The sequence below is a fragment of the Paraburkholderia guartelaensis genome, assembly GCF_004353905.1.
Taxonomy (GTDB): Bacteria; Pseudomonadota; Gammaproteobacteria; order Burkholderiales; family Burkholderiaceae; genus Paraburkholderia; species Paraburkholderia guartelaensis.
In genome coordinates this window covers 1-56101 of record NZ_SMOD01000038.1, presented here as the reverse complement: position 1 = coordinate 56101, position 56101 = coordinate 1, and the positions used below count along the sequence as shown (strand labels likewise).

Annotated in this window: 53 protein-coding genes, 1 tRNA gene and 3 pseudogenes (1 of these 57 cut by a window edge); 31 read left to right on the top strand and 26 right to left on the bottom strand. The window is 62.3% G+C overall.

The features are described from left to right. The 4 genes in view from E1N52_RS33895 to E1N52_RS33880 are tightly spaced (at most 41 nt apart) and all read right to left on the bottom strand, a layout consistent with a single transcriptional unit that may run on beyond the window. Positions 1-699, bottom strand: the 5' portion of a protein-coding gene (locus E1N52_RS33895; RefSeq protein WP_133188085.1) for a c-type cytochrome. Its footprint begins 510 nt before the window's first position; 699 of the gene's 1209 nt are visible here — the first part of the coding sequence; the start codon lies at positions 697-699; its stop codon lies off the left edge, out of view. A gap of 41 nt (positions 700-740) precedes the next feature. After that, positions 741-1553, bottom strand: a complete 813-nt coding sequence (locus E1N52_RS33890; RefSeq protein ID WP_133188083.1) for an ABC transporter ATP-binding protein — start codon at positions 1551-1553, stop codon at positions 741-743. Next, on the bottom strand, positions 1547-2647 hold the full coding sequence (locus tag E1N52_RS33885) for an ABC transporter permease (protein WP_133188081.1): 1101 nt from the start codon (positions 2645-2647) through the stop codon (positions 1547-1549). The genes E1N52_RS33890 and E1N52_RS33885 overlap by 7 nt, the downstream gene beginning before the upstream one ends. Before the next feature lie 4 nt (positions 2648-2651). Further along, entirely contained in the window at positions 2652-3689 is a 1038-nt protein-coding gene (locus E1N52_RS33880) for an ABC transporter substrate-binding protein (protein WP_069266828.1), read from the bottom strand. Positions 3690-4070: 381 nt separating this feature from the next. Between E1N52_RS33880 and E1N52_RS33875 the strand changes: the two genes are divergently transcribed. The 8 genes from E1N52_RS33875 (at position 4071) to groL (ending at position 11403) form a co-directional block, all read left to right on the top strand. Continuing rightward, entirely contained in the window at positions 4071-4289 is a 219-nt protein-coding gene (locus tag E1N52_RS33875; protein ID WP_133188079.1) for a hypothetical protein, read from the top strand. 173 nt (positions 4290-4462) lie between these two features. Continuing rightward, positions 4463-4930, top strand: coding sequence for a rhodanese-like domain-containing protein (locus tag E1N52_RS33870; RefSeq protein WP_133188077.1), 468 nt, complete (start codon positions 4463-4465; stop codon positions 4928-4930). A gap of 45 nt (positions 4931-4975) precedes the next feature. Further along, the gene (gene epsC / locus E1N52_RS33865) at positions 4976-5938 is read left to right on the top strand and encodes a serine O-acetyltransferase EpsC (RefSeq protein WP_133188075.1); all 963 of its coding nucleotides are present in this window, start codon (positions 4976-4978) and stop codon (positions 5936-5938) included. Beyond that, on the top strand, positions 5938-6201 hold the full coding sequence (locus tag E1N52_RS33860; protein ID WP_133188125.1) for a helix-turn-helix domain-containing protein: 264 nt from the start codon (positions 5938-5940) through the stop codon (positions 6199-6201). Before epsC ends, E1N52_RS33860 begins: the two co-directional genes overlap by 1 nt. Before the next feature lie 114 nt (positions 6202-6315). Further along, positions 6316-7248 carry a family 2A encapsulin nanocompartment shell protein gene (locus tag E1N52_RS33855; protein WP_133188073.1) on the top strand — a complete coding sequence of 311 codons (933 nt, stop codon included), beginning with the start codon at positions 6316-6318 and terminating at the stop codon, positions 7246-7248. Then, positions 7223-9217 (top strand): family 2A encapsulin nanocompartment cargo protein cysteine desulfurase, encoded by a 1995-nt coding sequence (locus E1N52_RS33850; RefSeq protein WP_133188071.1) that lies wholly within the window; start codon positions 7223-7225, stop codon positions 9215-9217. The genes E1N52_RS33855 and E1N52_RS33850 overlap by 26 nt, the downstream gene beginning before the upstream one ends. Before the next feature lie 234 nt (positions 9218-9451). After that, entirely contained in the window at positions 9452-9742 is a 291-nt protein-coding gene (locus E1N52_RS33845) for a co-chaperone GroES (protein WP_069266822.1), read from the top strand. A gap of 26 nt (positions 9743-9768) precedes the next feature. After that, positions 9769-11403: a chaperonin GroEL gene (gene groL / locus E1N52_RS33840; RefSeq protein WP_133188069.1), complete on the top strand. Its 1635-nt coding sequence runs from the start codon at positions 9769-9771 to the stop codon at positions 11401-11403. Between the two features lie 87 nt (positions 11404-11490). Here groL and E1N52_RS33835 read toward each other — a convergent pair whose 3' ends face one another. Then, complete coding sequence (locus tag E1N52_RS33835) at positions 11491-12540, bottom strand: sulfonate ABC transporter substrate-binding protein (RefSeq protein WP_425468181.1); 1050 nt, start codon at positions 12538-12540, stop codon at positions 11491-11493. A gap of 173 nt (positions 12541-12713) precedes the next feature. On the opposite strand from E1N52_RS33835, the gene E1N52_RS33830 reads away from it, so the two are divergent. Both E1N52_RS33830 and E1N52_RS33825 read left to right on the top strand, forming a co-directional pair. After that, positions 12714-14057, top strand: a complete 1344-nt coding sequence (locus E1N52_RS33830) for an LLM class flavin-dependent oxidoreductase (protein ID WP_133188067.1) — start codon at positions 12714-12716, stop codon at positions 14055-14057. A 104-nt stretch (positions 14058-14161) separates the two neighbouring features. Further along, positions 14162-14506, top strand: a complete 345-nt coding sequence (locus tag E1N52_RS33825) for a DUF3088 domain-containing protein (RefSeq protein ID WP_133188065.1) — start codon at positions 14162-14164, stop codon at positions 14504-14506. Positions 14507-14550: 44 nt separating this feature from the next. On the opposite strand, the gene E1N52_RS33820 is transcribed toward E1N52_RS33825, so the two are convergent. From E1N52_RS33820 to E1N52_RS33795, 6 genes are all read right to left on the bottom strand, one after another. Then, positions 14551-15309, bottom strand: a complete 759-nt coding sequence (locus E1N52_RS33820) for an amino acid ABC transporter ATP-binding protein (RefSeq protein WP_133188063.1) — start codon at positions 15307-15309, stop codon at positions 14551-14553. Next, positions 15309-15986 (bottom strand): amino acid ABC transporter permease, encoded by a 678-nt coding sequence (locus E1N52_RS33815; RefSeq protein WP_133188061.1) that lies wholly within the window; start codon positions 15984-15986, stop codon positions 15309-15311. The genes E1N52_RS33820 and E1N52_RS33815 overlap by 1 nt, the downstream gene beginning before the upstream one ends. Positions 15987-15999: 13 nt before the next feature. Next, a complete protein-coding gene (locus tag E1N52_RS33810) occupies positions 16000-16779 on the bottom strand; it encodes an amino acid ABC transporter substrate-binding protein (RefSeq protein WP_133188059.1) in 780 nt (259 codons plus the stop codon). A 197-nt stretch (positions 16780-16976) separates the two neighbouring features. After that, positions 16977-17579 carry a nitroreductase family protein gene (locus E1N52_RS33805; protein ID WP_133188057.1) on the bottom strand — a complete coding sequence of 201 codons (603 nt, stop codon included), beginning with the start codon at positions 17577-17579 and terminating at the stop codon, positions 16977-16979. 126 nt (positions 17580-17705) lie between these two features. Then, entirely contained in the window at positions 17706-19124 is a 1419-nt protein-coding gene (locus tag E1N52_RS33800; RefSeq protein ID WP_133188055.1) for an LLM class flavin-dependent oxidoreductase, read from the bottom strand. A 5-nt stretch (positions 19125-19129) separates the two neighbouring features. Next, positions 19130-20374 carry an acyl-CoA dehydrogenase family protein gene (locus E1N52_RS33795; protein ID WP_133188053.1) on the bottom strand — a complete coding sequence of 415 codons (1245 nt, stop codon included), beginning with the start codon at positions 20372-20374 and terminating at the stop codon, positions 19130-19132. A gap of 323 nt (positions 20375-20697) precedes the next feature. On the opposite strand from E1N52_RS33795, the gene E1N52_RS33790 reads away from it, so the two are divergent. From E1N52_RS33790 to E1N52_RS33770, 5 genes are all read left to right on the top strand, one after another. Next, positions 20698-22185 carry a sugar ABC transporter ATP-binding protein gene (locus E1N52_RS33790; RefSeq protein WP_133188051.1) on the top strand — a complete coding sequence of 496 codons (1488 nt, stop codon included), beginning with the start codon at positions 20698-20700 and terminating at the stop codon, positions 22183-22185. Then, entirely contained in the window at positions 22182-23240 is a 1059-nt protein-coding gene (locus tag E1N52_RS33785) for an ABC transporter permease (protein ID WP_133188049.1), read from the top strand. The genes E1N52_RS33790 and E1N52_RS33785 overlap by 4 nt, the downstream gene beginning before the upstream one ends. Positions 23241-23306: 66 nt before the next feature. After that, positions 23307-24545 carry an SfnB family sulfur acquisition oxidoreductase gene (locus E1N52_RS33780; protein WP_133188047.1) on the top strand — a complete coding sequence of 413 codons (1239 nt, stop codon included), beginning with the start codon at positions 23307-23309 and terminating at the stop codon, positions 24543-24545. A 24-nt stretch (positions 24546-24569) separates the two neighbouring features. After that, positions 24570-25628 (top strand): substrate-binding domain-containing protein, encoded by a 1059-nt coding sequence (locus tag E1N52_RS33775; protein WP_133188045.1) that lies wholly within the window; start codon positions 24570-24572, stop codon positions 25626-25628. An 88-nt stretch (positions 25629-25716) separates the two neighbouring features. Beyond that, entirely contained in the window at positions 25717-26664 is a 948-nt protein-coding gene (locus E1N52_RS33770; protein ID WP_133188043.1) for a TauD/TfdA dioxygenase family protein, read from the top strand. A 30-nt stretch (positions 26665-26694) separates the two neighbouring features. On the opposite strand, the gene E1N52_RS33765 is transcribed toward E1N52_RS33770, so the two are convergent. From E1N52_RS33765 to E1N52_RS45005, 3 genes and pseudogenes are all read right to left on the bottom strand, one after another. Beyond that, a complete protein-coding gene (locus E1N52_RS33765; RefSeq protein ID WP_246089325.1) occupies positions 26695-27042 on the bottom strand; it encodes a hypothetical protein in 348 nt (115 codons plus the stop codon). A gap of 483 nt (positions 27043-27525) precedes the next feature. Then, positions 27526-27903: a DUF3564 family protein gene (locus tag E1N52_RS33760; protein ID WP_133188041.1), complete on the bottom strand. Its 378-nt coding sequence runs from the start codon at positions 27901-27903 to the stop codon at positions 27526-27528. A gap of 57 nt (positions 27904-27960) precedes the next feature. Next, a pseudogene (locus tag E1N52_RS45005) lies at positions 27961-28411 on the bottom strand (cupin domain-containing protein). A 258-nt stretch (positions 28412-28669) separates the two neighbouring features. Here E1N52_RS45005 and E1N52_RS44275 point away from each other — a divergent pair. Continuing rightward, positions 28670-28963, top strand: a complete 294-nt coding sequence (locus E1N52_RS44275) for a hypothetical protein (protein ID WP_165979502.1) — start codon at positions 28670-28672, stop codon at positions 28961-28963. Between the two features lie 464 nt (positions 28964-29427). Here the strand turns inward: E1N52_RS44275 and E1N52_RS33740 are convergent, their stop codons facing one another. The 3 genes from E1N52_RS33740 to E1N52_RS33730 all read right to left on the bottom strand — a co-directional run bounded on the left by E1N52_RS33740 (position 29428) and on the right by E1N52_RS33730 (position 32042). Further along, complete coding sequence (locus tag E1N52_RS33740) at positions 29428-30465, bottom strand: glycoside hydrolase family 113 protein (RefSeq protein ID WP_133188039.1); 1038 nt, start codon at positions 30463-30465, stop codon at positions 29428-29430. 172 nt (positions 30466-30637) lie between these two features. Continuing rightward, positions 30638-31033: a putative quinol monooxygenase gene (locus E1N52_RS33735; protein ID WP_246089324.1), complete on the bottom strand. Its 396-nt coding sequence runs from the start codon at positions 31031-31033 to the stop codon at positions 30638-30640. A gap of 49 nt (positions 31034-31082) precedes the next feature. Continuing rightward, entirely contained in the window at positions 31083-32042 is a 960-nt protein-coding gene (locus E1N52_RS33730; protein WP_246089323.1) for a sugar phosphate isomerase/epimerase family protein, read from the bottom strand. 232 nt (positions 32043-32274) lie between these two features. On the opposite strand from E1N52_RS33730, the gene E1N52_RS33725 reads away from it, so the two are divergent. The 5 genes from E1N52_RS33725 to E1N52_RS33705 all read left to right on the top strand — a co-directional run bounded on the left by E1N52_RS33725 (position 32275) and on the right by E1N52_RS33705 (position 38527). Continuing rightward, positions 32275-33240 (top strand): sugar ABC transporter substrate-binding protein, encoded by a 966-nt coding sequence (locus tag E1N52_RS33725; RefSeq protein WP_133188037.1) that lies wholly within the window; start codon positions 32275-32277, stop codon positions 33238-33240. 93 nt (positions 33241-33333) lie between these two features. After that, positions 33334-34455 carry a Gfo/Idh/MocA family protein gene (locus E1N52_RS33720; protein WP_133188035.1) on the top strand — a complete coding sequence of 374 codons (1122 nt, stop codon included), beginning with the start codon at positions 33334-33336 and terminating at the stop codon, positions 34453-34455. A gap of 486 nt (positions 34456-34941) precedes the next feature. After that, positions 34942-36525: a sugar ABC transporter ATP-binding protein gene (locus tag E1N52_RS33715; RefSeq protein ID WP_133188033.1), complete on the top strand. Its 1584-nt coding sequence runs from the start codon at positions 34942-34944 to the stop codon at positions 36523-36525. Continuing rightward, positions 36518-37528: an ABC transporter permease gene (locus tag E1N52_RS33710; protein WP_133188031.1), complete on the top strand. Its 1011-nt coding sequence runs from the start codon at positions 36518-36520 to the stop codon at positions 37526-37528. Before E1N52_RS33715 ends, E1N52_RS33710 begins: the two co-directional genes overlap by 8 nt. Positions 37529-37540: 12 nt before the next feature. Next, a complete protein-coding gene (locus E1N52_RS33705) occupies positions 37541-38527 on the top strand; it encodes an ABC transporter permease (RefSeq protein WP_133188029.1) in 987 nt (328 codons plus the stop codon). A gap of 124 nt (positions 38528-38651) precedes the next feature. Here the strand turns inward: E1N52_RS33705 and E1N52_RS33700 are convergent, their stop codons facing one another. Then, the gene (locus tag E1N52_RS33700) at positions 38652-39575 is read right to left on the bottom strand and encodes a LysR family transcriptional regulator (protein WP_133188027.1); all 924 of its coding nucleotides are present in this window, start codon (positions 39573-39575) and stop codon (positions 38652-38654) included. Positions 39576-39882: 307 nt separating this feature from the next. On the opposite strand from E1N52_RS33700, the gene E1N52_RS33695 reads away from it, so the two are divergent. From E1N52_RS33695 to E1N52_RS33655, 9 genes are all read left to right on the top strand, one after another. Next, entirely contained in the window at positions 39883-40764 is an 882-nt protein-coding gene (locus tag E1N52_RS33695) for an intradiol ring-cleavage dioxygenase (RefSeq protein WP_133188025.1), read from the top strand. Next, positions 40761-41111 carry a Dabb family protein gene (locus E1N52_RS33690; protein WP_133188023.1) on the top strand — a complete coding sequence of 117 codons (351 nt, stop codon included), beginning with the start codon at positions 40761-40763 and terminating at the stop codon, positions 41109-41111. Before E1N52_RS33695 ends, E1N52_RS33690 begins: the two co-directional genes overlap by 4 nt. Further along, positions 41098-42162, top strand: a complete 1065-nt coding sequence (locus E1N52_RS33685) for a maleylacetate reductase (RefSeq protein WP_133188021.1) — start codon at positions 41098-41100, stop codon at positions 42160-42162. The genes E1N52_RS33690 and E1N52_RS33685 overlap by 14 nt, the downstream gene beginning before the upstream one ends. Before the next feature lie 83 nt (positions 42163-42245). Beyond that, on the top strand, positions 42246-42530 hold the full coding sequence (locus tag E1N52_RS33680) for a YciI family protein (protein ID WP_133188019.1): 285 nt from the start codon (positions 42246-42248) through the stop codon (positions 42528-42530). Between the two features lie 119 nt (positions 42531-42649). Then, positions 42650-43456 (top strand): SDR family NAD(P)-dependent oxidoreductase, encoded by an 807-nt coding sequence (locus E1N52_RS33675; RefSeq protein WP_246089322.1) that lies wholly within the window; start codon positions 42650-42652, stop codon positions 43454-43456. A gap of 91 nt (positions 43457-43547) precedes the next feature. Then, a complete protein-coding gene (locus E1N52_RS33670) occupies positions 43548-43841 on the top strand; it encodes a hypothetical protein (RefSeq protein ID WP_133188017.1) in 294 nt (97 codons plus the stop codon). A gap of 55 nt (positions 43842-43896) precedes the next feature. Next, positions 43897-44889 carry an inositol 2-dehydrogenase gene (gene iolG / locus E1N52_RS33665; RefSeq protein WP_133188015.1) on the top strand — a complete coding sequence of 331 codons (993 nt, stop codon included), beginning with the start codon at positions 43897-43899 and terminating at the stop codon, positions 44887-44889. A 119-nt stretch (positions 44890-45008) separates the two neighbouring features. Next, positions 45009-45917, top strand: a complete 909-nt coding sequence (locus tag E1N52_RS33660) for a LysR family transcriptional regulator (protein ID WP_133188013.1) — start codon at positions 45009-45011, stop codon at positions 45915-45917. A gap of 341 nt (positions 45918-46258) precedes the next feature. Beyond that, positions 46259-47308, top strand: a complete 1050-nt coding sequence (locus E1N52_RS33655; protein ID WP_133188115.1) for a PDDEXK nuclease domain-containing protein — start codon at positions 46259-46261, stop codon at positions 47306-47308. Positions 47309-47714: 406 nt separating this feature from the next. On the opposite strand, the gene E1N52_RS45580 is transcribed toward E1N52_RS33655, so the two are convergent. Then, a complete protein-coding gene (locus tag E1N52_RS45580; RefSeq protein ID WP_165979501.1) occupies positions 47715-47855 on the bottom strand; it encodes a hypothetical protein in 141 nt (46 codons plus the stop codon). A gap of 491 nt (positions 47856-48346) precedes the next feature. Here E1N52_RS45580 and E1N52_RS33650 point away from each other — a divergent pair, with 491 nt between their 5' ends. After that, entirely contained in the window at positions 48347-48799 is a 453-nt protein-coding gene (locus tag E1N52_RS33650) for a hypothetical protein (protein WP_133188011.1), read from the top strand. 17 nt (positions 48800-48816) lie between these two features. On the opposite strand, the gene E1N52_RS33645 is transcribed toward E1N52_RS33650, so the two are convergent. From E1N52_RS33645 to E1N52_RS33615, 7 genes and pseudogenes are all read right to left on the bottom strand, one after another. After that, complete coding sequence (locus E1N52_RS33645; protein WP_133188009.1) at positions 48817-51030, bottom strand: penicillin-binding protein 1A; 2214 nt, start codon at positions 51028-51030, stop codon at positions 48817-48819. 242 nt (positions 51031-51272) lie between these two features. Then, positions 51273-51551, bottom strand: a complete 279-nt coding sequence (locus E1N52_RS33640; protein WP_133188007.1) for a hypothetical protein — start codon at positions 51549-51551, stop codon at positions 51273-51275. A gap of 194 nt (positions 51552-51745) precedes the next feature. Further along, positions 51746-51822, bottom strand: a tRNA-Met gene (locus E1N52_RS33635). A gap of 1033 nt (positions 51823-52855) precedes the next feature. Continuing rightward, on the bottom strand, positions 52856-53350 hold the full coding sequence (locus tag E1N52_RS33630; protein ID WP_133188005.1) for a hypothetical protein: 495 nt from the start codon (positions 53348-53350) through the stop codon (positions 52856-52858). 402 nt (positions 53351-53752) lie between these two features. Next, a complete protein-coding gene (locus tag E1N52_RS45575; RefSeq protein WP_133188003.1) occupies positions 53753-54040 on the bottom strand; it encodes a transposase in 288 nt (95 codons plus the stop codon). Positions 54041-54456: 416 nt separating this feature from the next. Continuing rightward, positions 54457-55803 (bottom strand): annotated as a pseudogene (locus E1N52_RS33620) (methyl-accepting chemotaxis protein); the annotation flags it as partial. A gap of 160 nt (positions 55804-55963) precedes the next feature. Further along, positions 55964-56101: pseudogene (locus E1N52_RS33615) on the bottom strand (IS5/IS1182 family transposase); the annotation flags it as partial.

Below are 56101 nucleotides of genomic sequence, written 5' to 3'. Positions count from 1 at the left end.
AGGCACCGGCCAGCCTTCGCCGTCCTGCGCGCCGCCGCCCGCGGCCAGCACCTTCAGGTAATCGAGAATGGCCCACGTTTGCGCATCGGACAGGCGTCCTTCGAATCCGGGCATCGATTGCGCGCCGTCGCGTGCGTGCATGCCATGCAGCACGCGCCAGAACAATTCCCCGTCCAGACGATGACCGAGCAGCGGACCCACGACGGTCGGCGGCCAGCGCACGAGCGTGGCGGCGCGCGGGCCGTCACCGCGGCCCGTGTCGCCGTGGCAGGCCGCGCACTCGTGCGCATAGTGTGCAGCGCCACGCGCGATCGCCTCGACCGAGAAGGGTATGGTCTGGAAGCTGGTGGGCACGGCGTCGGCGAGCCACAGCGAGGTGTCGGGCCACGGCGCGAACCAGGCGGCGAGTGCGGCCGCGGCGAACAGCGCGATGCGCCGCCCACGCCAGAACAGGCCAGCGACCGCGAGCAGTAGTGCGCCGCCGGTGGCGGCGAGCGCGAGTGCGAGCTGGCGCGCGACGCCCGCATCGATCAGCAGAACCTCTACGGCGAGCCGTTTCGGCCACGGCCACGCGGGCTGGCCGTGGCTGTCGCCGGCGATGCCGAGCGCGTGCGCCACACTGCCGAGTGCGACCTGCGCCGCCTGCAGCGCGCCGAGAAACGGGTTGAGCCAGGCGTTGCCGGAGAGCAGCGCGCTCATCGCCGCGCGTAGGATGAAGCGTGCCGCATCATTCGTATTCTTTACCAGCTTGCGTCGAGGCCGAGATGCTGCAAGGCTTCGCGGCGCAGCGCGGCAAACGCCGGGTCGCCGCGATGGCGCGGATAGGGCAGGTCGACATGCAGTTCGGCCGCGACGCGCGCGGGCCGGGAGCTGAATACGATCACACGCTGGGCGAGAAAGAGCGCCTCTTCCACATCATGGGTGACGAGCAGCGCTGAGAAACGGTCGCGCTGCCAGAGATCCACGAGTTCGCTCTGCATTGCCAGACGCGTGAGCGAGTCGAGCTTGCCGAGCGGCTCGTCGAGTACGAGCAGGCGTGGATCGTTGACGAGCGCGCGGGCCAGCGCCACACGCTGCGACATGCCGCCCGAAAGCTGGTGCGGAAAGGCATCCGCGAATTCGGTGAGGCCAACGCGTTCGAGTTCGACATCCACGCGCTTGCGCTCCTGCTTGATCACGCCGCGCGCCTGCAGCCCGAGCGCGACGTTCGCGCGCACGCGCCGCCATGGGTAGAGCGTCGGGTCCTGGAACACCACGACGCGCGAGGGATCGGGCCGCTCGATCGGCGCGCCGTCTTGCAGAAGCCTGCCCTGCGTCGCCGGTTCGAGCCCCGCGACGAGACGCAGCAGCGTGGACTTTCCACACCCGCTTGGGCCCAGCAGCGCGACGAATTCGCCCGGCGCGACCGAGAGCGTCACGTCGTCGAGCACCGCGAGCGGGCCCTTGGGCGTGTCGAAGCGGTGGCTCACCTGCTCGACAGTGATCTGCGCGCCCCGGATGGCCGGCTCGGGCGCAATCGAGGACGTGGCGTGGGACACGGCGGCATTTACCATTTGACGGTTCCTTTCTGCCAGACGAGCGTGCGATCGCGCACGAGGAAGAGCAGGGTGATGAGGCTCGAGAACAGGACAGCCATCACGAGCAGCGCGGCGTACATGTTCGAGTACGACGCCCACCCCTGCGCCCATGTGAGGTACCAGCCGAGGCCGGATTTCACGCCCATCATCTCTGCTGTCACGAGCACCGTGAACGAGGCGCTCAGGCCCATGAAGAGGCCGACGAAGACCTGCGGCAGCGAAGCCGGAATGGCGACGCGCAGCACGAGGAACCGCTGGCTTGCCCCGAGCGTGCGCGCCACGTCGTAATACGCCTTGTTCACGCTCGCAACTCCCGACCACGTGAGCACGGTCACGGGGAACGCGGTGGCGAGCGCGATCAGGAAGATGGCGGCGGAACGGCTCGACGGGAAGATATAGAACGCGAGCGGCAGCAGCGCCGTGGCGGGCACGGGGCCGAGCACGCGCATGACGGGGTGCACCCAGTAGCCCACGGCGCGCGACCAGCCGATCGATACGCCGATGAGGAATCCGGCCACGCCGCCGTAGAGAAAGCCTATGGCGAGCAGGCCGATCGAATGGACCACGCAATCGGCGAGGCGCGCCCAGTCGTCGCGATAGACCTCGACGAGCGCCTGCGGCGGTGCGAAGAACGGCGTAGGCAGGATCGCGGTCTTCGCCGTGAGGATCTCCCAGAGCGTGAACGCAACGGGCAACGCGATCAGCCACGGTCCCGCCTTTCTCAAGCCGCGCAGCGCGGGCCGCAGCCGCTCGCTGCTGCGTTCGAGAGCGGGCAGCACGAGCGCGAGCAGCGCGAGCCATGCCGCGATCGCCCAGGCGGCCGCGCCCAGTTCGGCGGTATAGGCCCAGTCGGAAAAACCGGTGATGCGGTTCGGCCACAGGCGCGTGACGCCGCCGAACACGGCCCATGCCGCTGCCACCGCGAGGCCGGTGTACCACACGGTTGGCTGCCCCGAAGAACGGCGGCCCCGCAGGTCGACATTCGCGAAAGGTTGGCCTGCCCCGTCACTGGTCTCCAGTGCGTCGCTGGCGCCGGCGCGGGCCAGCGCAGCCTGTTCGAGCGTCGTCATCGCGTCACCCCAGTACGTTGGTGTAGACGGCCGCGGCGAAGCGCTGCGGGTCGGTGGTGGGCTTGAGCACGCCGGCGCGCTTGAAGTCCTCGGCGAAGTAAGCGATCTCCTGCTGGAGATCGACGTTGGTCGGATGGTGATCGTAGGTGAGCGACGAATAGAGCTTTACAAGGTCATCCTCGGCAAACTTCGGCGTGTACTTCGCGAACGATTTCGCCGCTTCCCGCGGGTTCTCGCGCGAGAAGTCGGTGGCCTGGATCAGCGCACGCGCAAGCGCTGCAGCGGTCGGGCGATCGCTGCGCAGAAGCGAGCCCCGTGCGGCGATCACGCAGCAAACCTTGTGCGCGTATTCGTCGGAAAGATTGCTGGCGAGATGCGTGTAAGCGCCCGGACGTTGCCGCTCCAGCAGATAGAGATTCGGGTCGCCGTCGGCGATGGCCTGGATCTCGCCCTTTTGCACAGCGACATCGAGCAGGTCCGCGGGATACTGGCGCCAGCTCACGTCGCGGTCGGGGTCGATGCCGTGCTTGAGCAGCAGGATGGCGAAGAAGTTCTTGCCCGGAGAGGCGAGGTCGCTCACCCCCACGGTCTTGCCTTTGAGCGCGGCGAGCGACGTGACGCCCGCTGCGCTCGAGCCGATCAGGCGCACGCATCCGCCGTGCACGCTGCTGATAATCTTGACGTCGAATCCCGCCTCCAGCGGTTTGAGCCAGCGGTGGATCATGCCAACCGCAGCGTCGGCCTTGCCGGTGGAAAGCGTTTGCAGCAACTGGTCGTTCGAGCCGGCGTAGCTCACGAGATTGACCTTCAGTCCGTTCTTTTCGAAGAACCCCTGCTCCTGCGCGACGGCGACGGGCGTGAGGCAAAAGCCGTTCGGCGCCCACGCGAAGGTGAACGGCTTGAGCGCCGGCGCCGACCATGCCTTGCGGCCGAGCGTCAGAACCGGCGCGCTCAGCGCGGTCGCGCCGGCGGCACGCAGCCATTTGCGGCGTTGCCCGTTCGGGGCGGGCGGGGTGAGGCTGGAACCGTGCAATGCGGCCATGAATCGGTCTCCGTGCGGATCGAAGTGAAGAGGCGCTTGAGGTGAGGGCGGTCTGCATACGTGCGTACACGTCGCCATGAATCGAATCGTATGTAAACCTAATTAAATGGCGTAAGTATTGGAAAACGACATCGAATGTCAGCGTAATGCCGAACCTGGCTAGCCGCGAAATAATGAATTGCGCAAACCATATGCTGTCGTTTGTCATCGGACGTTCCAGCGTGATTATTCCCGCCCATGCAGGCAAAGTGCATCGTGATGACGAAGTGATGCCCGTGCTGATTTGCTAACGCCAAAGCCTTCTTTGCCGTCGCGCGCTTCTTGCAGCAGGATGAAGTGCCGCGGGCGCTTGTGTCCGCGTTTGTCATTACGGGAGCCTTCATGCGATACAAGGGCTACGAAGTCGAAGCGTCCGCACACGTATTGCCTAGCGGACTCTACGCGGCGAACCTGTCCATCGAGAACAGGTCGTCGCCCGCCGGTTCGTCGTTTACCTTCGACGCACTCGATTACTTCTTCGAGGCCGATCACGCCATTGCGTACGCCTCGCGCTGGGCGCGACTGTGGATCGACCAGCGCGGCAGGCCGGCGTCTTGCTGACGAGAGCGCACGCGATCGAATTCGCGCGATTGCTTCTCACACTCACGCCCATTTGGATATCAGTTTTTATTGGTTGGAACTGCGGCGGCGCCCTCGCATAGTGGAATCCTGATGGCTATAGGCGGCAGCGCTCCGAGGGTCGGAGCGCTGCCGCCCACATTAAGGAGACACTGATGACAGTGGAACTGCATGAAAAGCCGCTGCACGCGGATCTGGAAGCGGCGCGCGGCGCCGCGCACGCGGCCGGCCTGCCCTACGCGGGCAGCGTGACGCCGCAGCAAGCCTGGGCGCTCCATCAGGCGGGCGAAGCGGTGCTCGTGGACGTGCGCACGGCCGAAGAGCGCAAGTTCGTTGGCCACGTGCCCGATACGTTGCATGTGGCGTGGGCCACCGGCACGAGCTTCACGCGCAATCCGCGCTTCGTGCGCGAACTCGAGGCCAAGACGGGCAAGAGCGCGGCTATCGTCCTGCTGTGCCGCAGCGGCAACCGGTCGGGACAGGCCGCCGAAGCGGCGACCAAGGCGGGCTTTACCCGTGTGTTCAACGTCACCGAAGGCTTTGAAGGCGACCTGGACGAAGCCGGGCGGCGCGGGCGCCGTAATGGCTGGCGTTTTCATGATTTACCGTGGGTGCAGGATTAAAGCCTGTTCCTCACGCCCCCAACGAATAACGAAGCGAGAACTGGCGTGACCGTATTTCATGTGTCGGAAATCGTCGACGCGCTGCAGGGCGTGCGTCAGCAATGGCGGGAATTGCAGCGCCGCGCCCTGGAGCCGGGCGGGCGCGACCTGCCCGCGCGCGAAGCGCTGGCCGAGGTCGTCGAAACGCTCAAGGGCGTGCTGTTCCCGATGCGGCTCGGGCCGCCCGACCTGCGCCAGGAAAGCGAGAACTTCTACGTCGGCCATGCGCTCGACGCCGCGCTGCACGCATTGCTGGCGCAGGCGAGGCTCGAACTGCGCTACAAGGCGCGCCACGCGGAGGCCGATCACGGCGAAATCGATGCACGCGCATTGGCCGCCGTGCGTGCGTTCTCGCAGCGCCTGCCAGTCATCCGTGGATTGCTCGACAGCGACGTGCTTGCGGCGTTCAACGGCGATCCGGCCGCGGGCAGCGTCGACGAGGTACTGCTCTGCTATCCGGGCGTGCTGGCGATGATTCACCACCGGCTCGCCCACGAACTCTACCGGCTCGGTTTGCCGCTGCTCGCGCGCATCATTTCAGAACTGGCGCATGCGGCCACTGGCATCGACATTCATCCGGGCGCGCAGATCGGCAGTGCGTTCTTCATCGATCACGGCACGGGCGTCGTGATCGGCGAAACCGCGAACATTGGCGAGCGCGTGCGTGTGTACCAGGCCGTGACGCTCGGCGCAAAACGCTTTCCCCGCGACGCGGCCGGCAATCTCGAGAAAGGGCTGCCGCGTCATCCCATTGTCGAGGACGAGGTCGTCATTTATGCGGGCGCGACAATTCTCGGGCGTGTCACGCTCGGGCGCGGCGCGGTGATTGGCGGCAATGTCTGGCTGACCGAAAGCGTGCCGGCGGGGGCGCATATCACCCAGGCGATTTCCCGGCACGAAGTGCGCGCGCCGGCGCATGAACGCCCCGGCACCGCCGCGCCGGATGCAATCGCAACGGGCGCGGCATGATGAGCGCCATCGTCCATGACTTCGGCGCCACGGTGCGCCGCCTGCGCGAGGCGCAGGCCTGGTCGCAGGAGCGGCTCGCCGAACATGCGGGACTCAACCGCACCTACGTCGGCGAAATCGAGCGGGGCACAGCCATCGCTTCGATCGTCACCGTCGAAAAGCTTGCACTGGCTTTCGGCTTGGGTATCGCGGAGCTGCTCGCGGGTGGGGACGCGGGCGCGCCGACCGCGATCTCGCTTCCCGGCAGCCCGTTGTCGCCCTGAGTCTTTCCGCACGCTGCCGTCTATAGCCGGTTGAGCTGGCTCCATTGGCTCCTCATAATCAGCCGTCTTCATAAGCAAAGCAGTTTTCGTTATAAGTAACTGGAGCCCTCGTTCATGTCCTCGATTCAGAGCGGCCAGACCGCGCTTGGCGATAACGCCGCGCGGCAACTGGCGAATGCCACCAAAACCGTCCCGCAGCTTTCCACGATCACGCCGCGCTGGCTTACGCACCTGCTGCAATGGGTGCCGGTCGAAGCCGGTATTTATCGTCTGAACCGCGTTAAGGATCCCGAAGCAGTGCGTGCCGCCTGCACAGCTCGCGAGGACGAAGGCACGCTGCCCACGACGTTCGTGCCTTACGAAGAGCAGCCGCGCGAATACTTCCTCAACGCGGTGAGCACGGTGCTCGACGTGCACACGCGGATTTCCGACCTGTACAGCAGCCCGCACGACCAGATCAAGGAGCAGCTTCGCCTCACGATCGAAACGATCAAGGAACTGCAGGAAAGCCAGCTCATCAACAATCCCGACTACGGCCTGCTGGCGAACGTCGAGGAAGACCAGCGCATTTTCCCGCTGACCGGCGCGCCCACGCCCGACGACCTCGACGAACTGCTCACGAAGGTCTGGAAAGAGCCCGCGTTCTTCCTCACCCATCCGCTCGCGATTGCCGCATTCGGCCGCGAATGCACGCGGCGCGGCGTGCCGCCGCCCACGGTCAGCCTGTTCGGTTCGCAGTTCCTTACGTGGCGCGGCATTCCGCTGATTCCTTCGGACAAGGTGCCGGTTGCCGACGGCAAGACGAAGATCCTGCTGCTGCGCGTGGGCGACAAGCGCCAGGGCGTTGTGGGTCTGTATCAACCGGGCGTGGCGGGCGAGCAGGGGCCGGGGCTGTCGGTGCGCTTCATGGGCATCAACAACCAGGCGATCGCGTCGTATCTGATCTCGCTCTACTGCTCGCTGGCGGTTCATTCGCCGGATGCGCTGGCTGTGCTCGATGACGTGGAAATCGGCAAGTATCATGACTACCCTGACACCTACCGCTAACCCAACGGAGATCGCGCACCCGCCGTTGCCGGGCGGACTGCCGGATCCCGCCACGCTCGCGCGGCTCGCCAACGAGTTCTTCAGCACGTTGCCGGGCGGCGCAGGCGCGCCCGGCGTCGCGGCAGGCAGCGGTGCGGTAGGCGGCGTACCGTCCGCCTTGCCTGCGGCCGCGCCGATACTCGCCTCGGTCAGCAATCCGGCGCCGGCGGGCTCGCCGCTCGCGGGTCCGGGCGGCACCGGCACGGGCGTGCCGGGCTTCGCGCCGTCGCAAAGCAAGGCGCCGGGCTTGAATCTCGCGCCTTCCGCGCCCACGCACGTGCTTTCGCTCGGCAATCGAATACCCGCGCTCGCGCCGCATGCGGCGGCGGCGAACGGGCTGCCCGACAACGCGGTGACGGTCGCGCCGGCGCTGGAGCCGCGCGCGGGCGGTGCGCTGCTTGGCGTGCCGCAAGCGTACGCCGTGTCCGAGCCGCCCGAGCCCGTGCGAGCCACGACGAGCGAGCGTTCGCTGTTCTACTTCACGGAAACGGCGGGCAACGGCTGGCGCGATACGGCGCGCGATATCGAGGTGCCGGTGCACGGGCTCGCCTCTCCCGAAGCGTTCGGCTTGCCGGGCAACGATGCGCTGCGTGGCCTGATGACGCTCAATGATCTGGACTACGATGCAAATGGCGGCCCCGCGCGATACTTTCTCGGCGAACGGGCCGCGGCGCCAGGCGTGAGCCAGGGCGTTCAATTGCGCGGCGCGCATCCGCCTTTCGATGTCAATGCGGTGCGCCGCGACTTCCCGATCCTCCAGGAGCGCGTGAACGGCAAGCCGTTGGTGTGGTTCGACAACGCCGCGACGACGCACAAGCCGCAGGCCGTGATCGATCGCCTCGCATACTTCTACGCCCACGAGAACTCGAACATTCACCGCGCGGCGCACACGCTCGCGGCGAGAGCGACCGACGCGTACGAGCATGCGCGCAAGACGGTGCAGCGCTTCATCAATGCATCCTCGCCCGAAGAGATCGTGTTCGTGCGCGGGACGACCGAGGCGATCAACCTGATCGCGAAGACCTGGGGCGTGCAGAACGTGGGCGAGGGCGACGAGATCATCGTCTCGCATCTCGAGCACCACGCGAACATCGTGCCGTGGCAGCAGCTCGCGGCGCTCAAGGGCGCCAGGCTGCGCGTCATTCCGGTCGACGATTCGGGCCAGGTGCTGCTGGACGAGTACCGCAAACTGCTCAACGACCGCACGAAGATCGTCTCGGTCACGCAGGTGTCGAACGCGCTGGGCACGGTCGTGCCGGTGGACGAGATCGTGGAGCTTGCGCATCGCGCGGGCGCGAAGGCGCTGGTCGACGGCGCGCAGTCGATTTCGCACATGCGGGTGGACGTGCAGGCGCTCGATGCGGACTTCTTCGTGTTCTCGGGCCACAAGATCTACGGGCCGACTGGCATCGGCGTGGTGTATGGCAAGCGCGAGGTGCTGGAAAACATGCCGCCATGGCAGGGCGGCGGCAACATGATCCACGACGTGACGTTCGAGCGGACGGTGTTCCAGCCGCCGCCGTCGCGCTTCGAAGCGGGCACCGGCAACATCGCCGATGCGGTGGGGCTGGGCGCCGCGCTGGACTATGTGAGCCGCGTTGGCATCGAGACCATTGCGCGTTACGAGCATGATCTGCTTGCCTACGCAACGAGCGTGCTCGCGCCGGTGCCGGGCGTGCGCCTCGTGGGCACGGCCCGCGACAAGGCGAGCGTGCTGTCGTTCGTGCTGAAGGGCTACAGCACCGAAGAGGTGGGACAGGCGCTGAGCCGCGAAGGTATTGCGGTTCGCGCGGGGCATCATTGCGCGCAGCCCATTCTGCGCCGTTTCGGTCTGGAAGCCACCGTGCGGCCCTCGCTCGCGTTCTACAACACGTGCGAAGAAGTCGATGCGCTCGTGTCGGTCGTTCGCGGTCTGGCGCCGCGGCAGTAACACGACCCCGGAGCGGCGTTGCCTGACGCCGCTCCGCTTCCTCTTTTCCTCTCTCCTTTCCGTTTTCCACTTCCGCGCGATATCGATAAGCCCGTTCGTGAGATATCGATCTGCCAATCCGTTATTGGAGCGGCGCGCGCCGGCTTTCTATACTCGGTTTTCCATCAGCACTCGCACGAGGCGAGTGCCATTTTCACCGCGAGTAACCGAGAGATAACCGCAAGGAAGCCACCCATGAGCCTGCGCCCACTGCACGATCGCGTGATCGTCAAACGACTCGACCAGGAAACCCGCACCGCGTCGGGCATCGTCATTCCCGATAGCGCCGCCGAAAAGCCCGACCAGGGCGAAGTGCTGGCCGTGGGACCGGGCCGCCGCGACAACGACGGCCGCCGCATTGCGCCGGACCTGAACGCGGGAGACCGCGTGCTGTTCGGCAAATACGCGGGCCAGACCGTGAAGGTCGACGGCAACGAACTCCTCGTGCTGCGCGAAGAAGACATCGTCGCAGTCGTCAATCAATAAGCGAGAACCTGAGAGAGCACGTCATCATGGCAGCCAAAGACATCGTATTCGGCGACATCGCCCGCACCAAACTCATCGAAGGCGTGAACCTGCTCGCCGACGCCGTCAAGGTCACGCTCGGCCCGAAGGGCCGCAACGTCGTGCTCGAACGCAGCCTCGGCGCGCCCGTCGTGACCAAGGACGGCGTTTCGGTCGCCAAGGAAATCGAACTGGCCGACAAGCTCCAGAACATCGGCGCGCAGGTCGTCAAGGAAGTCGCCTCGAAAACGAGCGACGCAGCGGGCGACGGCACCACGACCGCCACCGTGCTTGCGCAGGCGATCGTGCGCGAAGGGCAGAAGTACGTGGCGGCGGGGCTCAACCCGCTCGACCTGAAGCGCGGCATCGACAAGGCGGTGGTGGCCGCCGTTGAAGAACTCAGGAAGATCAGCAAGCCCACCACGACGAGCAAGGAGATTGCGCAGGTCGCGACGATTTCAGCCAACGGCGAGGAGTCGATTGGCCAGCGCATTGCCGAGGCGATCGATCGCGTGGGCAAGGAAGGCGTGATCACGGTCGAAGACGGCAAGTCGCTCGCCGACGAACTCGACGTCGTGGAGGGCTTGCAGTTCGATCGCGGCTATCTCTCGCCGTACTTCATCAACAACCCGGACAAGCAGGTCGCCGAACTCGACAATCCGTTCATCCTCCTGCACGACAAGAAGATCTCGAACATTCGCGACCTGCTGCCGCTGCTCGAACAGGTGGCGAAGGCCGGGCGCCCGCTGCTGCTGATCGCCGAGGATATCGAGGGCGAGGCGCTCGCCACGCTCGTCGTCAACAACATTCGCGGCGTGCTGAAGACGGTGGCCGTGAAGGCGCCGGGTTTCGGCGACCGCCGCAAGGCGCTGCTCGAAGACATCGCGATCCTCACGGGCGGCCAGGTGGTCGCCGAGGAAACGGGCCTCACGCTGGAGAAGGCCACGCTCCAGGAGCTGGGCCAGGCCAAGCGCATCGAGGTGGGCAAGGAAAACACCACGGTGATCGACGGCGCGGGCGAAGCCGGCGCCATCGAGGCGCGTGTGAAGCAGATTCGCGTGCAGATCGAGGAAGCGACCTCCGACTACGACCGCGAGAAGCTGCAGGAACGTGTGGCGAAGCTGGCGGGCGGCGTGGCTGTCATCAAGGTGGGCGGCGCCACCGAGATCGAAGTGAAGGAAAAGAAGGACCGCGTGGACGATGCGTTGCATGCCACGCGTGCGGCCGTGGAAGAGGGCATCGTGCCGGGTGGCGGCGTGGCGCTGATCCGCGTGCGTCAGGCGATCCTCGACCTGAAGGGCAAGAACGCCGACCAGACGGCGGGCGTGAAGATCGTGCTGCGTGCATTGGAAGAACCGCTGCGTCAGATCGTGAGCAATGCGGGCGAAGAAGCGAGCGTGGTGGCGGCGAAGGTCGCGGAAGGCACGGGCAACTTCGGTTACGACGCGGCCACGGGCGAATACGGCGATCTGGTAGAAAAGGGCGTGCTCGATCCGACCAAGGTCACGCGCACGGCGCTGCAAAACGCGGCTTCGGTGGCGGGACTCTTGCTCACGACCGATGCCACGGTGCATGAGGCTCCCAAAGCCCAGGCGGCGCAAGCGCCGGTGGGTGGCCCTGGCGGCGCCGATCTCGGCTTCTAGGCCGGTTTTGCCGGGCAACGGGGGAAGGTCGCCCTGGCGTGATGCCAGGCGCGGCTGGCATGTTTCGACAACCGGGCGTCAGCGCGCTCAGGCGGATTGCCAGCGCGCATCGGCGACGACGAGCTTCTTCGGGATCAGCTTGAGTTCGGAGAACGTATCGGCAATTTGCTGCTGGTAGGCGAGCGTGGCCGCGTCGACGGGCTGCACGCCGTAGCTCGCGCGCCTGAGGGCGAGTTCGAGCGTCGACGCGTCGAGGCCGACAAGCGGTGACAGTTGAGCCGCAACGGCCGGAACGTTGTCGCGTGCCCAGGCGTCCACGGCGCCGATTTCCTCCACGACCGCATGCAGGACAGACGCATGCGCGTTCGCGAAGTTACGGCTTGCTATGTAGTACTGTGTATTGCGAACGAGGTTTTCACCGTTCGCGATCGAACGCACTTTCGCCTGGCGTTCGATCGCCGCGAGATAGGGGTCCCAGATCACCCACGCGTCTACGCTGCCGCTTGTGAACGCGGCGCGCGCATCGGCGGGAGCGAGATAGACGGGCTGGATGTCTTCGTACTTGAGGTTGGCTTTCTGCAGCGCCTTGACGAGCAGATAGTGCACGTTTGAGCCTTTGTTGAACGCAACGCGCTTGCCGCGCAGGTCGGCGGGCATGCGAATCGGCGAATTTTCGTGCACGACAATGGCCTCACCCTTCGGCGCGGGCGGCTCGCTTGCAATGTAGACGAAATCCACGCCGCCGGCCTGCGCAAAGATGGGCGGCGTTTCACCTACGGTGCCGACATCCACCGCGCCGGCGGCAAGCCCTTCCAGCAACTGCGGGCCGCCGGGAAACTCGAGCCATTGCACGGTGAAGCCCAGCGGCGCGAGCCGCTTCTCCAGCGTGCGCTGGGCCTTTAGCACCACGAAGTTGCCGTACTTCTGGAAACCGACGCGCAGGACCTTGCCGTCGTCCGCGCGTGCCGCGCCGCTTTGAAGCGCCAACGCGGCGGCGCTCGCGAGCCCCGTTGCGCCACGCAGCGCGGCGGCCGTCGCGGCCCCCGCTGCGAGCTTCAATAGCTTGCGGCGCGCGCCTTTTGCCGTGTGGTCATCGTGATTCTCGTAGTTGTCGTTCGACATCGTGCCGTTGCCCATTTAAATGTCCACGTTGAAACTGCCGCGCTTGCGCGGCGATCCGCCTCCCACCTTAATCTGTTTCAACATCGGCACAACCAAGATATTGTCAGATGCTTATCTGCGCTGGCGCCCTCAGCGGATTTTGCCGATCCGGAGTATGTTGTGACTTTCGTTTTCCGGTGGCCGAAGCGATGAACCGAAATCGACAGTTGCATCTCGGCGCATTCATGCGCCCCGTCAGCCTGCACACGGGGGCGTGGCGTTACCCCGGTGCATACCCCGACGCGAATTTCAACTTCGCTCATCTGAAGCGCTTTGCGCAGACGCTCGAGCGTGCGCGTTTCGACGCGTTCTTCATGGCCGATCACCTGGCCGTCTTGAACATGCCGGTCAACGCGCTCAAGCGCAGCCACACCGCCACCTCGTTCGAACCGTTCACCTTGCTCTCGGCGCTTGCCGCTGTGACGGAGAAGATCGGGCTCGTCGCAACGGCTTCGACGACGTTCGACACGCCTTACCATGTCGCGCGCCGCTTCGCCTCGCTGGATCATCTGAGCGGCGGCCGCGCCGGGTGGAACCTCGTGACGACTTCTAATCCGGACGCAGCGCTCAATTTCGGCCTCGAGGAACACGTGGAGCACGACGAACGCTATCGCCGCGCACGCGAATTCTTCGACGTCGTGACGGGCCTCTGGGACAGTTGGGCCGACGATGCATTCTTGCGCGATGTGGAGAGCGGCGAGTATTTCGATCCGGAGAAGCTCCATGTGCTCGCGCACAAGGGTGACTACTATTGCGTGCGCGGGCCGCTCAATATCGCGCGGCCGCCGCAGGGCTGGCCGGTGGTGGTGCAGGCCGGATCGTCGGAGGCCGGGCGGCAACTCGCGGCTGAAACGGCCGAGGCGGTTTTCACCGCGCAGCCGAATCTCGAAGCCGGCAAGCGTTTCTATGCCGACGTGAAGGCGCGCATGGAAACGCTGGGCCGCGATCCCGATCATCTGAAGATCCTGCCCGGCGCGTTCGTCGCGGTGGGCGACTCGCTGGAAGAGGCGCACGAGAAGCGCGAGCGTCTCGACACCTTCGTGCACTACGACAGCGGGATCGCCTCGTTATCGATCGCGCTTGGTCACGACGTCTCCGGATTCGACCCCGACGGCCCGCTGCCCGAGATTGCGGAGAGCAATGCGAGCCGTACCGCGCGACAGCGCGTGGTGGACTGGGCGCGCGACGAGGGCTTGACGATTCGCCAGCTCGCGCAGCGCGTGGGCGGATACTCCGGCCTGCAAATGGTGGGCACGCCCCATTCGATCGCGGACGAGATGGAGCAGTGGCTGGTGGAGGCGGGCAGTGATGGCTTCAACGTGATGTTCCCGTATCTGCCCGCGGGCCTCGACGACTTCGTGGGGAAGGTGGTGCCCGAGCTGCAGCGGCGCGGCATTTTCCGTCGCGAGTACGAGGGCAGTACGCTACGCGAGCATCTTGGCTTGCCGAGGCCGGAGAACCGGTTTTTTGCGCTCAGCCAAAATGCCGGTTAGCAGCGGCGCGAATATTGTTGGATCGATTCATTCGTGGCGGCAGTGGCCGCCGCGCACGACAATCCCCGTGTGCCCTCAATTCAATCACGGAGCGTCGGTCCACCATGACTCGAGACCTGCTGCTGTTGCTGGAACCTGGCTTCACCGATCCCGCGCGTCCTGGCGAGCGTTTCATCTGTCCGGACGGCGCGCCGATAGAAGGATTGCTCGTGTCCGAGCCCGAGCGCGTCGCGCGGCTCGATGTCAAACGCCTGCCGTTCGCGCGCCCGCGGGCAGCCGTGATCGACGTGCTCGACGAGGCGCATCAGGGGTTGCCCGTGCTCGTGCTGGGCGACGAGCATCCCGTTCCTGAGGACGTGCAAACGCTGAACGGCCGTCACTTCGTGACCGACGCGAAGCGCATTCTCGCGCTGCTCGCCGAGCGGCACGGTTTTCCCAAGGTGCATTGAGGCAGTACGAACAGGCGGCGACGGGCGCCGCCGCCTGACTATGCTTAGAACGAGGGCAGCGCCTGCGTGAGCGTGGAGACGAAGCGCGCCGTGCGCGCATCGCGCGGGTGTGCGAAGAGTTCATGCGACGGACCGGCCTCGACAATCGCGCCATCCTTGAGGAAAACGGCGTCGTGCGCGACAGAAGCCGCGAGCCGTAAATCATGCGTCGCCATCAGCATGGTCGTGCCTTCCAGCGCAAGCTGCCTCAGCACGTCGACCACTTCGGCGGAAAGCTCGGGGTCGAGCGCCGAAGTCGGCTCGTCGCAGAGCAGCACCTGGGGCGAGGGCGCGAGTGCGCGCGCTATCGCCACGCGTTGCTGCTGGCCACCCGAAAGCGTGGAGGGCCATGCGTCTGCCTTCTGGGCAATCCCCACTTTCGCGAGCAGCGCTGCGGCGCGCTCGCGGGCTCGCTCCTTCTCCCATTTGAGGACCGTGACGAGACCTTCCATCACGTTCTCGATCACGCTCAGGTGCGGGAACAACTGGAAGTTCTGGAACACCATGCCGGTATGCCGACGCACCGAGGCGATTTCCGCGTGGGTGAGCAGCCGGCCGCGGCTGAATTCGAGGCGGGCATCGCCGACGCTCAACGTGCCGGAGTCTGGCACTTCGAGCAGATTGATGCAGCGTAGCAGCGTGCTCTTGCCGCTGCCGGACGGCCCGATCAGCGCCGTGACGCTGCTGGCCTTGAGCTCGAGGTCGATGGCCGCGAGCACTTCGTGGTCGCCGAACGACTTGTGGAGCTTATCGATGTGGATCATCAGCGCCCCGCTGAGAACAAGGCATGGCGGCCATAGCGCGCTTCGAGACGCCCTTGAGCCTGCGAGAGCACGGAGCTGAACAAGAGATAGATCAGTGCGGCCTCGGTATAGAGAATGAGGGGTTCGTAGGTCACGGCCGCGATGCGTTGTGCAGCCTGGAAGATCTCCGGCACGGTCAGCACGGCCGCGAGGGACGTGTCCTTCACGAGCGAGATGAACGAGTTCGAGAGCGCGGGCAACGCTACGCGAATCGCTTGCGGCAGGATGGCGCGGCGCAGCGCCTGAGCGCGCGTCATGTTCATCGAATAGGCGGCTTCCCACTGACCACGCGGAATCGATTCGATCACGCCACGAATGACTTCCGCGTTATAAGCGCCCACATTGAGTGAAAAGCCGATGATGGCCGCCGTCAACGGATCGAGCACGATGCCCACGTTGGGCAGCCCGTAGAAGATGACGAACAGCTGCACGAGCAGTGGCGAGCCGCGAAAGAGCCAGATATAGAAACGCACGGCCGCCACGGCCCAGCGTTTCCCGAAGAGGCGGACGAGCGCCGCGCAGAACGCGAGCGCCATGCCGATGGCAAACGAAGCCAGCGTGAGCGGGACGGTAAAGACCAGTCCCGCGTAGAGCAGTGGCCACAACGATTGCGCCATCAAATGCAGCCATACCGGCATCGCTCAGTCCGCCTTATTGCGAAACGTCTTTGCCGAAATACTTCTGCGAGATCTTCGCGTAGGTGCCGTCAGCCTTGATATCGGCGAGCGCCTTGTCGACGGCCGCGACCAGGTCCGGGTTGCCCTTGCGCAGCAGAACGCCCGACTGGTCGTCCGCGGAAGACGCGTCGATGGCGGCAATCTTGAGCTTCGCGTCCGGCTTGTGCTTCTGGAAGTCGAGGAATGAAAGCGCGTCGTTGACGGTGGCGTCCACGCGGCCCGACGTCAGCAGATCGATCGATTCGTTGAAGCCTTGAACCGGCACGACGTCAGCACCATGCGACGCGGCGAGCTTGCCGAAGTTGCTGGTCAGCGTATTGGCCGACTTCTTGCCCTTCAGGTCGTCGAAGGAATGGATGGTCGTGTTGTCCGAGCGCACGATCAGCACGGCGTGCGTCGAGATATACGGCTTTGAAAAATCGTACTTGGCCTTGCGTGCGTCGGTGATCGAAACCTCGTTGATCACGGCGTCGTAGCGGTTGACGTCGAGGCCCGCGATCAGGCCATCCCATTTGCCTTCGACGAACTGCGGCTTCACACCAAGCCGCTGTGCGATGGCCGTGGCGATATCGACGTCGAAGCCGGTCAGCTTGCCGGTTTCGTCATGGTAGGTGAACGGCGCGTAAGTGCCTTCGGTGCCGACACGGAACACACCGGACGACTTGACCTGCGCAAGTTCGTCGGCAGCCAGCGCCGGCGCCGATGCGACGACCGACAGCAGGGCGGCAAAAAGAGCGGAGCGGATGGCTTTCATGATTGAAATATTCGTAATGAGAGTTTCGTTGGCCGCATCAGTGAGTCGACGGATTCTACTGTCGGCGTATCTGCCTGCAAACCAGACACATTCGCTATGCATATGCTCTGGTGGAATATAACGACGGATATGTCGCAGCGACGGACGCGCCGCGTGGGAAAGCCGAGATCAGCGCGCCATAGCGCGCCGATCGGGGGTCATTCGGCGAACGCGAACGCGCCTTCCGCGGAAATCGCGGCCAACGGCAGACGTCCGTAGGGCAGCTCGCGGGCGCGCAGCGCCTCGCTCAACTGCGCTGGGTCGCCCGGGCGGCCGATCGCGAGGGCCGCTTCGATGGCATAGTCGTCCGGTATGGCAAGTTCAGAGCGAATCCGCTCGCGCTCGATCCCTGCCAGTCCGTGCGGCTTCCAGCCGGAAAGGCTGGCCTGAAGCCCAAGTTGCGCCCACGCGGCACCGCTGTCGAATGAATGCGTGAGCGAAGCAACGGGATCCTTTGCGCCCGGTGGCACGAAGGATTTTTTCGAGAGGACGATCACGATGGCGGCGGCATGCTGGGCCCAACCGCGGTTGAAATCGTTGAGGAAACCGAGGAAGCGCGACCAGTGCGCCGTACCTCTGAGGGCATAGACGAAACGCCAGGGCTGGGAATTGTACGAAGAGGGCGCCCATCGCGCCGCTTCGAGAAACGTGAGCAGCGTGGCTTCGGGCAGCGTGTCGTTCGTGAAAGCCCGCGGCGACCAGCGGTCGAGAAACTGTCGGTCGATCGCGTGGTCGGCGGTGCGTTGATTCGAGGTCGTCATGTTAGTGTCCTGGAGATGAGCGCGAGTAAAGAGGAGGCCGTGCGGGTACGCGGCCCCTCGATGCGACGAGTATAGAAGTGCGCCTCTTTGCGGCTAACGCATTTGTTTTGGGTTGCTTATGTTTATTCACGCAGCCGGGGCTGGAACCGGTTCGCCCGTCTGCACGGCTGATTCGCGCTTCACACGCTCGATGTCGCGATAGCGCGCCGCCGGATGCTCGTCGGGCAAGCGCGCGCCGCCGCCGAAGAGCTTTTCGCGCAAGGTGCCCGGCGCGTAGTCGCGCGGGTACACGCCGCGCCGCTGCAACTCGGGCACGAGATATTCCACGACATGCTCGAAGGTCTCATGCGCGAGCGCGTATGCCAGATTGAATCCGTCCACGCCGGTCTCTTCGACCCACTCCTGGAGGATGTCGGCAATCGTCGTGGGGGAGCCGACGAATACCGGCCCCATTCCGCCGACGCCGCCCCACTTCGCCAGCGCTTCGATGGTCCAGGTCGTGTCACCGCCAGAGAGATGTTCGACAGCCGAGTGGATCGCATTCGTTTGCACGCGCTTGACCGTGTCGGTGGGCAGGTACTGCCCGAAGTCGATGCCGGTCCAGCCGGACATGAAGACGAGCGAGCCGTCGTAGGAGACGTGGCGCTGATACTCCTCGAAGCGCGCCTGTGCCTTGGCATCGGTCTCGTCGACGATCACGGTGACGAGGTTGTAGATCAGCAGCTTGGTCGCATCACGCCCGGCGAGCGCCGCCTGGCGGCGCACGTCCGCCACGTAGTCGCGCAGCAGGTTTTTCGTGAGCGCCGCGACGAACACGCATTCGGCATGCTGCGCCGCGAACGTTTTGCCGGGACCCGATGCGCCCGCCTGAAACAACACAGGCGTGCGCTGCGGAGAAGGCTCGCAAAGGTGATAACCCGGCACCTCGAAGTATTTTCCGTTGTGGCCGATTTCGTGCACTTTCTCGGGGTGCGTGAACACGCGCCGGTCCCGGTCGCGCACCACGGCGCCGTCTTCCCAGCTTCCTTCGAACAGTTTGTAGAGCACTTCGACGTACTCCGTCGCGACCTCGTAGCGGTTGTTGTGGTCGCGCAGGCCGCCTTGCCCGATGTTCTTCGCGCCGCTCTCGAGATACGACGTCACGATGTTCCACGCGAGGCGCCCCTGCGTATGATGGTCGGCTGTGGAAAGACGCCGCGCGAACGTGTAGGGGTGCTCGAAGCTCGTGGACGCCGTGATGCCAATGCCTAGATGCGACGTCACCATCGCGATGGGCGCGGCGAGTTGCAGGGGGTCGTTGACCGGAATCTGCGCCGCTTGATGAAGCGCGTGATAGTTACTTCCTTTGTAGACGTCGTAGTAGCCGATTACATCTGCGATGAAGATCGCGTCGAACACACCGCGCTCGAGTATCTTCGCGAGGTCGGTCCAGTAAACGAGATCCTTGTACTGCCACGAGCGATCGCGCGGGTGGGTCCAGAGGCCTGGCGACTGGTGGCCCACGCAGTTCATCTCAAAGGCATTCAGGTGGATGGTTTTGCTCATGATGTTCACTTGCTCCCGCGTTCCGGTCCGTTGCCGATTTGCCAGAGAAAGGGCGGCTCGGTGCCGTTGATGGTCCAGTCGCCCACGATCTTCGCCTTGTAGACGAGCGGATTGTGTGACGACACCGCGCGTGCATTGCGCCAATGGCGGTCGAGCGCGTGGCCGGCGCGGATGGCAGACGCGCCGAGCGCATCGAACAGATGCGTCGCCGCGCGCAGTGCGAATTCGGAGGCGACGATTTGGGCCTGTGCAGAAGCGATTTCGGCTTCCACGTTTGCCGCGCGCTCGGCCTCGTCGTCACCTTCGAAGCGCGCCTCGTAAGCGCGCTGTGCGGCTTCTCCAGTCTGCAGCGCGACAGCCCTTGCACCATAGGCCCATGAGGCGATCTCGCCGATCACCTGCTGGATCTGTGCGTCGTCACTCACGCGCGGCGCATTGCCGTGGCTGTAGATACGCTTGCGGTTGCGCACGAGGGCGGCGGCGTCGCGCCTCGCTGCCTCGGCAATTCCTGCGAGCGTGGCGACGTGAAAGAGCTGATAGAACGCGGTCTGATATTTGAAGCGGCGGCTGAAGTCGATGATGTTGCGGCCCTCGACCGCGGCGTCGCGGAACAGCGTGGTGCCGCTGCCCGTGGTCGTCTGGCCGAAGCCGTCCCAGTCGTCCTCGCGAAGCACGCCGGTCTGGTCGGTCGCCACGGCCACGATCACGTCGCTGCCGTCTTCTTCGCGCTGCGCGAACACGTCGATCCAGTCCGCGTAGAGGCTGCCGGTGCTGTAGTACTTCGAACCGTTGAGCACGAAGCCGCCATTGCGGCGGGCGACCTTCGTGTCGATCTTGCCGAGCGCGACGTCGCCAGCCTCGGTCCACGCATTGCCGACAAGCTGGCCGCTCACGAAGCGATCGAACCATGCGCGCTGGTCCGCGCCGGCAGGCACGTTCAGCCAGTCCTCGACGAAGGCGAAGTGGCCGCGCAGCGCCTGCGGCAGGTTCGAATCCGCGGCGGCAAGCTCGATGAGCAGTTGCGCCAACTGCGCGATCGAAGCGCCGGCGCCACCGTCGCGCACCGGAATGCGCACGGCGCCGAAGCCCGCTTGCTTGAGCGCGGCAATCGCGTCATGCGGCAGCGTGCGCGAGCGCTCGCGTTCGGCGGCTTCGCGGGCGATCTCCGTGAAGATCGGGCGGAAGCGGGCGGCAAGGGTTTCGTAGTCGGCGCCTTGCGAGAGCGCGTCATGGGATCGAGGGACATTCATGCGTTCTTTCTCGGTTGGGGGTGGAGAGAATGCGCACCGCGCAGCGAAGAAGAAGAGTATAGAAACCCGCGCGCAGCGGCTCCAATAACTGATTGATGAATCGATATAGGATTGCCCGATTTGCTCCGGCGCGTTCTTCGCAATGTCGTCGAATCGGCTGTTGCGGCAGCGGATACGCCCTGTTGCTGTCAGACCGCTTTCTGTAGGGTGCCTTATCAAATGAAGACGCATGAATATGAGCATCGCTTCGTTGGGCTCTCTCCCCCGCCTCGCTACGATGGGCAGCAGTGTCCGCTAGCGATCTCCAACCGGCTAACCCATCGATGTCCGCTCCGATCCTCACTGCCCACTCGATCACGAAGCGTTTTGGCGCGACGCTCGCGTTGTCGCGGCTGAACTTTTCCATCCGCGCCGGCGAGGTCGTTGCGCTGATGGGCGCGAACGGCGCCGGGAAATCGACCTTCGTCAAGATCCTGAGCGGCGTGAATGCGCAGGACGAAGGCACGCTCACGCTCGGCGAAGACGCCTATGCGCCGGGTTCGCCCCAGGCGGCGAAGCGTCTGGGCGTGGCGACCGTGCATCAGAGCATTGCCGACGCGGTGGTGCCCGCGCTGTCCATTGCCGACAATCTTCTGCTCGACGAACTTTGCGGCGGCGGCGCGCGCTGGTGGACGCCGCGCGCCTCCCGCTACACCCGTGCAGCCGCGCTGGCCGCGCGCGTGGGGCTCGAAGCCGATCTCACGGCACCGCTCGGTTCGCTTTCTCTCGCCGGCCAGCAGCGCGTGGTGATCGCGCGTGCGCTGGCTTCGCGCCCGCGGCTGCTGATTCTCGACGAGCCCACGGCCAGCCTTTCCACGAGCGAGGCCGCACGGCTCCATGCGCTAGTGGATGACTTGCGCGCGGAGGGCGTGGCGGTGCTGCTGGTCTCGCATCGGCTTGGCGACCTGCGAAGACTGGCTTCGCGCGTGGCGGTGCTCCGTGACGGCTGCATAGTGGATGAACAGAATGCGCCCATCGATTTTGACGCGGCGCTGGAAGCGATGATCGGCCGCGCCCTGCCGCAGGCGCGAGCAGTGCCGCGCACGGCCCAGGCGGGCGCGGACCCTGCATTGCGGCTGCGCGGCCTGCGACTCACGGCGCATGGCGATGCGTTCGATCTCGACGTGCAGCAAGGCGAGATCCTCGCGGTTGTCGGCCCGGTCGGTGCGGGGAAGTCGAGGCTTGCCCAGGTGATATTCGGCGCGTTGCACGCGGCTGCGGGCGAGATGCGCCTTTACGGCAGCGCCTGGGCCCCGCGCTCCCCAACCGACGCGATCCGCGCGGGCGTATTCCTCGCCGGCGAAGACCGGTGGCGCACGTCACTCTTTCCCGACACCGTTGCGTTCGCATCGATCGCTGGCACGATCAGCTTTCCGTTTCTGTCCCGCTGGCAGCGCGGCGTGGGCCTGCCGCGCGATCGCGAAGCGGCGCAGGCGCAAGACGCCATCGAGACATTCGGCATTCGCTGCTCGGGTCCCGACGACCGCGTCGCGCGGCTTTCGGGCGGCAACCAGCAGAAGGTGCTGCTGGCGCGCTGGCACGCCGAGCCGTCCCGGCTGCTGCTGCTCGACGAGCCGTTCCAGGGCGTCGATGCGGGCGCACGGGCCGATATCGCCGCCGCGTTGCGCGAGCGCGCCGCTTCGCGCGCGACGCTCGTTTTCGTCAGCGACCTCGAAGAGGCGCATGAAGTCGCCGACCGCATCGTCATGTTCGACCGCGGCACAGTCGAACGCGCAGCCGTAGCGGAACCCCTCTTGTCAGCCCACTCATGAGATCCATCACACCCACGGCAGCACCGCACGAGGCTTCCACGCGCGACACGACCCGGCAGCGCCGGCACAGCCTTTTCGTTGCGCTCGAACGCGGCGGGCTGCTGCTCGTGCTCGTCGCGCTCGGCGTCATCTTCACGGTTCGCGAGCCTGCGTTTCTGAATGTCGCGAACCTGTTCAGCATCTTGCAGGCCGTCTCCATCGTCGCGCTGCTCGGCATCGGCGTGACGATCACTCTCGCCGCTGGCGGCTTCGATCTTTCCGTGGGCAGCGTCGCCGCCTCGGCGCAGATGGCCGCGAGCTATGTGCTCGTGGTCTGGCACGGCAACGGCTGGGAAGCCGTGCTCGCGTGTCTCGCGCTGGGCGTGGCGGCGGGGCTCTTCAACGGGTTGCTGATCACGCGCCTGCATGTACCGGACCAGCTCGCGACGCTCGGCACGCTCTTCCTGCTTGCGGGCCTGCAACTGATTCCCACCGGCGGCCGCTCGCTTGCGAGCGGCACGATCCTGCCCGACGGCACCGAAGCGAGCGGCACGTTCCCCGACGCGTTCCTCGCGCTAGGGCGCGCACGCCTCTTCGACGTGGTGCCGGTGCCTGTCATCGTGCTGCTCGTGCTGACCGTGCTCGTCTCATTCGTTATGGGCTCCACGCGCTGGGGCCGGGTGGTCTATGCGATCGGCGGCAACGAGACGGCGGCCCGGCTGGCCGGTGCGCCAACGGCCCGCTACCGGCTGGCGGCCTATGTCGCTTCCGCGACGATCGCCTCGCTCGGCGGGTTGCTCATCGCCGCGCGCGTGGGGCGAGGCGACGTGAGCGCGGGGCATTCGTTGCTGCTCGATGCGGTGGCGGCCGCGCTGGTTGGCTACGCCGTGTGGGGCGCGAAGCGGCCCAATGTGCCGGGCACGGTGATCGGCGCGGTGTTCGTCGGCGTGCTGCTCAACGGTCTCACGATGCTCAACGCGCCGTATTACCTGCAGGACTTCATCAAGGGCGCATTACTGGTCGTGGCGCTGGCGTTCACGTTCAGCATCGGGCGCCGGGCGGAAGGGCGCAACTGACGCCGGCAGACGTCCGGCAATGTTGCTGTTGGCAAAACTACACAATCTGGTCGAGCGGAGCAAATCATGGCAGAGACACTGGCAGGCAGCGAGACACTGGGCGCCGCTCCCTTAACGGAAGCCACGCATGTGATTGCTACGGAAAACGAAGCGATTGCGGTCGCAACGGAGCTGGCCGCGCGGCTGGCCGTTGGCGCGGCGCAGCGCGACAGCGAGCGGCGCCTGCCGCACGAGGAGATCGAGTGGTTCTCGCGCTCGGGGCTATGGGGTATCACGGTGCCCAAAGCGTATGGCGGCGCCGGCGTGTCGAACGTCACGCTCACGGAGGTCGTCAAGATCATTTCGGCCGCGGACCCGTCGCTCGGGCAACTGCCGCAGAATCACTTCGGCCTCGTCGACGTGATCACGCTGACCGGCAGCGACGAGCAAAAGCGCGAGCTGTTCGGCGAAGTCCTCGCCGGCAAGCGCTTTGGCAACGGCTTCTCGGAAAAGGGTACGAAACACGTGCTCGACCTGAAGACGCGCGTGCGCCGCGACGGCGATCACTACGTCGTGGACGGCACCAAGTTCTATTCGACGGGCGCCCTGTTCGCGCACTACGTTCCCGTACTCGGGCTCGACGAGGACCGCAGGGGCTGGCTCGCCTATATTCCGCGCGGCACGCAAGGGCTCAGCGTGGTGGACGACTGGTCCGGTTTCGGCCAGCGCACCACCGCTAGCGGCACCGTGACGCTCGACAACGTGCGCGTGCCGGCAAGGCTCGTGTTGCCCGCGCATCGCGTGTCCGAGCAGCCCACGCTCAACGGTCCGCTCTCGCAGATCATCCAGGCAGCCATCGACGCAGGCATTGCCCGCGCGGCGATCGAAGACACGCTCGCGTTCGTGCGCTCACGCTCACGGCCGTGGGTCGATAGCGGCGTCGACCGTGCAAGCGACGACCCCCTGACGATCCGCGAGGTCGGCAATCTGCATATCCAGTTGCATGCCGCCGAGGCCTTGCTCGAGCGTGCGGCGCGTGTGCTCGATGAACTCGCCGCAAAGGGTGAGACGACGGAGGACGACGTGGCGCGCGCCTCGGTCGCCGTGGGGGAGGCGAAGGTGCTCACGACACAAGTTGCGTTGCTGGCCGGCGAGAAGCTGTTCGAGCTGGCCGGGACACAGTCGACGCTGAACGTGCACAACCTCGACCGCCACTGGCGCAACGCACGAACGCACACGCTGCACGATCCGGTGCGCTGGAAGTATCACCTCGTTGGCAATTACTACCTCAACGGCGTCAAGCCAGCACGTCACGCCTGGAACTAACCCCATCGCACAAACGGGAACGTTATGAAGACATCGATTCAACGGCTCATTCGCAACGGCGCACTGGCGCTCTGCACGGCGGGCCTGTTCGGCACGCTGACGGCGCAGGCCGCTGCACTGGCTGGCGCCCCCGCGCCGTTCGACAAAGGCGGCGTCAAGATCGCGCTGGTCAATTATCTTTCGGAGGGCGACTTCTTCCAGGCCTACGAGGCGGGCGCGCAGAAGCAGGCGAAGGCGCTCGGCATCGACCTGCGCATTTACGAAGGGCGCCAGGACGCGGCAGAGCAGCGCGACCAGATCCAGCAGGCCATCAATCTGGGCGTGTCGGCGATCATCGTCAATCACGGCTTGCCCGAGTCGCTCAAGGATGTCGTGCAGCAGGCGCTCGACAAGGGCATCAAGGTCGTCGCGTTTGACGTCAATCTGGCCAATCCGAAGGTCCCGCAAATCGAGCAGAGCGATCACGACCTGGCTTCGCTGCTGCTGACGCAGGCCGTCAAGGACAATGGCAACGCGTTTTCGGCGGGCTATGTGTACGTAGCGGGCTTTGCGCCGCTCGACCGGCGCGACGCCGTCTGGCAGGCGTTCAAGCGCGATCACCCCGGCGTCCGGGAAAAGGCGCACTGGGGCACCGTGGACAATCCGATCGCGCAGTCGGTTGCCAATCAGGCCGCAGCCGCCTACCGCGCCCATCCGGATATCCGCGTGGTCATTGCCCCCTATGACGAATTTGCGCGCGGCGCCAATCTCGCGGCGAATGAATCGAATGTGGCGAGCAAGCTGCGGATCTACAGCGCGGACATCTCGACCGCAGACATCGAGGCGATTCGCGCGCCGAACAGCGCGTGGGTCGCCACCGCGGCGACCAACCCCGCCGTAGTGGGCGCCGTGTCGGTGCGCGCCGCGGCGCTCGACGTGGCCGGGCAATCGCTCGAGCATCACATCCTCGTGAAGCCCACGCTCGTCACGCGCGACGATCTGGTGAAGAACGATATCCACACCATCGCGGAACTGGGGGCGAAATTCCCGGCGTTCCGGGCCAGCGATGCCGCGACGGCGGCCTGGATTCCCGTCGAACAGTGACCTTGATTGGGGCGCTCGACGATAGTCATTGCGCTTCTTTCGATCTGACTCATCGGAGCGCGTATTACGCTTTCAACCGGAAATCATCATGAACACAGCCGTCGTCCCAGAAGAAGCCCAGATCGTTGTCCGGCCGCTTTCAGCCCATATTGGCGCCGAAATCAGCGGTGTCGATCTTTCCCGGCCCCTGACACAAGCGCAGATCAAGGCTATCCGCGGCGCGTTGCTCGAATGGCGCGTTATCTTTTTCCGCGAGCAGTTCCTCAGTCATGAACAGCACGTGGCCTTTTCAGCACAGTTCGGCGAGTTGACCGTCGGGCATCCCGTATTCGGTCACGTCGAAGGACACCCGCAGATCTATTCGATTTCCAAGTTTCGCAAGGCGACGCGCTTCGAGGGAGAGCCACTTCTGCGACCATGGACAGGCTGGCATACCGATGTAACAGCAGCGGTCAACCCACCTTTTGCGTCGATCCTGCGCGGCGTGACGATCCCGCCATTCGGTGGCGACACGCAGTGGACCAATCTCGTTGTTGCCTATGAGAAGCTCTCCGCGCCGCTGCGCGCTTTCGTCGACGGACTGCGCGGCGTGCATCGCTTCGCTGCGCCGCAGGGTGCGCGAGGCACAGACGCGTTCGACAAGGCCGTCAAGGACCAGACGCTTGTGAGCGAGCATCCACTGGTGCGCGTGCACCCGGAGACGGGGGAGCGCGCGCTTTACGTGAGCCCCGGCTTCCTGAAGGAGGTCGTCGGGCTTGCGCCGCGCGAGAGCCAGGTCCTGCTCGAACTGCTTTGGGAGCATGTCACGCGCTCCGATTTCACGGTGCGGTTCAAATGGGAGCCCGGCAGCGTGGCATTCTGGGACAATCGATCGACAGCGCATCTTGCGCCAACGGATATATTTGATCTCGACGTTGACCGACAGCTTTACCGCACCACGCTCGTCGGCGACGTTCCTGTTGGGGTTGATGGGAGGCCGTCCGTTGCGTTGCAGGGCTCGCCAGTGGGAGCGGCGGCGGCTATGGCGTTGAACTGATCCAGCATGTGAATTCAGGCGAAGTCTGTTTCAAACGTGCCTTCGGATGTCTTTTGACGATGGACGCCTCCACTTCAACCCATAAATACCGCTATGGGTTCGCCCGGTCGGCACGCTGCTGAAATCGGCAGTCTGAAGCGCAGCGGTGTCTGCGCCCGCAATCGGACGTTTCCGCATGGCGCGCATCAGGATGTGAGTCATGTGCTGATAAAAGAGTTCGAGCTGACCTGCATCCGATGTATGAGGTGCCAAGTCGAAAGCTTCCTCAAGCGCCCGGCGTGAGATATGAAAGCGTTGAAGTCCGCGAATCACGCGAACCTGAAACACGACCCCATCACTGTTGTGAGGGATTGCTGCCCAAACCAGCGCGCTGCCCATGATATGCCTCCATTTGGCTTCAAACCCGATTCAAGGCTCGTTGCCCTATGATGGCCATCAAAAAATACATTTCAAAATACGACCGCCTGGCTTTGACGTTTTAACCACACGCGGATTGTGAGGTTTGATTGTCAAGACGGCTATTGCGTGGAGAGATGTTGTTGGCATCTGCGCCGTTCAACGCTGGGCCTTCAAATTCAGGCTCGGCGGTCCGGCTGGGCGAGGAGGGCGGCGAAGTGGGCTCGATGCGCAACCCGTGTCGCGGAGAGCAGCTTGCGCCGGGGTGAGGCCGTTATTGAGCACGATGCTCGAAAGGCAGTTGGTGTCATCGGCAGGAGTTGGTCGATTTGCACGTTGGCATCCTTTGTCCAAAGCGCTAACCAGACGCGTCACGCCGGAACTGGAATAGTTCGAGCCCGCTCACACGGGCTTTCAGGGCTTCACCGAAGACTCGCATGCAACCAGGCGAAGGCGCGTCCGAGGTCAGACCTCGGCCTCAGCAAACACGCTGTGCTCGGCAAGCACGGTGTCCTTGTCGACGCACTGCACATGCCAGTGCCCTGCAACGCCCGATCCGCTGTCGCGTTCACTGCAGCACCAGAGTGCCTCGCCTGATTCCCCCTCGAACGGGCCAGTTTGGGCTTCCACAGCGAGACCGTCGAGGATGAACAGGGGGCGCGCACTATGCTGGTCGCACACCAGCGTGCCGCGAGCATCGATCCGCAGCTTTCCCCAGTCGGGGAATTGGAGACCGGCATGACCTTCGCGCGACCACTTGTGGGTGTCGTTGTCGAGCCAAAGGATCGCATAGGCATTCGGGTCAAGGCGGTCGAAGGTGCAGAGATGGAGCGTGATGCGCATGAATCTCTCCGGTCGTGTTCATGGCTTCGTGACCCGCCACAGTAGTCGGCGGACATATCAACTGTACGTGCAGCGGCAAGCTTGTGCATGCGTCAGGGTGTCGCTTGCTGCCGCTTTATACTTACCTGCGCGCCGGCACGGCGCTTCCACGTCTACCGATCTGAATTCGGCAGGGCTCACGATTTCGATGTACTCCATGTCTGGCGCGTGTTCGAAGCGGACGGCGCCTGATGCACGCAATCGCCCGCTTCGACGAGCGTTTCCTTGTCGGCGTACACGAAGCTCGCCCCGTCTTGGGGCGTGCTGACGATATGAAAATCTGCTTCATGCCGGTGGCAGCCCGCGCCCAACTTTGGCGCAAGATTTGCCCTAAAAAGTTGCGCGACCACCTTGTGACCCTGACGATTTCCAGATCACGATAGACAAGGAAATCGCGCAGCCCACCGCGCGTGAATGCCGTGTCCTGCGGCTTGACGTGCGAAAAACCAGTGGTGAGTCCGGTTTGCATGACAGGTCTCCCGAGTGCGATGGAAGAGGGGCACCAGGTTTAGCAAGCACGACGTGTTCCAGCATCCTGAGTTTGACTTGGCACCCGGTGGTGGTTGCCCTCTTTCCCGCTTTGTGACAGACCTGGATCAACGTCAAGCTATCCATCGGCCGGCTCGCCTCGACGCCTGGCTTCCGGCTGACGTACACCGTTCCTGCGAGAGATGAAAGCCATGGCCGGCAGAAACACCAACTGGATGGCAGCGCCAGCGCGCCGATCGTGCCGGAAACGCTCGTTAAGCGCGGCGATGTCGCTGTCAGTCAGCGCGAAGTAGCGTTCGACATTGTCCCAATCGCCTGGATGATCGCCGCCGGCGTCTCGACGTTCGCTTCCGAAGGGCAAGTTTGGCCGCATTGGGTACTGACGCGCTCGTTATTCAGAATAGGCAGGGTGATAGATTATTTTGGTATCCATATTGTGTCCACTGGGTTCGGTGCACTGAATGCCGTGCGCGATGGGCGATTGACATGGGGAAGGGCAGGCATGCTGACGCGAACGCTGGAAGGCGCATAACCGGAGGCGGTTCGGATTGCAGCCTGGCTCGCTGGATTCAGGCAAGCTCAAGTTGCTGTCCGTCTCCGGCCTCGCGTACCTGGTAGCCCATCGCGCGGTATCCCCGCTGACGTTTCTCCCACATACGGTTTAGTGCCGGGTGACCTCCGTCGACATAGTCAATCACCCGTACGCCAGTTTTACCCGAATGCTCGCGATGCAGCCGGCCAGCATACTGCTGCAGGTGTGCCTTTGATTTTCGTGCAGGTTTCCGGTTAGACGCGCCTCGGCACTGTCTGGCCTTGCCATGGGGCCCTTAATAAATTTCTTAAGGAATCAGTGGCTTGCTGTTTGGCTCTTCTGGTTGACATTGAACTTAAAGGACCAGACCACGAACGAACTGTGTCGTCGACGATATCCTTTAACTCGCCTTCCGCCAGGATAGGCGAATTGAACTTCAACGCCAGAACTTTCGCAGGCCTTCCCTAGCGCTGGAAAAAGTCAGCAACGCGGTGAAATGCGGCTTTTGGCGCCCAAGGCGGCATTTGGTTTGATCTCGGGTCGCCGTCGGGAAAGGTCTTGACCAGGGAGAAGCTCATCATGTCCAGGTCTCGTGCCCCTTCGCCGAAGCGATAGCTCGGGAACGAAAAGACGTAGATGAAGACGCCATCCACTTCTGCGCCCGACAGGAGTTCCAGTTGTTCTTGCACATATTCGGCTTGTTCTCGTTCGCTTCGCGTGGGAACAATATTGTTGACGAACTTTCCCGTGCCGTCAGGGTTTTGCCCCTCCAATAGCATAAAGCCGCCAGCGCCGCGGGCAGCGGCCCCCTCATAGGCGCACGAGCCGACCTCCATAACGACAAGGGGTTTGCCGATTCGGAAGCGATCGAGACCGGCGACGTACTCGCTCGCCGTCTCCCCATTTCGGTAGTAGTCGACACCAACAACGTCGAACAGGCTCCAGTCGACGTTCTCCCACGTGCCGGAAGAGTAGGTCACCGGCCCGCTGAATTCTGCCCTGACGGCGGCTGTGATGGCCGTGAGGGCGTCATGGAGCATCGTGGACTTCTCCTGAAAGACAGCCGGGACTTTGGGCCCGGTTGCGTCGGCAGCCTGGGAACCAAGCCAGGCAACGCGTTCCATCAATGTTGCACCAGGCAGTATCCCGTCGTTGAACAGGGTGATTTCACAGCCGCAAACAAAGACAATGTCAACACCGTCCCTGCGGAGCTCCTCAGCTGCGCGCGCCGCTTCCGCGAAATAATCGGGAAGCTCGCGAGTCGGCACGTTCATCTTCCATGGATTGAAGAAGACGGTTAGGCCAGCAGCATTGGCGATGCGCGCTGTAGTGACCAGGCGTTGAATCTCTTCGCCCTCGATGCGCACAGCATTAGCGTGGAGACCGGTGGCGATTGTATTCATATCATGTTCGGCCAGAGCGTGGCTGAACGGCTCGACCGAATAGGGCTGATCCGAAACAAACCTCAGCCCTACGTCATAAACGACACCGCGATACTTCATCCTTTTTGTTTCTCCAGTTGCTAAAGCGGATCCGTCGATTGATCTTAGCAGCCAACGAGCTTTGGCGAAGCGATAACGCCATAGTGCGCCGCGGCTTTGCTTGTTACGTCGGTCGGGGGGCGCGATGTTGATTGACGGCGCCTGAAGATCGGGACTCGAAATCTGGGGACTCTTACTTGCGCTGTTTGATGCAAATCGGGGTAAGAAAGTGGACTTCCTTTGTGTCGAACAGATCGTTTGTCGCGTTCGTATAGCCGGCACGGTAGGTTCGAGTCGGCTGGACTTCCAGCCACTGATCGGCCGTGCCGTTCCAGACTTCAAAGAGCACTAGAACGTCGGGGCTCTCAGCGTCCTCACTGAGTACCGCGCTGACAAAATCCGGCTCCGCAGACATTGCGTCGATGAGCGCGTTGATGCGAGGGAGGAATTGATCTTTTCTACCGGGTACGAGATTGAATCGCACATAGAGCGAGACCATGGTGGCGTCTCCAGTCAGCTCTGGCGACCACTGGAAGCTTCGACGGCTGGCAGTGTCACCATATTTGCTTCCGCAGGGCAGCGCGGACACAGTCGTCTCCGGGGCCAACGGGGTGATCGACGGCCCCGGATTGCGGTTATTACTCAAACTGCTGAATCGTTGCGTTGTACGCGCGCGTCGCCATCTTTTCCAGCGGAAGCTTGCGTTCGACTTCGGAGAGTATCTCGACGCCCCAGGGACCATCAAAGCCGGTTGCCTGAACGGCTTTGATGAAGCTCTTTACATCGAGAACGCCTTCGCCGGGGAGACGACGTTTATGGCAGGTGTCCATCCACAGGGGCTCGATCGCGTAGCGGTCCGCATCGTCGAGCTCAATGCCCTTAATGAACTCGGGCTTGATCGTGGCGATCTCCTTGAAATCGATGTTGCCGCGCGAGAGATGCCAGATGTCGAGCAGGAGTCCAGCATTCGCCTTGTTGGCGCCTTCGACGATCGCCCTGCCGGTCTCGATCGTCCGAACGTTGCTGAACGGCATGATTTCGAGCATCACTTGCGTGCCGCGCTTCTCCGCGTCTTCGGCCAGCTTGCCGAATTCTTCCACCATGAGCGGGACATTTGCGGTTTCTTCCCCGATGCCGGGTCCTACCTTGACGATGCGCGCGCGCAGTTCTTCGGCGGCCTTCAGGTAGTAGTAGCGCATGCTGTCGGACGTACGGCGACGTTCGCCGGTCTGGTACCAGTCGACGAGGAACTCGAACTCGACATGCTTGATGCCGTTGGCTTCGAGGATGTGTCGCATCTCGGCAAAGCCGATCTTGTCGGCGGTCGCGTAAATGTCGGAATGAATGAGCCCGATGCCTGACCATCCGGCCTTGGCAGCAGCCTCAACCCGATGCCTGAAGCTGAACGGGCTGATCTCGGTCGGACCAAACGGATAAACGTCGCCCGACAGCGTGAAATAGGCTGCGACGAGCTCAATATTGGATTTTGACATTTCGACTCTCTCGATAGTGAACAGGTGGGTGACGAGATGGAACCGGTCACCATGAATACCACTATCGCGTAGAAACCCGGGCGGATAAACACATCTGCATTCCACTGAATGTAGAGATTTGCTCTACAAAGGCTGGTGGCTGTGAGATAGGCAGCCTCGAATCCGATTGTTCGCCTCCGCGCGTCTCATCGACGCGCCTGCAGCACATTTTTCCGCTGCAAGAAAATAACTTTTCGTCGGACCGCATTTTTCTTTCCGCCTGCGCCCCTTACTGTTGCCTCGAAAACATCAGAAACCAAACACTCAATTTTGGGTGTGGTCCAAAAGGAGACAACTCATGATCATCCGCAATCGCATCCTCGCTGGCGTCGCCCTCGCAACGCTGTTGACGTCGTTGAGCACTGTCGCGAGCGCAGCAAGCCAACCGCACGTGACATTGCTCATGCCGACCCAGAGCGTCGAATACTGGGCGCTCTACATCAAGGGCTTCAAGAAAGAGGCACAGGCTCAGGGCATCAACCTCGATGTGAAGGTCACGAACTACGACGCGAACGAACAGGCCACGCAGGTCGAGCAAGCCCTCGCACAAAAGCCGGACGTCATCGTGCTCGTCCCGGTCGACTCAAGCGCGATGGTCCCGTCGATTCGCAAAATCGACCAGGCGAAGATTCCGCTCGTGATTTCCAATTCGATGCCGGATCAGAAGTACTCCCGGTACTGGAAGGTGTTCACCGGGCCGAACGATATCAGCAACGGTCAGGCTGCCGCCAAGGCCATGATCCAGGGCTTCAAGGATAAGGGCTATGGTGCGAGCGGCAAGGTGATCGTCATCAATGGGCCGATGGGCACGCCGCCGCAGCTCCAGCGCTACCAGGGGTTCGTCGACCAACTCAAGAAAGATGCACCGGGAATCCAGGTCGTGGGCGCTCTTCCGGGCGACTGGGACGCCGTCAAGGCGAGCGCGGCCGCTTCGGCACTGTTCACCCAATACAAGGATGTGAAGGGCGTTTACACCGAAAACGACGCACAGCTGCGAGGCACCGTTACCGCAGCCGAACGGCTTGGCCTCGATCCCTCCAAGCTTGTGCTCGTCGGCCACGGCTGCGACCAGTCAGGCGTCGACCTGATTAACGCCGGCAAGGCATACGCCGATGTCGAGCAGTCTCCTTTCGACGACGGCGCGTACGCCGCCAAGGCAGCAAAGATGCTGGCTACCGGCGGTACCCCGCAGGCGCTCCAGTATCTGCCGAACCCGATCGCGACAAAGGCCGACGTGAACGTCTGCTATTCCCAGCAGAAGTGATCGACGGTTGAGGCAGTAGTCAATTCTGCCTCGCGCTCTAGTTATTTCGACGATCGCGGCACGACGTGCCGCGATCGATATTTGGAGGTTTGGATGAGACGAGAGATTGGTGTCGGCGTGATCGGAACAGGCTTCATGGGAAAGGCGCATGCGCTCGCCTACCGTGCTGTTCCGAACGCCTTCCCGGAGTCGGTGCGGCCGCGCCTTGTCGCGGTGGCTGACGTCAATGAGGCGGGTGCACGACAAGCCCAGCAGCAGTTCGGGTTCGAGCGGGCAACGACGGACTGGAAATCACTGCTCACAGACGACGCAATCAAGGTGATCTCCATCACGACGCCGTGCAGCCTGCATCGCGAGATGGCGCTTGCGGCAATTGCAGCTGGCAAGCACGTGCACTGCGAAAAGCCTATCGCCCCTTCGGCAACCGACGCACTGGCGATGGCCGAGGCCGCCGCGGCGGCAGGAACGGTGACGCAGGTTGGGTACAACTACATCAAGAATCCGATGCTGGCTCTCGCGCGCCAAATGATCGCGGATGGCGAGCTCGGTGAAATTACAAGCTTTCGTGGGGTGCACGCCGAAGACTACATGGCAGACCCCGAAATTCCCTACGGCTGGCGAGTGGATCCGGAAAACGGCGCCGGTGCGCTCGCGGAGATCGGCAACCACATCATCGGGCTGTCCCGCTTCCTTCTCGGGCCGATCGAGGAGGTGACCGCGCGGCTCGAGACCGTCAACAAGACACGGCCGGTCGCACCGGGCGCGCGCGAGCGGCGGACGGTCAAGGTCGACGATATTGCCCGGCTGATGGTCACGTTTGCGCGAGGCTGCTCAGGCACGCTCGAAGCAAACTGGGCCGCGACGGGGCGCAAGATGCAGCTCGAGTTCGAAGTCTATGGAACGAGGGGCGCGCTCGTATTCTCCCAGGAGCGTTTCAACGAACTGCACTATTACCGCGGCGGTGACGACCCGCGCACCTCCGGATTTACCCGTATCGAAGCGGGGCCTGCACACCCGCCGTATGCCAATTTTACGGTCGCAGGCGGCCACCAGATCGGATTCAACGATCTCAAGACCATTGAGATGGCCGGATTCCTCGATGCGATTGATCGAGGGGGGCGGGCGTTTCCCGACTTCAAGGAGGCGTGGGAGATCCAGCGGGTCGTAGACAGCGCCATCCAGTCATCCGTCGAAGGGCGTTCGATCGCGATCTGACGGAAAGGAGTTCTCCAGCGCTTAAGCGGCCTCTGGCGAGAGCCTTCGCCGGGGCCGCTTTTTTTGGCCCGAAATGCGTTCACAAGAACGATGCCGATATTTCCGCAGGGAGGAAATATCATTTTTCCGCCCGGCATTTTTCTTTTGGGGGCGACGAAATAACCTTTTGGACAACAACAGCGAAACCGCGGCAGCGGTCCACAACACGGAGACAACGTCACGCCCGAACCTGGGCGCAACGCATCCCACCGGCATTTCTCCCTGTGGTTCCGCACCTCCTGATGGACCGCACGCGCCCGTTGTGCCCGGCCCGTCGACATCGGGATCAGCAGTCTCTTTCGGACCTTACGCGCGACCGCCCCGTTCTGAAGGCGGTGCCGATCCGGGAGTAGTTGGCGGTACATGGTGTCGCGACGCAATACGGTGGATGCAGGACGACAGGTGGATCGGCGAGGCGACAGACCGATCCTCCATTGGAGGAAGACAATGCTACAAGACCCGACCAGCGGCGGTGCTGCCGTTGAAACGCCGAGCTTGCTCAGCGCCCTGAACCTCACGAAGCACTACGGCGGCGTGAAGGCACTGACCGGCGTGAGCCTCGAACTCGCGCCCGGCGAAATCCACGCCCTTTGTGGCGAGAACGGCGCAGGCAAGAGCACGTTCATCAAGATCCTCGGCGGACTTGTCGAGCCGGACGATGGCTCGATTACCGTGGATGGTCAGCCGCTCAAGCTCGGCCATCGCACCGACCCCAAGCTGATCTCGATTGTCCACCAGGAGCTCGCGATTGTTCCCACGCTCTCGGTGCTCGATAACATCCTCCTGGGCGGTGCGGACCAGCGCGAGATTTACCTGCGGGGCCGCTACCGTGACACGGTCCGAGCGCACCTCGATTCGGTTGGCCTTTCCCATGTCAAGCTGGACAGTCCGGCATCGCGACTGAGTCTCGCTGAGTGCCAGCTGGTCGAGATTGCGCGCGGCATGTCTCGCCAGGCGAAGGTCCTGCTGCTCGACGAACCGACTGCCACGCTGTCGGACGCCGAAATTGTGCGCGTATTTGATGTTGCACGACGTCTGCGGGACCAGGGGACGGCGATGATTTTCGTCAGCCATCGACTCGATGAGGTCTTTGCCCTGACCGACCGGATCACGGTTTTCCGGAACGGCCAGCACGTCATCACGAGCAAGACCGCAGACATGACCACCGGCGAGGTAGTGAAGGCGATGATTGGCCGGGAGCTCGTACGTCATCCGGTCAAGGCCACTGAAGGACGCGCATCCCTGCAGCCGCGCCTGTCTGTCACGAATCTGAGCGTTGACGACAAGCTGAAAGCCCTCAGCGTCGATGTCGCGCCTGGCGAGATCGTGGCGGTCGTCGGGCAGCTTGGATCGGGAGCCGAGACGGTAGTCGAGGCGCTTGCCGGACTGCGTGGCGACATCTCCAGGTCTGTGAGGCTCGACGGTGAGGTCGCAAAGATCGACAGCGTGCGAAGCGCGCTTCGTTGCGGTGTCGGTTACGTGGCCGAGGACCGGGCCGACAAGGGCGTGTTTCTTGACGCTCCGATCGGTATCAACATCACTGCATCGGTGATGTCGAAATTCAGCCGCGCCGGCGTCATGCAGCGCGCAGCTGAGGCTGCGGAAGCGAGGCGTCTCGCCGGGATGTTTGCGATAGACGCGAAGCGACTGCCGCACGAGGTTTCCACCCTGAGCGGCGGAAACCAGCAGAAGGTTTCGCTCGCCAAGGCGGCGGCGCTCGCGCCGAAGCTCCTGCTGCTGAACGAGCCGACGCGCGGTGTGGATATCGGGGCACGCAGCGAAATCTATTCGACCCTGCGGAAGATGGCGGACGACGGCCTGGCCGTGGTTTTCTACTCGACCGACCTTGAGGAAATCCTCGAACTCGCGGATACGGTGGTGACGATTTTCCGAGGCCAGATGGTGCGTCGCAAGCCGCGACACGAAATCGATGGCGATACGGTCCTGCATGACATCGTCGCAGGTGGGGGCGAAGCGGCGGGTGGCCACGCTTCGTTCAGAACTCAACGCGTGGAGGCTGGCCATGCATAAAACCGCTCTTGAACCCTCTATGCAGGCTTCTCCTACATTCTATAGGCGCTGGGCTTCGGCACTGTTCGGCAGCACGAGTATTCATGCGGGTTCTATCCGCGTTGCAACGCTATTGCTGATCATCGTTGCAGCGGGCGTCGTTCCTCACTTCACCGAATTCGGCAACGTCCAGTCGCTGATGTACTCGGTTGCCGCAGTCGGAGTCGGTGCAGTCGGGATGGCACTCGTCACACTGAGCGGCAATCTGTTCATGCTCTCGATGGGCGCGACGGCTGCGGTTTCAACGGTAATGTTCGCTGCATTGATCCACCTCGGGCTAGGCGTAACCGTTCTCGCAGTCGTGCTTGCTGGCCTGGCGATAGGCATTGTGCAGGGCGCCATCATCGCGCTGGGCCGGGCCAATCCGATCATCACGACGATCGCAACCTCTTCCATCATTCTCGGCGCGGGCGTGCTCTATACCGGCGGCCTTACCGTCATCGGAAATGGCGATGCAACCTGGCTTGGTCAAGGCAAGCTCTTTGGCTGGTTGCCGACCCAGATCATCGTGCTCGCCGTTTTCGTGATCATCGGGAGTTTCATACTCCAGAAGACGCGTATCGGACGGGAGATCAGGCTCATTGGCATGCGTTCGGAGGTTGCTCGCATCGCGGGTCTGCGCCTGATGGCGGCCACCCTGTTCTGCTACGGATTTGCCGGTGCGGCGGCGGCGCTTGCCGGGTCGCTCATCGCATCGTCGTCGGCGCAAGGCAATCTCACATACGGAGTCGACCTCGACTTCAACGCAATCGCCGCAGTTCTGGTCGGTGGCATCTCGATCCGGGGCGGACGCGGCCAGATCTCGGACGCGGTTACCGGCGCCATCTTCCTCGCCGTGATCAGTAACATCCTGCTCGTGAGCGGCGTGAGCTACGAGTATCAATTGGTCGTCAAAGGCATGGTGGTGCTGGGGGCGGTCGTGTTCGGTGCATTGCTCGCCCGTCTCGGGCCCAGCAAAAAATAAGCGGAGAGCGAAATGAATCAATCTCAACGTCTTCTGAATCTTGTGATTCGTTCGGTCCTGCTAATCGGCATGCCCGTGTACTTCGGCCTGACCGTCGATCACTTTTTCTCAGCGGCCAACCTGTACGCGATTTTCCAGGCGTTCGCCTTCCTCGGCATCGTAGCGCTGGGCTTGTCGGTGACGATGGTCGCCGGTGAGTTCGACCTCAGTGTGGCGGCGCTTGCGACCGTCGCGGGCCTGATCACCGTGAAGTTTGGCGGCGATAGTGCGGTGCTTGGCCTGGTCTATGCCGTCTGTTTCGGGATCGTGGTGGGTATCGCGAACGCGGCGCTTTTGCCCTGGCTTGGTGTCTCGTCGCTTGTCACAACCGTCGGCTCGATGATGTTCCTCACGGGTGTCGGTTACTGGATAGCGGGCGGGCGCGTCCTGAGCTGGGCAAATCTCGATGTGAGCGACTTCCTGGATCAGAACATCTTTGGCATCTTCTCCCCGCGTAGCCTGATTACCATCTTCTGTTACGTGGTCGTATCGCTGTTCTTGCGATACACCACGCTCGGGCGGGACATCTACGCAGCGGGTGGACACCGGAAGGCTGCCGTCCAGAGCGGTGCGCGCGTCGGTGCAGCACTGACCGTAGGCTTCGCAATCTCTGGCAGCCTTTCTGCGCTCGGTGGAGGTCTGCTGTCGCTCAGCCTCGCCACCGCGTCTGCAACGATGGGCAGCAATATCCTGCTCCAGGCGGCTTCGGCGGCGATTGTGGGCGGCGTCGCCCTTGAGGGGGGAATCGGTTCGCCGCTCGGCGTCGCAGTCGGCGTGTTGATCCTCACGGTGCTCAACAACGGTCTCGGCCTGCTCAATGCGACCTCGACCCAGATCCTGCTGGTCAATGGTCTGCTTCTTCTGATGGTCGTGCTGCTCGACGGCCGTCTGGGCAGCGTGCTGGCCAATCCGTTGGCACGCCTAGCCCGGGCCCGCTCCGCGAAAGGCGCGAGCGCCTGACGGAGTGCGAACCGGCGGTTGTGAGAATGCCGGCGTGCTGCAACGTACGTCGGCATTCTGGTGTGGAAGCGACTTGCGCGTCAGAGAGTCTGCGAATCCAAGGTATGGTGCGGATACTGCTGGTTTAGGGGGCGAACGTCATCCAGCGCTTCTCGAGTTGCTGCGACCTGACGCGCTCGACAAGAAATTCGCTGAAGACCCGGATCTTTGCCGGCTGGTATCGGCGGCTCTGGTAGGCAAGATTGATCGTGAGCTTTGGCAGTTGCCAGTCTTCCAGGACGGGGACGAGTCGTCCTGCGACGATGTCGTCGTGAATGATGTACATCGGCTGGATGACGATGCCCAGACCCGCGCGCCCGGCAGCCACGATGACCTGCCCTTCGTTCGAATCGAGCGCGCTCGAGATGGATACGGTGCATTCGTCCTCCCCCCGGCGCAGATGGAGCTGATGCGGGTCAACCGACAGGTTGTAGATCAGCATCCGGTGTTGCCCCAGGTCCTGGGGAGTTTGCGGCCGACCGTGCGTCGAGAGATAGTCAGGCGACGCGGCGAGCACACGTCGGGTTTCGGCAAGCCGTCGAACAGTGATTCCAGAATCTCCCTCGTGTTCCTTGGTGCGGATGGCAATGTCGATACCAGCCTCGATGAAGTTGTGGTACTGGTTCGCTGCAGTCAACTGGACCGACAGATTGGGGTAGCGCTCCAGGAAGTCAGGCAGCGCCGGCGCCAGATGCATCATCGCAAACGACACGGAGCTCGTGACACGAAGTACCCCTCGGGGACTTACGCTCTCATCGGCGGCGATCGAGTCCGCCTCTGCCAGCTCGGAAAGCACCAGCCCGCATCGCCGGTGATATTCCCGGCCGGCGTCGGTGAGCCACATTCTTCGCGTCGTGCGTTCAATCAGACGCGTGCCGAGTTGCTCTTCGAGCAGACTCAGCGTGCGACTCGCGGCAGCGTTAGACATATCGAGTTGCTCAGCGGCCCTGGACAAGCTGCCAAGGTCCGCAGTAAGCACGAACAACTGAATCTGGGTCAGGCGGTCCATCGTCTCCTCGATCTGATAGTGCTGGAACAATCAAGGCTGATTTTTTCAGCGTGTTCAGACGCACTATCACCCAGTTTCAGAGGTGGATAAACACACTGCAGGTCGCCAGATTGTCAACCTGCGGTCGACAGTCCTGCTGAAAAAGGGCCAACGGGTCACGCGAAGTGCTGCCACCTGTGGAAGCGACGCAGGGCATTTTTCCGGCGCCAGGAAATGTCATTTCGCCGGAGCGCATTTTATTTCCGGCAACGAAGCTTTAACTTTGTCGGGAAGACGCTTGCAAGAGCGCACACCGGAGACAATTGAAATGCGCAATATCAACGAAGACACCATCACGCTTGCCGTGATCGAATCCTTCGCCAAGTGCGAAGACGCTCGCCTGCGAACCATCATGACCAGCCTCGTACAGCACCTTCACGCTTTTGCGAGAGAGGTGAAACTGACCGAGGCCGAGTGGTTCAAGGCTATTTCATTTCTGACGGAGGTCGGTCACATCACCGACGACAGGCGCCAGGAATTCATCCTGCTTTCCGATACGCTTGGTCTGTCCATGCTGGTGACGGCTCAGAACAACAGCAAGCCGGCCAATTGCACCGAGGCAACGGTGTTCGGGCCGTTTTTCCTTGAGGGGGCGCCGCTCTACAGGAACGGCGACGACATCTCGAATGGCGCACATGGCGCGCCATGCTACGTGAAAGGACAAGTACGAGGCGCGGATGGAGAGGTTGTGCCGAATGCGTGGCTTGATGTATGGCAGTCGGACGAAGACGGCTTTTACGACGTCCAGACGCACAGTGGCGACGGGCCCACAGAGCATCGTGCTCGCGGGCGGTTGCAGACCGATGCGGAGGGGCATTTCCATTTTCGGTCGATCCTCGCTGAAGCTTATCCGATTCCCCACGATGGGCCGGTCGGCCGGATGCTCGCCGCGACCGGACGCCACCCCTGGCGCCCCGCCCACCTGCATTTCATGCTTCAGGCGCCCGGCTACGAGACCCTGATCACTCACGTGTTCCGGGATGGCGACCAGTATCTCGATTCCGACGTGGTCTTCGGTGTGCGCTCGTCCCTGATTGCAGACTGGGTTCGTCACGAGCCCGGGATCGCACCGGACGGCAAGGTATTCGAGGTACCGTGGTACACGCTCGACTACGATTTCATCCTCAATCCATCGGAGGCAATCGCATGATCCGGCATATCGTTATGTGGCGAGTACGCGGTGAAACGGAGGCTGAGCGTGCGACAACGTCGGAGCTTGTGAAGACAAGTTTCGAAGGGCTGCGCGGTCGAATTCCGGGAATGAGTCATCTTGAGGTCGGCATCGACTCAAGCGGGGTCGATTACGCATGCGACGCCGTTCTCGTGACGGAGTTTGAGTCCCGCGAGGCGTTGGACGCGTATGCGTCTCATCCTGAGCATCTGCGTGTCCGGGCGGAACTCGGCGACGTGCGGACAGCACGGTTCCAGGTCGACTATGAATTTGATGCTGCCGCGATGCGTACGATGGAGGCGGAGCCCGCACATGCAAAAGCTTGAATTTATCTATCAGGCACGACCGGGCCGTGTAGTTTTCGGCGCGGGTAGCTTGCAGCACCTCGAGCGTGAAGTCCTGGAACTCGGCGCGGAACGTGCACTCGTTCTCTGCACGCCGGAGCAGCGGGAGACTGCCGAAATGGTCGCCGCAAGGCTGGGTGCCCGCACGGCAGCCGTTTTCGATAAGGCTGTGATGCATGTGCCGATTGAACTCGCTCGCGAAGCACGTGCGTTGGCCCGGGAACTGAACGCGGATTGCGCGATCGCCGTTGGCGGAGGCTCTACGGTCGGCCTCGGCAAGGCGATCGCGATGGATTCCGGTCTTCCTATCCTGGCGATTCCCACGACCTACGCCGGTAGCGAGATGACGGCGATCTATGGCATTACCGAAGGCGGCCTGAAGAAGACCGGAACGGACGTCAGGGTGCTTCCGAAAACGGTGATCTACGATCCCGACCTCACGGTGACATTGCCCGTTGGACTCTCCGTGACGAGCGGCATCAACGCCATCGCACATGCTGCAGAGGCGCTCTACTCGCGCGATGCGAACCCGGTGATAAGCCTGATGGCGGAAGAGGGCATCGCATCGCTGGCGCGTGCGCTGCCAGGCATCGTTGCGAATTCCACGGACATCGATGCCCGTTCGCAGGCACTGTATGGCGCGTGGCTGTGCGGGACGACACTGGGTAGCGTAGGAATGGCGCTACATCACAAGCTATGTCACACGCTGGGCGGGAGCTTCAATCTCCCACACGCGCAAACCCATACCATCGTGTTGCCGCACGCGCTTGCATACAACAGGCAGGCTGCGCCTGACGCGATGACCCGCATTGCGCGTGCCATCGGAGCCGACGATGCAGCAGTCGGCGTCTACGAACTGGCGAAGGCCAACGGCGCGCCGGTCGCGCTGAAGGATATCGGGATGAAGGCCGAGGACGTGGAAAAGGCAGCGGAAATCGCCAGCTCGAATCCGTACTGGAATCCGCGGCCGATCGAACGTGAAGCGATCCACGCCTTGCTGCGGGATGCGTTTGACGGCGTTAGCCCGCACTAGGGTGGCACAGGCCAGCATCAGCCCGCGCCAGCATTGATGTCGCGCATGAGCACATCGGCTGTTTGGATCTCTGGAGGTGCAGTATGCATTTCACTGTCTATTGTCTTGACCACGACGGCGTCGTCGAGCGCCGGCTCGAACACTACGACGCCCACAAAGCCTACCTGCAGACTTCACCGGTGAAGACCTTGATCTCCGGCCCGCTGACCAAAGCGGACGGAACGACGATGATCGGTAGCTTCTTCCTCTATGAGGCAGAGGAGATCGCTGACATCGAGGCATTCGTCAAGGACGATCCGTTCAACAAGGCGAAGATCTGGAAGTCGATCGATATTCGGCCATTCATCAAGCGCGTGGATAACCGTTAGCCATGCCTTGAGGGATGACGGCGGCCTGGTGTGCGTAGGTCGCCGCGTGGTGGCATGGATCAAAACGATGCCAGAGTTTCTCGAATCTGAAGGATTACTTATAAATAGGAAAGGAGACAATGATGCAAACGGGTCTTGATGGAAAGATCGTCTTGGTAACTGGCGCTGCGAAGGGCATCGGCCGCTCAACGGCAGTTGCTTTCGCGAAGGAGGGCGCACGACTGTGTCTGGTGGATATCGATGGCGGCGCACTCGAGGAGGTCCAGGCGGAAATCCGTGCGATGGGAAGCAACGTGAGCATCGCTCAGGCCGACCTCTCGATGGCCAACGGCGTTCAGGAAGGAATTGATGCGGCGCTACGGCCGTATAGCGGGCAGGTCGACGTGCTTGTGAACAATGTTGGCGCGGGCAAGGTGCGGACATTCGAGGAACTCTCGGACGAGGACTGGGATTTCACCCTGAACCTCAATTTCATGAGTTACGTGCGTGCATGCCGCCATCTGCTTCCTGCACTTCGCTCGCGGGAGAAAGCCGTGATCATCAATAACGCATCGGACCTGGCTCGACAGCCGGAGCCGGTTCCCATCGACTATTCGGCGTCAAAAGCGGCGGTGCTTGCTCTGACCAAGGGGCTGGCGCGCGCGGAGGCGCCCCGGATCCGTGTCAATGCGGTCGCCCCCGGACCCGTATGGACGCCGTTCTGGACCAAGGAAGGTGGCTTCGCGGACACGATGGGCAAGTTCCACGGCATGGCGCCGCGTGAAGCCGTGGAGCATGAACTCTCCCTGCGCCAGCTCCCGTTGAACCGTCTCGGTACGCCTGAAGAGGTGGCGAACGTAATCGTATTCCTGGCCTCAGACCTCGCTTCGTTTGTAACGTCAGCAGTGTGGGGCGTCGATGGCGGCAGCATTCGAAGCCTCATCTGAGGACGGGGGCGCGCGCAGCCGCGGAGCTGGTACGGTCTTGGCGTGCGTTCCCGCGCCCTATGAGGGTAACCGAAAGGTAGCAGGAGAAGATATGTCTGGTTCGTCAATGTCTACCCAGGACCGCAGCATTCTCGCGGAGGCGCTTGCCATGCTGCTAAGGGAGCGCAGCTACGCCCATCGCCTGGCGATCGAAATCGCAGCGGCGCGCGCAGAGCAAGGGCCGGATATCTCGGAATATGGTGTCGTGGATATCCTTCGGTTGAGCCGGGAGTTTGCACCGGATGGCCCGAACAGGCCAGAGCATCCCTACGTTCAGAGGTTGCTGCAACCTAAGTGTGCAGGTTCGCCGTCGCGCCGAACGACTGTTGCTACCTCTGAAAATTGAAGTTTGCAATAAATAGCGCGTCGCACAGGCGCGTGGTTGGACACAGGAGACTTGTATGTTGCGAATTGCTGTCCTTGGTGCGGGCCGCATCGGAAAAATCCACGCTGCAAACGTGGCCGCTGACCGTCGTCTTGAACTCGTCGTTGTTGCCGATCCCAACGAGGCTGCGGTTGCAGAGCTGGCGAGTTCGCTCGGCTGTGATTTCAGCCTCGACTGTGGGGCGGCGGTCGATCGCGAAGACGTTGACGCGGTCATCATCGGCACGCCGACTGACACCCATATTGACCTCACCCTGCGCGCTGTACGGCTCGGAAAACCCGTTCTCTGCGAGAAACCGATCGATCTCGATATCGATCGGGCGCTCGCTGCGGTGGAGGAGATCGAGCGACTGCAGGGCAAGGTGATGCTCGCTTTCAACAGGCGCTTCGATCCTGACGCGATGGCCCTGAAAAAGGCGATACGTGACGGCGAGGTGGGTGACGTTCGTCAGGTCGTCATCACGAGCCGCGACCCCGGCCTCGCGCCGCGCGAATATCTTCGCCACTCTGGTGGGATCTTTCGCGATATGACCATCCACGACTTCGATACTGCCCGGTGGCTGTTGGGCGAGGACCCTGTCGAGGTGATGGCGATGGGTAACCGTCTGGTTGATCCGGGCCTGGACGAGATTCCAGACTTTGATAGCGTGATGGTGCTGTTGCGTACGGCATCCGGAAAACAATGTCATATCAATGGCTCGAGACAGGCCGTCTACGGCTTCGATCAGCGCGTGGAGGTGTTCGGTTCGAAGGGCATGGTTCTGAACGAGAACCATCGCCCGTCGAGTCTGCGTCGCTGGACCACAGGCGCCACCGAGGCGCGCGATCCGCTGCTCAACTTCTTTCTGGAGCGGCACGCGGATTCGTATCGTGTTGAGCTCGACGCCTTCATCGACGCATTGCAGAGCGGCACCGCAATGCCCGCGACTCCACGCGACGGCATCAGGGCGCTTCACATCGCCAATTGTGCGCTCGAGGCTGCGCAGAGCGGCCGCGCAGTCCGGATCTGAAGATCGAGACTGCGGGCGCCCGGCAAAGCCGGCGTCCGCGTCATCCGTTGAGAAAAAGTTGACAACCGCCCGATCTGTGCCCTAAATGGAGACGGTACCTCTCCATTTAGGGCGATTTCATGGCGCAACCGGAAACCTTCAGCGGCGTTGCGATTTTCGTAGCTGCCGCCAGATCGCGCAGCTTTACCGACGCTGCGGACCAGCTCGGGCTGACCAAGTCAGCCGTCGGCAAGTCCATTGCGAAGCTGGAGGAGCGCCTCGGCGCCAAGCTTTTTCACCGGACGACGCGAAGCATCGCGTTGACCGCCGATGGCGAGGCTTACTTTGCGGCGTGCTCCGCGGCGCTGGACGAAATTTCGGCGGCCGAAGCCGCCCTCGGGCCAGGACAGCAACGACCGGTGGGCCGCCTGCGCATTGATATGCCTGCGGCGTTCGGTCGACGTGTGCTGGTTCCGATCCTTCTCAAGATCGGCCGGGAGCACCCCGACCTCCAGTTCACGATGACCTTCTCCGACCACATCATCGACCCGATCGAGGAGGGCGTCGACCTCGTAGTGCGATTTGGAGAACTGCAAAGTTCAAGTGGCCTCGTCGCGCGCCGTTTGACGAGCCAGCGAATGGTCATCGCGGCAGCGCCAGAGTATCTCAAACGGAAGGGCACTCCGAAGACGGTCGATGATCTGCAGAACCATTCGTGCATTGTGGGGTATCGCAGAGGGCAGCCGCTTTCATGGCGCGTCAACACAGATGGGGAATCGCGGCGCATCTCTCCGCCTCCCACTCATCAGATAAGTGACGGCGACACCATTATCGACGCCGCGTTGTCCGGACTCGGAATCTGCCAGATGCCGATGTCGCTGCTCCGACCGGGCTTGAAGGGCGGAACACTCGTATCGGTGCTCGACAAGGTGTCGAAAGATCTCATCGACGTGCACGTTGTATGGCCGAAGGTGGCGCATCTCCGGCCAAAAGTCCGGCACGTTGTTGATACGTTGGTTGCGCTGGCCGCAGAAGGGGCGCTCGACTGATCAGTCGTTTTCGCGTCGGTAAGTTCGCGACGAGATTCAGGAGACGACGATATTCAAAGCGGTGGACGGCACGGTGCGGCCGCGGACTTCCAACTACTGCATTGATGAAACTGGTGGGGCCAGGCTGTCTGAGATCGCATCGACCGCCAAAATGGGAGCCGAGACACTCGCTTTTAAGAATGGTGTATCGCATTTAACATAACGCAATTTATCGCATTTTTTAACGGGGTGCGATGCTATAATCCCGGGGACTCCCCGCCGGCTCCGCTTGTCGACTGCCGGTCCCCCAAGGATAATTTCCTTTCCGGGCGCGATAACCGGTGCCCGACGACCAAAAGCGCATGAGCAAAGATCTGGGCACGCCCGCGTGGGCTGAGGACTATCGTCACTGGTTCGCCGAGCTCAAGCAGCGCGTCGAACGGGCGCGACAGCGCGCCGTGGCCAGCGCGAACCGGGAGCTGGTCAGCCTCTACTGGCAGATCGGCCGCGACATTCTCGACAGACAGCAGCAACAAGGCTGGGGCGCCGGCGTTGTCGAGCAGCTGGCGCGTGATCTCAAGGCAGCCTTTCCCGACATGCGTGGATTCTCGCCGCGCAATCTCAAGTACATGCGGGCGTTGGCGCAAGCCTTCCCGCAGCCGGAATTTGTGCAACAGCCCGTTGCACAATTACCGTGGTCGCACGTCGTGACACTCCTCGACAAGCTGGAGGACGCCCCGCAGCGGCTCTGGTACGCGGAAAAGTCGCTCGAGCACGGCTGGTCGCGCAGCGTGCTGATCATGCAGATCGAGACGGCCGCGCACGCGCGCGCAGGCAATGCGGTCACCAACTTTGCGGAGCGCTTGCCGCCACCGCAATCCGATCTCGCGCGCGACGCGCTCAAGGATCCCTACATCTTCGACTTCCTTGGCTTGACCGAGAACGCCCAGGAGCGCGACATCGAGCGCGCGCTCACCCAGCACATCACCCGCTTCCTGCTTGAACTGGGCGCCGGGTTCGCGTTCGTGGGGCGCCAGTACCGGTTGGAGGTCGGTGGCGATGAATTTTTCATCGATCTGCTTTTCTACCATCTGAAGCTGCGCTGCTATGTCGTCGTCGAACTGAAAACGACGCCGTTCAAGCCCGAATACGCGGGCCAGCTGAACTTCTACCTGTCCGCAATCGATGCACAGGTTAAGGCGCCCGAGGACCAGCCGACCATTGGCCTGCTGCTGTGCAAGGAAAAGAACCGGCTCGTGGCGGAATATGCGCTGCGTAGCGTGGCCAAGCCAATGGGTGTGGCTGAGTACCAGCTGATGCGCGAGGTGCCAGCCTCGCTGGAGACCGGGCTGCCGACCATCGATCAGATCGAGGCCGAACTGCGTCCCGACCTGCCGGACGGCAATGCGTAAACATCGTCGAGCAACGCCCACACCGCTTTCACCAGCAGGTGCTAGCGCCGGAGACTGAAAAGCCGCAGCAGCTCGTCGCGCAACTCCGAGATATCGAGGACATGCTGCGCTCTGGTCACGGCCAGGTGTGCCTTTGATTTTTGTGCAGGTTTCCGGTTAGGCGCACCCATCGTAAAGACTGTGACCATCGACGAACGGAGTGCCAATCTTGCGGGACTCGAAGCAGCGATGCCCTTCGAGCTCGCCGGCGATACGCGCTAAGTGTCCAATCCGATCGACGTTTTTCGACATCGATATCGTGCGCGGCATGACGAATAGTTTGGTTAGTAGCGCAATGCGCGAGACTACACCTGAGATAACGATGGTCGAGAATACGTCGGCGAATCCAAAGTGGCGGCGCGTGAGTTCAGCAAAGAGAAGCGAACCGACGACACACCTGAACGTCGATGCCAAGCATCCTGGCCACGCCAGTGCCGCGGCCAGCAGCCGGATAGAACGCGTCCAGGCTCTGGATGCGCCGTTCGCCGCCGACCTTGGCGACGCTCATGACGCCCATGCCTTCTGCGCTCGTGCTCGCGTAATTCAACTGCTCGCCCGCAGCGATGCTGGAGATCGTAGATCTGCACACCAGCTATGTTGGCGTTCGGCACGGCGGGACAGAGCGAGAGGCGGCGTGCTGCGCACCGCGAAAAATATTGGAGAACATCGATGCAGCGAGCTCTTATGCGTTCGTTGATGACGAGCATCCGCGTTCAAAGGGAACCTCATGATTCCGCATTCCACCTTTTTACGTTCTATCCTCCAACTGTGAGAGGTGCAAGGAGACCACTGCGTGCAGGGCCCACCAGATGGCCCATATTTCAATGTATTGAATCATCCCGAGGCGGGGCGAGTTCGGTCCAACCGCTCGCACTGGAAAGTTCCACCGGCAAGTCAAAGCTGAGGGGATTTCTTTGCTCGAACTGACGGTAGATCGACTGACTCGCTCGTGGTGCAATACGATACGTCGCTTTTTGCATGACCGAAATGAGGCGCACCATGGCAGACGATGATATACAGAAAGACAACGCGAGGACACAGCCGGATGATACGAAGACAGATGATGTAGAGGAAAGGTTGCGTTGGAAAATAGATAAGGATATAGAACTGTACAAGTTCTATTTGGAAGTGTCAGTGAAGGCCTGCGTTTTCTTGATGGCCATCACGGGCGCCATCGCATCATATGTTCTCTCGAATAATACCAATCCCTTAATCAGTATTGGGTTGGCCTTCCCGGCCCTCGTTAATGGTGGATTCGCAATCTTTTTCTGCTTTAGCATCGTCGAGGCTAGACGTATCGCCCGAAGTTACGAGGCGTCGTGTAAGAAACTTGGGGTCGAACCGTTTGATATGGGCCCTCTCTTCGCCGTAGCCTTGATCTTCTGCCTAATGTGCGGGCTTGCTACTGTTGGGCTTTTACGCCTCATGCTGTTTCAGCTACTCGGTCGGTAGAGTGCGATACAAGAGCCTCAGAATCTCCAGAAGAGAAAATGATGATGCGCTCGCGCATGGCCTGAGTGCGACGGATTGGTCGCCGGCGCAAGCTGGGCGTGCGCATCGATGACTCGCGCGCGCAGCGCCATGTCATAGAAAGCACCCACCACCGGCAAGGCGCTGTGCGCACCTTCGCCCCAGTAGTCGTTGCGTAACGTCACGCGTGCGTCGTCGAATCCCACCCATGCGCCTGCAACCAGTTGGGGGTGGATCAGGATGAACCAGCTATCCGTGCCGTCCTGCGTTGTTCCCGTCTTGCCAGCCACGTCGACGTGAATCCCGAAACGTGTCCGGATGTCGCTACCGGTGCCGCGGTTGACGACGTCGCGCATCACGTCGACCAGCTTCAGCGCGGCCGCGGCCGGAAGTGCCTGCTCCATCCGCGCGGCCGGGAAGTCGGCGAGCACGTTGCCATTGCGATCCTCGATGCGTGTCACCATGCGCGGCTCGACATAGGCGCCGCGGTTGGCGATCGTGCAGTATGCCGAGACCATCTCCCTGAGCGTGACCGGGCTCGTGCCCAGCGCGAGCGACGGCACCGGATCCAGTGGGCTCTCGCGCACGCCCATCGCACGCGCGAGTGCGGCGACCTTGGCAGGCCCCTCACGCTGCATGAGCTGCGCAGTCACGCGGTTACGTGAAAAGGCAAGGGCGTCACGCAGCGACATCGGCCGGCCGGTCGGCGGCTCGGGATCGGTCGGCTTCCATACCGCAGTGCCTTTCAACGGGATCGCGACGTTGCGATCGACGATCGTGTCACCCGGCTGTGCACCATCCGCGAACGCGGCGCCATAGACGAAGGCCTTGAACGTGGAACCGGGCTGCCGTCGTGCCTGCTGCACGTGATCAAAAGGTTCGTCGTGAAAATCGCGGCTGCCGACCCAGGCCTTGATGTCCCCGTTGCGCGGATCCATGGCCACGAATCCGGCCTCGACCTGTGTCTTGCCATGACAAAGGCCATCAACAAACGAAGCGTCCGTCGCAAGTTTCCTGATGGCTGTCTGATCCGGCAGGCCCGTGTCGCGCGCTGTGCGGTACTCCGCCGTCTGCCTGATGAACGACTGGAACAGCGCGTTACCCGGCCAGCAACCCGTTCGCTCGTTCCATGCGCCGTTGGCGATCGACTGCAGCTGGCTGGTCTGCCAGGCAACGGCCTGTGCTGCCATTGCCTGAAGCCGGGAATCGATGGTCGTTCGCACGACGAGCCCGTCGGAATAGATGTTGTAGCCGTTGCGATCCGCCCATGCAGTCAGCCACCTTCGCAACTGGGCGGCGAAGTGGGGAGCCGCGCCAACCTGCTCGGACTGGGGCTCGAAATTGACGTCGATCGGCTGACGTTTCAGCCAGGCATACGCGCGCGGGCTGAGCTTGCCGAACTTCACCATCTGCGCGAGCACCGTGTTGCGGCGCTCCAGCGCGCGCTCGGGATTGAGCACCGGGTTGTAGGCGCTGTTCGCCTTGAGCATGCCAACGAGCGTCGCACTCTCGAGGACATCGAGATCCGCGGCTGGCTTACCGAAGTACGTACGCGCGGCCATCTCCACACCGTATGCGTTGTACAGAAAGGGCACCGTGTTCAGGTACGTCTCCAGGATCTGGTCCTTGCTGTACACGGACTCGATCTTGAGCGCAGTGATCGCTTCCTTGAGCTTGCGCGTCAACGTTGGTGCGCGGCCGATTTCATCCGGATACAGGTTGCGCGCGAGCTGCTGGGTGATGGTGGAGCCACCCTGACGACTGCCAGTGAACGTATGGAGCGCGGCCGCCGCAACGCGCTGGAGGTCAATCCCGTGATGCTCGTAGAACCGGTGATCCTCGGTCGCAATCAGGGCGTCCATCACGTGCGGCGAAATCTGGTTGAGCGTGACCCACTCGCGATTGACCGGCTTGAACTCGGCGAGCAGATTGCCATCGGCGGAAAGGATCAGCGCGGGACGATCGACCCGGGCCTTGCGGATATCACCAAGTCGAGGTGTGAACGGAACAAGCGCCAGCGTGTAGGCCAGCGAAAACAGTGGTACTGCAGCGACCGCCAGTGCGATGCCGCGACGTGTCGGGTGACGAACGCCGTGCAGCGCCGCGCGGACAAGGCGGCGTGCCTTCGCGCCGGCGTTGGCGGCAAGCGAGCGGGCACGACTCACCCAGCGTGCGCAGAGTTCACGAAATAGCGACGCATACGGGTGATTCACGATGGCTGCGCAATGGACGAAAGGCCGGATCGTACCAAAGCGCAGGCGCGTTTCTCGCGGCAAAACCGGGCTTGATGCCTGCCGCTAACAGATCATTACACTTGTTTCGAGTCTGCGGCGCCGCCGCGCCCGAAGCGAGGCATAGGCGGCGCGGAAAGAATGTCGCGCGGAATGGAACCCGGCAATCCACACACGTTGTCGAGTTCCTTCATGCTGAGCGCGTCACGGGACGGGGAGCCCGATCAGCACTCGCCTTTCTTGGCGTGTCCGGGTGGGCAGTGCCAACCCTTGTCATGATGATGGTGCTTTTCCCAGTCGTCGCGGTCCCAGTAGCGGCGGCCATCCCAATAGCGGTCGCCATGCCAACCCGGCGTAACGACGATGGCGGCAGGAGGCTGCGGCGCGATCACGACAGGGGTGCCCACGTTGATGCCTACGTTGACGTCAGTCGCGTGTGCCGCGCTGGCCAGGCCGATTGCACCGACAGCGAGTGCCAACTGTGCGAGTGCTTGTTTCTTCATGGAATGGTCCCCCAAATTTCAACGCGTGTTCGGATCGGATTTCGCTGGGCAACAAAAAACCCACTCGAAGGCGGGTTCATTGGTACGACGGATTCTTGCCGGATTCGCGTGGGGTCTGCCCACTTGTTGCCCAAAATCGGGAAAAAAGACACTACCCCAAAACTTCTGAAATCGCGCAAAGCCTTACTGGGCTTTGGTTGCGGGGGTAGGATTTGAACCTACGACCTTCGGGTTATGAGCCCGACGAGCTGCCAGACTGCTCCACCCCGCGGCGCGGAGTGTACTCGCTCGAATGCGGTGCGTCAATGTGCAGTCAGGTCGAAGCGGACCTCGTGCAACGCGCTTTCCACTGTAGCGCGCGTCGCCTGTGATGGAGAGCCGCACCTTGTCTTGCCAATACCTTGTTTTCCATTGCTTGCTCCTGAGTCAGGAACGCATCGGTATCATCGAATGGGCGCTTGCCGCTCTCCGAATGTCAGCCAACACGATTTTTCCGATAGTCCTTCGGGAAAAGCGCGCGCTCCAACGGCGATGTATTGCACTTTATTTCGGCACCCAAATAAATAGGATTCCTAATCCAACCACGATAATTGTTTTTATGTAAAATCGCAAAAAAGAAGTTAAACCGCCGTGCAGGTGCCGTTGGTTTGCACAAATTTGTTCTCACTTTTTGCATAATTTTGTTCCCGGTCCATAGGGCGACCACGCGTGAGCTGTCCGGTGCGTTCTGCTCTTTTGCGCCGAACGAGGTCAGTTGCTTGATCGTTCCACTCGGCGCCCCGGCAAGATAAAGCGAGACAGCCGGCTTTCTTGGAAGATAGAGCGTGCGTCGCTCCCCTTCCAGTGCGCCTTCACAAGGTGGTCGCCCATTGTGTCGTGTCGACGAGCTGGCCGCCTACTGTCCGGCGGGAGCAGTTGAAGCCGTCATCAACTTTGCCATGACCCATAGGCACTCCCCCGACTCGTGAGCGGTGAACACTCACGGCAGATGGCAATAAACGATAGAGCGCTTTTGGCGGAATTCAAGCGGGGAATCGTCGCTGACGCGTCGGAAAACCCACAAAATTGCTTCAATCGTCCGTCGAAGGAACAAATTTATGCAAAATTTCTTGACGTAAATTTGTTCCCGTTGACGGCTGGCACCCTCAGCTGTCGGCGCCGCGGCGGGAACAAAATTATGCAAACCGACGTCTGCGGCAGCGGCAGAAGGATATAAGTAGACGCGCAGCCGGCAAGCGCAGTCGAATACTAGATGGATTCTGCGGGGCTGTTTGACGCGTCACTCATACATCTCACCGCAATGGTCATGGTGGAGACAGGTAGCTTCTCCGATCACTTTCCTGTCGAATTCTCGTGGACTGCTGAATAAGCGCGGGGATATCTAGTCTCCTTTCAGGGGATTCCTGAAAATTGCACTCCGAGCGTTGATGTGCCGCGATCAATTCGCCAAGTGGTGCGGCCCAGAGCTGGCTATCGTAATGTTTAAGCAGGCGCGCGGTCGCCTGGAATGCATGAGGTCCGAGGGCGAATCGACAGTCGATGCTTCGGTTCATTGCGAGTTCGCCAAGGATTTGGTCAGCGTCGGTATAGACAGACGCGTCGCCATCGCCGAAGCCCGCGTCAAACAAAAAGAATGACGCAAACATCGTTCGAATAATCGTCCCTAAATGAAATGCAGTACCGAAGTCGGAATCGAGAGCCAAAAGGCTTAGATGATTGCGAAGCGACAGATCGATAAGCGCCGCATTGGAAAGCCGGCAGGTGAGATTTTTCGGGGTCTTTCGAACGCGTAATGCCATGTTATGTTAGATATCTGCCAAAGGCATTCTAAGTATCCCAGGTCCCAGATCAGAACAAGCTTCCGAGGCATTCGGTGCGTTCGGCCGCCTGACAAACACGGCCGACCTCCATTGCCTGCAGCGGTTCAACTGGTATTGGGTCGCGATTCGTGAGTGGCGTCGATTTCTCAGTCTGCGTGCTCCCCAGTGAGCTTCGAATACGTCGCCAGAACAGCGCTGCTTGAACTCCGTTACGCATCAGCGGCGAAGAAAAGAACGCGCTCCTGGTGCTACGTTCCGCTATGGCGCGAAACGACTCCCCTACGAGGTTCGCACGGTTCGTCCGAAAACGCTGGGTTGTCAGCAAGACCACGCCCAAGATCCGCAAGCCTGCACGGCGACGCGGCGTCGCACATCATGTAACTAGCTTGACTGAAATGTCCCAGAATCATTGCCCGCAGAGAGAATCTCGAGAACTTTATCCATAGTCCCGTCGCGTCTCCATTGTAACCACTTGATGTACGCCGTCTGCGGCGGCCCAAAAATCGGTGGGAGACGATGCCATCTTTCTCCCTTGATCGCAATCCATAGAATTGCGTTCAAAATCACGCGAGGATCACGCGCAGGCCGCCCCCACCCACGGCGTCCTTGCGGTTGAATCAAATGGCCCACGAGAAGCCATTGTTCATCTGTAACAGGATACTGCAGCATCAGCTTATCTCCTGGATAGGACCCAGAGTACATCGCCAACCTTCCGTGCGGACTCGACGCTGTTTCGCATACAGTCAAATTCGTTGGCCGAAATCACTCAAAAAAAGAGGCCCGGCAGTGCCGGGCCAAAAGCTCGCGGATTCGCAGGGCGCGAGCTCACGCAAACGTAGCCCACATCACTGAGGAGCACACCATCTACCGTCACTTTGCCCGCAACTCAGAATCGCCAGCCTGTAACCGCTGTCCGTTCTGAACCGCTGCTGGAAATTCCAGGCAGCGAGCTGCGCCCTCAGTTCTCGTCGGGGCACTTGGCAGGGAGACTAACGCGATGGATGAGCGGTTTGGTGAGGTCGCAACCTGGTGTCGGATGGGCGACAGCGCATCCTGCCCCTGCTCCCGATACAGCGACAGGATGTTCAATCGACCTTGAACCTTCCGATGGCGGAAGCCAGTGCATGCGCCTGCGTCTGCAGGGCTGCCGATGCAGCTGCCGATTCTTCGACTAGCGCCGCATTCTGCTGCACCATTGAATCGAGTTGCATGACTGCCAGGTTGACCTCCTGGATCCCGCGCGTCTGCTCAGTCGCTGCACGGGCGATGCCCGAAATGACCGATTGAACATCAACGGCATTGGCGACAATCTTGCTCATCGTCTCGCCCGCTTGACGCACCTGGGCCGATCCGGCCGCAACGCGTGAAACCGTCGCCTCCACAAGTTGCTTCACTTCGCGCGCCGCCTGCGCGCTGCGCTGTGCCAGGCTACGAACCTCGTGTGCGACGACGGCGAAGCCGCGACCTTGCTCCCCCGCCCGCGCGGCTTCAACAGCAGCATTCAGCGCGAGAATGTTGGTCTGGAACGCTATGCCGTCGATCACGCTAATGATCGCACCGATCCGGCCGGAAGCGTCTTCGATCTCGCCCATCGTACCCACCGCATCGGATACGATCTCGCCACCCCGCGAAGCCATTTGCGTCGCGATACCCGATCGCTCGTCGGCCTCTCGGGCGGCTTCCGCCGATTGATCGACTGTCCCCGAGATCTGGTCCATCGAGGCGGCCGTCTGCTGCAAGCTCGCCGCTGCTGACTCGGTGCGAGACGACAGGTCTTGGCTCGCCGCAGCAAGTTCATGCGCGGCGGCACGCACCAATTCGCTCGCACCACGGATCTCTACCATCACGCCTTGAAGTTTCGCGACGAACTTGTTGAACGACCGCGCGATGTTGGCCACTTCGTCCCTGCCCTCGTCGGGCAGGCGGTGCGTCAAGTCGCCTGTGCCCGAGCCGATCGCGTTCATTGCCTGAGAGACGTGGCCAAGGCGGCGGAACGCGGTCGTCGTAATAGCGACCCCTATCACCGAAGCGATGCCGACAATAATGATGAGAGACACCAGTGATGCGCTCAATAGTGAACGCATCCCTGCGGTCGCCTCCGACTCGTCGAGGGCTACCACGACGTCCCAGTCCGTACCCGGCACCTCCTGTGCGCGTACCAACTTTATTTTTCCATCGACCTCGAGCTTCATCGCCGCGTTCCCCGAACCAGCTGACGCCGTGGCAACCCCAGCGAAATCGGGTGCGATGTCGGTGACCGGCTTGAGGCGAAGCTTCGGATCCGGGTACGCAATAACGCGGCCGCTGTGGTCGATCAGCATGCCAAAACTTGCTGGAGTCGGATGAATCGACTTCACGTTCTCAACCACACTGTCCAATGCGATATTGCCATTCAGCACTGCCTTCACCACGCCGTCGCGTATCACCGGGATCCCTAACAGGCCGCTGAAATACAGCCCAACGGAGACGGCCTTGTTCCGCTTACGCGGCTCCTGCCGCAAAATTTTTCAGATTGCGCAATCTCAACGCGAATTCAACGTTGTTTCGGCGGTTTGAGGCTACTTTTTTGGCCTCATTGCCGCTTTCCCGCCACTATGGACGCACCTGTGCCAGCGATCGCATGCGCACAAGGTTGTAGGCCGCCATATTCAACACGAACATCTGGTCCACCTTCTTCAAGCCACGCACCATCACCTGGCGCATGCGCCCCACGGTCTTGGCCCAGCCGAA

What these genes read in the sequence shown, in the direction of transcription:
- E1N52_RS33760 (WP_133188041.1), bottom strand. Translation starts at nt 27,903, where the DNA reads ATGCGCATCACGCTCCATCTCTGCACCTTCGACCGCCTTGACCCGAAT.
- E1N52_RS33820 (WP_133188063.1), bottom strand. Translation starts at nt 15,309, where the DNA reads ATGATCCACATCGATAAGCTCCACAAGTCGTTCGGCGACCACGAAGTG.
- E1N52_RS33655 (WP_133188115.1), top strand. Translation starts at nt 46,259, where the DNA reads ATGAGCAAAGATCTGGGCACGCCCGCGTGGGCTGAGGACTATCGTCAC.
- E1N52_RS33680 (WP_133188019.1), top strand. Translation starts at nt 42,246, where the DNA reads ATGCATTTCACTGTCTATTGTCTTGACCACGACGGCGTCGTCGAGCGC.
- E1N52_RS33695 (WP_133188025.1), top strand. Translation starts at nt 39,883, where the DNA reads ATGCGCAATATCAACGAAGACACCATCACGCTTGCCGTGATCGAATCC.
- E1N52_RS33660 (WP_133188013.1), top strand. Translation starts at nt 45,009, where the DNA reads ATGGCGCAACCGGAAACCTTCAGCGGCGTTGCGATTTTCGTAGCTGCC.
- E1N52_RS33700 (WP_133188027.1), bottom strand. Translation starts at nt 39,575, where the DNA reads ATGGACCGCCTGACCCAGATTCAGTTGTTCGTGCTTACTGCGGACCTT.
- E1N52_RS33685 (WP_133188021.1), top strand. Translation starts at nt 41,098, where the DNA reads ATGCAAAAGCTTGAATTTATCTATCAGGCACGACCGGGCCGTGTAGTT.
- E1N52_RS33725 (WP_133188037.1), top strand. Translation starts at nt 32,275, where the DNA reads ATGATCATCCGCAATCGCATCCTCGCTGGCGTCGCCCTCGCAACGCTG.
- E1N52_RS33630 (WP_133188005.1), bottom strand. Translation starts at nt 53,350, where the DNA reads ATGGCATTACGCGTTCGAAAGACCCCGAAAAATCTCACCTGCCGGCTT.
- E1N52_RS33775 (WP_133188045.1), top strand. Translation starts at nt 24,570, where the DNA reads ATGAAGACATCGATTCAACGGCTCATTCGCAACGGCGCACTGGCGCTC.
- E1N52_RS33875 (WP_133188079.1), top strand. Translation starts at nt 4,071, where the DNA reads ATGCGATACAAGGGCTACGAAGTCGAAGCGTCCGCACACGTATTGCCT.
- E1N52_RS33740 (WP_133188039.1), bottom strand. Translation starts at nt 30,465, where the DNA reads ATGAAGTATCGCGGTGTCGTTTATGACGTAGGGCTGAGGTTTGTTTCG.
- E1N52_RS33765 (WP_246089325.1), bottom strand. Translation starts at nt 27,042, where the DNA reads ATGGGCAGCGCGCTGGTTTGGGCAGCAATCCCTCACAACAGTGATGGG.
- E1N52_RS33780 (WP_133188047.1), top strand. Translation starts at nt 23,307, where the DNA reads ATGGCAGAGACACTGGCAGGCAGCGAGACACTGGGCGCCGCTCCCTTA.
- E1N52_RS33855 (WP_133188073.1), top strand. Translation starts at nt 6,316, where the DNA reads ATGTCCTCGATTCAGAGCGGCCAGACCGCGCTTGGCGATAACGCCGCG.
- E1N52_RS33860 (WP_133188125.1), top strand. Translation starts at nt 5,938, where the DNA reads ATGAGCGCCATCGTCCATGACTTCGGCGCCACGGTGCGCCGCCTGCGC.
- E1N52_RS33785 (WP_133188049.1), top strand. Translation starts at nt 22,182, where the DNA reads ATGAGATCCATCACACCCACGGCAGCACCGCACGAGGCTTCCACGCGC.
- E1N52_RS33800 (WP_133188055.1), bottom strand. Translation starts at nt 19,124, where the DNA reads ATGAGCAAAACCATCCACCTGAATGCCTTTGAGATGAACTGCGTGGGC.
- E1N52_RS33850 (WP_133188071.1), top strand. Translation starts at nt 7,223, where the DNA reads ATGACTACCCTGACACCTACCGCTAACCCAACGGAGATCGCGCACCCG.
- E1N52_RS33805 (WP_133188057.1), bottom strand. Translation starts at nt 17,579, where the DNA reads ATGACGACCTCGAATCAACGCACCGCCGACCACGCGATCGACCGACAG.
- E1N52_RS33715 (WP_133188033.1), top strand. Translation starts at nt 34,942, where the DNA reads ATGCTACAAGACCCGACCAGCGGCGGTGCTGCCGTTGAAACGCCGAGC.
- E1N52_RS33675 (WP_246089322.1), top strand. Translation starts at nt 42,650, where the DNA reads ATGATGCAAACGGGTCTTGATGGAAAGATCGTCTTGGTAACTGGCGCT.
- E1N52_RS45580 (WP_165979501.1), bottom strand. Translation starts at nt 47,855, where the DNA reads ATGAGCGTCGCCAAGGTCGGCGGCGAACGGCGCATCCAGAGCCTGGAC.
- E1N52_RS33690 (WP_133188023.1), top strand. Translation starts at nt 40,761, where the DNA reads ATGATCCGGCATATCGTTATGTGGCGAGTACGCGGTGAAACGGAGGCT.
- E1N52_RS33890 (WP_133188083.1), bottom strand. Translation starts at nt 1,553, where the DNA reads ATGGTAAATGCCGCCGTGTCCCACGCCACGTCCTCGATTGCGCCCGAG.
- E1N52_RS33835 (WP_425468181.1), bottom strand. Translation starts at nt 12,540, where the DNA reads ATGGGCAACGGCACGATGTCGAACGACAACTACGAGAATCACGATGAC.
- E1N52_RS33830 (WP_133188067.1), top strand. Translation starts at nt 12,714, where the DNA reads ATGAACCGAAATCGACAGTTGCATCTCGGCGCATTCATGCGCCCCGTC.
- E1N52_RS33870 (WP_133188077.1), top strand. Translation starts at nt 4,463, where the DNA reads ATGACAGTGGAACTGCATGAAAAGCCGCTGCACGCGGATCTGGAAGCG.
- E1N52_RS33720 (WP_133188035.1), top strand. Translation starts at nt 33,334, where the DNA reads ATGAGACGAGAGATTGGTGTCGGCGTGATCGGAACAGGCTTCATGGGA.
- E1N52_RS33650 (WP_133188011.1), top strand. Translation starts at nt 48,347, where the DNA reads ATGGCAGACGATGATATACAGAAAGACAACGCGAGGACACAGCCGGAT.
- E1N52_RS33885 (WP_133188081.1), bottom strand. Translation starts at nt 2,647, where the DNA reads ATGACGACGCTCGAACAGGCTGCGCTGGCCCGCGCCGGCGCCAGCGAC.
- E1N52_RS33795 (WP_133188053.1), bottom strand. Translation starts at nt 20,374, where the DNA reads ATGAATGTCCCTCGATCCCATGACGCGCTCTCGCAAGGCGCCGACTAC.
- E1N52_RS33845 (WP_069266822.1), top strand. Translation starts at nt 9,452, where the DNA reads ATGAGCCTGCGCCCACTGCACGATCGCGTGATCGTCAAACGACTCGAC.
- E1N52_RS33670 (WP_133188017.1), top strand. Translation starts at nt 43,548, where the DNA reads ATGTCTGGTTCGTCAATGTCTACCCAGGACCGCAGCATTCTCGCGGAG.
- E1N52_RS33770 (WP_133188043.1), top strand. Translation starts at nt 25,717, where the DNA reads ATGAACACAGCCGTCGTCCCAGAAGAAGCCCAGATCGTTGTCCGGCCG.
- groL (WP_133188069.1), top strand. Translation starts at nt 9,769, where the DNA reads ATGGCAGCCAAAGACATCGTATTCGGCGACATCGCCCGCACCAAACTC.
- E1N52_RS33815 (WP_133188061.1), bottom strand. Translation starts at nt 15,986, where the DNA reads ATGCCGGTATGGCTGCATTTGATGGCGCAATCGTTGTGGCCACTGCTC.
- E1N52_RS33880 (WP_069266828.1), bottom strand. Translation starts at nt 3,689, where the DNA reads ATGGCCGCATTGCACGGTTCCAGCCTCACCCCGCCCGCCCCGAACGGG.
- E1N52_RS45575 (WP_133188003.1), bottom strand. Translation starts at nt 54,040, where the DNA reads ATGCTGCAGTATCCTGTTACAGATGAACAATGGCTTCTCGTGGGCCAT.
- E1N52_RS33810 (WP_133188059.1), bottom strand. Translation starts at nt 16,779, where the DNA reads ATGAAAGCCATCCGCTCCGCTCTTTTTGCCGCCCTGCTGTCGGTCGTC.
- E1N52_RS33710 (WP_133188031.1), top strand. Translation starts at nt 36,518, where the DNA reads ATGCATAAAACCGCTCTTGAACCCTCTATGCAGGCTTCTCCTACATTC.
- E1N52_RS33825 (WP_133188065.1), top strand. Translation starts at nt 14,162, where the DNA reads ATGACTCGAGACCTGCTGCTGTTGCTGGAACCTGGCTTCACCGATCCC.
- iolG (WP_133188015.1), top strand. Translation starts at nt 43,897, where the DNA reads ATGTTGCGAATTGCTGTCCTTGGTGCGGGCCGCATCGGAAAAATCCAC.
- E1N52_RS33790 (WP_133188051.1), top strand. Translation starts at nt 20,698, where the DNA reads ATGTCCGCTCCGATCCTCACTGCCCACTCGATCACGAAGCGTTTTGGC.
- E1N52_RS33705 (WP_133188029.1), top strand. Translation starts at nt 37,541, where the DNA reads ATGAATCAATCTCAACGTCTTCTGAATCTTGTGATTCGTTCGGTCCTG.
- E1N52_RS33640 (WP_133188007.1), bottom strand. Translation starts at nt 51,551, where the DNA reads ATGAAGAAACAAGCACTCGCACAGTTGGCACTCGCTGTCGGTGCAATC.